This is a genomic window from Variovorax restrictus (genome assembly GCF_051216715.1).
GTDB lineage: Bacteria > Pseudomonadota > Gammaproteobacteria > Burkholderiales > Burkholderiaceae_C > Variovorax.
In genome coordinates, this window is sequence record NZ_JBPJZH010000002.1 from 387999 (window position 1) to 443486 (window position 55488).

Annotated in this window: 52 protein-coding genes (1 of these 52 cut by a window edge); 14 read left to right on the plus strand and 38 right to left on the minus strand. The window is 68.1% G+C overall.

Annotation, left to right across the window (positions count from 1 at the left end):
- Positions 1 to 55 precede the first annotated feature (55 nt).
- Positions 56 to 748 carry an urea ABC transporter ATP-binding subunit UrtE gene (gene urtE, locus ACSFA0_RS16440; protein WP_435451338.1) on the plus strand — a complete coding sequence of 231 codons (693 nt, stop codon included), beginning with the start codon at positions 56 to 58 and terminating at the stop codon, positions 746 to 748.
- Between the two features lie 133 nt (positions 749 to 881).
- On the opposite strand, the gene acs is transcribed toward urtE, so the two are convergent.
- Entirely contained in the window at positions 882 to 2864 is a 1983-nt protein-coding gene (gene acs / locus ACSFA0_RS16445) for an acetate--CoA ligase (protein ID WP_435451339.1), read from the minus strand.
- Between the two features lie 23 nt (positions 2865 to 2887).
- Positions 2888 to 4531, minus strand: a complete 1644-nt coding sequence (locus tag ACSFA0_RS16450; RefSeq protein WP_435451340.1) for an acyl-CoA synthetase — start codon at positions 4529 to 4531, stop codon at positions 2888 to 2890.
- Between the two features lie 131 nt (positions 4532 to 4662).
- Between ACSFA0_RS16450 and ACSFA0_RS16455 the strand changes: the two genes are divergently transcribed.
- The 4 genes from ACSFA0_RS16455 (at position 4663) to ACSFA0_RS16470 (ending at position 9480) form a co-directional block, all read left to right on the plus strand.
- On the plus strand, positions 4663 to 6609 hold the full coding sequence (locus ACSFA0_RS16455) for a hybrid sensor histidine kinase/response regulator (RefSeq protein WP_435451341.1): 1947 nt from the start codon (positions 4663 to 4665) through the stop codon (positions 6607 to 6609).
- On the plus strand, positions 6606 to 7352 hold the full coding sequence (locus ACSFA0_RS16460; RefSeq protein WP_435451342.1) for a response regulator transcription factor: 747 nt from the start codon (positions 6606 to 6608) through the stop codon (positions 7350 to 7352). Before ACSFA0_RS16455 ends, ACSFA0_RS16460 begins: the two co-directional genes overlap by 4 nt.
- A 92-nt stretch (positions 7353 to 7444) precedes the next feature.
- A complete protein-coding gene (locus ACSFA0_RS16465; protein ID WP_435451343.1) occupies positions 7445 to 7753 on the plus strand; it encodes a DUF485 domain-containing protein in 309 nt (102 codons plus the stop codon).
- Entirely contained in the window at positions 7750 to 9480 is a 1731-nt protein-coding gene (locus ACSFA0_RS16470; RefSeq protein WP_435451344.1) for a cation acetate symporter, read from the plus strand. The genes ACSFA0_RS16465 and ACSFA0_RS16470 overlap by 4 nt, the downstream gene beginning before the upstream one ends.
- Before the next feature lie 7 nt (positions 9481 to 9487).
- Here the strand turns inward: ACSFA0_RS16470 and ACSFA0_RS16475 are convergent, their stop codons facing one another.
- Both ACSFA0_RS16475 and ACSFA0_RS16480 read right to left on the minus strand, forming a co-directional pair.
- The gene (locus ACSFA0_RS16475) at positions 9488 to 10132 is read right to left on the minus strand and encodes a 3'-5' exonuclease (RefSeq protein ID WP_435451345.1); all 645 of its coding nucleotides are present in this window, start codon (positions 10130 to 10132) and stop codon (positions 9488 to 9490) included.
- The gene (locus ACSFA0_RS16480) at positions 10129 to 11973 is read right to left on the minus strand and encodes a putative nucleotidyltransferase substrate binding domain-containing protein (RefSeq protein WP_435451346.1); all 1845 of its coding nucleotides are present in this window, start codon (positions 11971 to 11973) and stop codon (positions 10129 to 10131) included. Before ACSFA0_RS16480 ends, ACSFA0_RS16475 begins: the two co-directional genes overlap by 4 nt.
- A gap of 161 nt (positions 11974 to 12134) precedes the next feature.
- Here ACSFA0_RS16480 and ACSFA0_RS16485 point away from each other — a divergent pair, with 161 nt between their 5' ends.
- Positions 12135 to 13346, plus strand: a complete 1212-nt coding sequence (locus ACSFA0_RS16485) for an MFS transporter (protein ID WP_435451347.1) — start codon at positions 12135 to 12137, stop codon at positions 13344 to 13346.
- 1 nt (position 13347) lies between these two features.
- On the opposite strand, the gene ACSFA0_RS16490 is transcribed toward ACSFA0_RS16485, so the two are convergent.
- The 3 genes from ACSFA0_RS16490 to ACSFA0_RS16500 form a co-directional block, all read right to left on the minus strand.
- The gene (locus ACSFA0_RS16490; protein WP_435451348.1) at positions 13348 to 14775 is read right to left on the minus strand and encodes an MFS transporter; all 1428 of its coding nucleotides are present in this window, start codon (positions 14773 to 14775) and stop codon (positions 13348 to 13350) included.
- A 79-nt stretch (positions 14776 to 14854) separates the two neighbouring features.
- Entirely contained in the window at positions 14855 to 15685 is an 831-nt protein-coding gene (locus ACSFA0_RS16495; protein ID WP_435451349.1) for an urease accessory protein UreD, read from the minus strand.
- A gap of 26 nt (positions 15686 to 15711) precedes the next feature.
- A complete protein-coding gene (locus tag ACSFA0_RS16500) occupies positions 15712 to 16251 on the minus strand; it encodes a nucleoside deaminase (RefSeq protein ID WP_435451350.1) in 540 nt (179 codons plus the stop codon).
- A gap of 123 nt (positions 16252 to 16374) precedes the next feature.
- On the opposite strand from ACSFA0_RS16500, the gene ACSFA0_RS16505 reads away from it, so the two are divergent.
- From ACSFA0_RS16505 to ACSFA0_RS16515, 3 genes are read left to right on the plus strand one after another with little or no spacing between them, the layout of a single operon-like run.
- Complete coding sequence (locus ACSFA0_RS16505; RefSeq protein ID WP_435451351.1) at positions 16375 to 16983, plus strand: sulfite oxidase-like oxidoreductase; 609 nt, start codon at positions 16375 to 16377, stop codon at positions 16981 to 16983.
- Positions 16980 to 17732, plus strand: coding sequence for an FAD-binding oxidoreductase (locus ACSFA0_RS16510; RefSeq protein ID WP_435451352.1), 753 nt, complete (start codon positions 16980 to 16982; stop codon positions 17730 to 17732). Before ACSFA0_RS16505 ends, ACSFA0_RS16510 begins: the two co-directional genes overlap by 4 nt.
- A gap of 36 nt (positions 17733 to 17768) precedes the next feature.
- Positions 17769 to 18161, plus strand: a complete 393-nt coding sequence (locus ACSFA0_RS16515) for an OsmC family protein (RefSeq protein WP_435451353.1) — start codon at positions 17769 to 17771, stop codon at positions 18159 to 18161.
- Between the two features lie 5 nt (positions 18162 to 18166).
- Here the strand turns inward: ACSFA0_RS16515 and ACSFA0_RS16520 are convergent, their stop codons facing one another.
- From ACSFA0_RS16520 to ACSFA0_RS16540, 5 genes are read right to left on the minus strand one after another with little or no spacing between them, the layout of a single operon-like run.
- On the minus strand, positions 18167 to 18460 hold the full coding sequence (locus ACSFA0_RS16520) for a type II toxin-antitoxin system RelE/ParE family toxin (protein ID WP_435451354.1): 294 nt from the start codon (positions 18458 to 18460) through the stop codon (positions 18167 to 18169).
- The gene (locus tag ACSFA0_RS16525; RefSeq protein WP_435451355.1) at positions 18457 to 18750 is read right to left on the minus strand and encodes a CopG family ribbon-helix-helix protein; all 294 of its coding nucleotides are present in this window, start codon (positions 18748 to 18750) and stop codon (positions 18457 to 18459) included. Before ACSFA0_RS16525 ends, ACSFA0_RS16520 begins: the two co-directional genes overlap by 4 nt.
- A gap of 45 nt (positions 18751 to 18795) precedes the next feature.
- Positions 18796 to 19224, minus strand: a complete 429-nt coding sequence (locus tag ACSFA0_RS16530; protein ID WP_435451356.1) for a VOC family protein — start codon at positions 19222 to 19224, stop codon at positions 18796 to 18798.
- Entirely contained in the window at positions 19221 to 20201 is a 981-nt protein-coding gene (locus tag ACSFA0_RS16535) for an isopenicillin N synthase family dioxygenase (protein ID WP_435451357.1), read from the minus strand. The genes ACSFA0_RS16530 and ACSFA0_RS16535 overlap by 4 nt, the downstream gene beginning before the upstream one ends.
- 14 nt (positions 20202 to 20215) lie before the next feature.
- Positions 20216 to 21241 carry an ABC transporter substrate-binding protein gene (locus ACSFA0_RS16540; protein WP_435451358.1) on the minus strand — a complete coding sequence of 342 codons (1026 nt, stop codon included), beginning with the start codon at positions 21239 to 21241 and terminating at the stop codon, positions 20216 to 20218.
- A 332-nt stretch (positions 21242 to 21573) separates the two neighbouring features.
- Between ACSFA0_RS16540 and ACSFA0_RS16545 the strand changes: the two genes are divergently transcribed.
- On the plus strand, positions 21574 to 22578 hold the full coding sequence (locus ACSFA0_RS16545; RefSeq protein WP_435451359.1) for an isopenicillin N synthase family dioxygenase: 1005 nt from the start codon (positions 21574 to 21576) through the stop codon (positions 22576 to 22578).
- Here ACSFA0_RS16545 and ACSFA0_RS16550 read toward each other — a convergent pair.
- The 14 genes from ACSFA0_RS16550 to ACSFA0_RS16615 form a co-directional block, all read right to left on the minus strand.
- Positions 22565 to 23134 carry a hypothetical protein gene (locus ACSFA0_RS16550; protein ID WP_435451360.1) on the minus strand — a complete coding sequence of 190 codons (570 nt, stop codon included), beginning with the start codon at positions 23132 to 23134 and terminating at the stop codon, positions 22565 to 22567. The two genes, ACSFA0_RS16545 and ACSFA0_RS16550, sit on opposite strands and share 14 nt — an antisense overlap.
- 66 nt (positions 23135 to 23200) lie before the next feature.
- Positions 23201 to 23971 (minus strand): ABC transporter permease, encoded by a 771-nt coding sequence (locus tag ACSFA0_RS16555; RefSeq protein ID WP_286644604.1) that lies wholly within the window; start codon positions 23969 to 23971, stop codon positions 23201 to 23203.
- Positions 23971 to 24837, minus strand: coding sequence for an ABC transporter ATP-binding protein (locus ACSFA0_RS16560; protein WP_435451361.1), 867 nt, complete (start codon positions 24835 to 24837; stop codon positions 23971 to 23973). The genes ACSFA0_RS16555 and ACSFA0_RS16560 overlap by 1 nt, the downstream gene beginning before the upstream one ends.
- The gene (locus tag ACSFA0_RS16565; RefSeq protein ID WP_435451362.1) at positions 24837 to 25862 is read right to left on the minus strand and encodes an ABC transporter substrate-binding protein; all 1026 of its coding nucleotides are present in this window, start codon (positions 25860 to 25862) and stop codon (positions 24837 to 24839) included. The genes ACSFA0_RS16560 and ACSFA0_RS16565 overlap by 1 nt, the downstream gene beginning before the upstream one ends.
- 161 nt (positions 25863 to 26023) lie before the next feature.
- Complete coding sequence (locus ACSFA0_RS16570) at positions 26024 to 28324, minus strand: NADP-dependent malic enzyme (RefSeq protein WP_435451363.1); 2301 nt, start codon at positions 28322 to 28324, stop codon at positions 26024 to 26026.
- 110 nt (positions 28325 to 28434) lie between these two features.
- Positions 28435 to 29526 carry an AI-2E family transporter gene (locus ACSFA0_RS16575; protein WP_435451364.1) on the minus strand — a complete coding sequence of 364 codons (1092 nt, stop codon included), beginning with the start codon at positions 29524 to 29526 and terminating at the stop codon, positions 28435 to 28437.
- Positions 29527 to 29633: 107 nt separating this feature from the next.
- Positions 29634 to 30944, minus strand: a complete 1311-nt coding sequence (locus ACSFA0_RS16580) for a C4-dicarboxylate transporter DctA (protein WP_435451365.1) — start codon at positions 30942 to 30944, stop codon at positions 29634 to 29636.
- 172 nt (positions 30945 to 31116) lie between these two features.
- A complete protein-coding gene (locus ACSFA0_RS16585) occupies positions 31117 to 32559 on the minus strand; it encodes an NCS1 family nucleobase:cation symporter-1 (protein WP_435451366.1) in 1443 nt (480 codons plus the stop codon).
- Between the two features lie 63 nt (positions 32560 to 32622).
- A complete protein-coding gene (locus tag ACSFA0_RS16590; protein ID WP_435451367.1) occupies positions 32623 to 34119 on the minus strand; it encodes a nucleobase:cation symporter-2 family protein in 1497 nt (498 codons plus the stop codon).
- A 45-nt stretch (positions 34120 to 34164) separates the two neighbouring features.
- Positions 34165 to 34887, minus strand: a complete 723-nt coding sequence (locus ACSFA0_RS16595) for a GntR family transcriptional regulator (RefSeq protein WP_435451368.1) — start codon at positions 34885 to 34887, stop codon at positions 34165 to 34167.
- A gap of 225 nt (positions 34888 to 35112) precedes the next feature.
- Entirely contained in the window at positions 35113 to 36336 is a 1224-nt protein-coding gene (locus tag ACSFA0_RS16600; protein ID WP_435451369.1) for a M20 family metallopeptidase, read from the minus strand.
- A complete protein-coding gene (gene uraD / locus ACSFA0_RS16605) occupies positions 36333 to 38120 on the minus strand; it encodes a 2-oxo-4-hydroxy-4-carboxy-5-ureidoimidazoline decarboxylase (protein ID WP_435451370.1) in 1788 nt (595 codons plus the stop codon). Before uraD ends, ACSFA0_RS16600 begins: the two co-directional genes overlap by 4 nt.
- Before the next feature lies 1 nt (position 38121).
- Positions 38122 to 39072 carry an allantoinase PuuE gene (puuE, locus tag ACSFA0_RS16610; RefSeq protein WP_435451371.1) on the minus strand — a complete coding sequence of 317 codons (951 nt, stop codon included), beginning with the start codon at positions 39070 to 39072 and terminating at the stop codon, positions 38122 to 38124.
- Between the two features lie 14 nt (positions 39073 to 39086).
- Positions 39087 to 39752: a GntR family transcriptional regulator gene (locus tag ACSFA0_RS16615; protein WP_435451372.1), complete on the minus strand. Its 666-nt coding sequence runs from the start codon at positions 39750 to 39752 to the stop codon at positions 39087 to 39089.
- A gap of 83 nt (positions 39753 to 39835) precedes the next feature.
- On the opposite strand from ACSFA0_RS16615, the gene uraH reads away from it, so the two are divergent.
- Positions 39836 to 40186 carry a hydroxyisourate hydrolase gene (uraH, locus tag ACSFA0_RS16620; protein WP_435451373.1) on the plus strand — a complete coding sequence of 117 codons (351 nt, stop codon included), beginning with the start codon at positions 39836 to 39838 and terminating at the stop codon, positions 40184 to 40186.
- A gap of 3 nt (positions 40187 to 40189) precedes the next feature.
- Here the strand turns inward: uraH and ACSFA0_RS16625 are convergent, their stop codons facing one another.
- Positions 40190 to 40702 carry a hypothetical protein gene (locus ACSFA0_RS16625; protein WP_435451374.1) on the minus strand — a complete coding sequence of 171 codons (513 nt, stop codon included), beginning with the start codon at positions 40700 to 40702 and terminating at the stop codon, positions 40190 to 40192.
- Between the two features lie 69 nt (positions 40703 to 40771).
- Here ACSFA0_RS16625 and xdhC point away from each other — a divergent pair, with 69 nt between their 5' ends.
- A complete protein-coding gene (gene xdhC, locus ACSFA0_RS16630) occupies positions 40772 to 41590 on the plus strand; it encodes a xanthine dehydrogenase accessory protein XdhC (protein ID WP_435451375.1) in 819 nt (272 codons plus the stop codon).
- Positions 41591 to 41758: 168 nt separating this feature from the next.
- A complete protein-coding gene (locus ACSFA0_RS16635) occupies positions 41759 to 42964 on the plus strand; it encodes a urate hydroxylase PuuD (protein WP_435451376.1) in 1206 nt (401 codons plus the stop codon).
- Between the two features lie 12 nt (positions 42965 to 42976).
- Here ACSFA0_RS16635 and ACSFA0_RS16640 read toward each other — a convergent pair whose 3' ends face one another.
- Positions 42977 to 44374: an 8-oxoguanine deaminase gene (locus tag ACSFA0_RS16640; protein ID WP_435451377.1), complete on the minus strand. Its 1398-nt coding sequence runs from the start codon at positions 44372 to 44374 to the stop codon at positions 42977 to 42979.
- Between the two features lie 38 nt (positions 44375 to 44412).
- Between ACSFA0_RS16640 and ACSFA0_RS16645 the strand changes: the two genes are divergently transcribed.
- Positions 44413 to 45750, plus strand: a complete 1338-nt coding sequence (locus ACSFA0_RS16645) for a glycerate kinase type-2 family protein (protein WP_435451378.1) — start codon at positions 44413 to 44415, stop codon at positions 45748 to 45750.
- Between the two features lie 30 nt (positions 45751 to 45780).
- On the opposite strand, the gene ACSFA0_RS16650 is transcribed toward ACSFA0_RS16645, so the two are convergent.
- The 10 genes from ACSFA0_RS16650 to ACSFA0_RS16695 form a co-directional block, all read right to left on the minus strand.
- Positions 45781 to 46824: an ArsO family NAD(P)H-dependent flavin-containing monooxygenase gene (locus tag ACSFA0_RS16650; protein WP_435451379.1), complete on the minus strand. Its 1044-nt coding sequence runs from the start codon at positions 46822 to 46824 to the stop codon at positions 45781 to 45783.
- The gene (locus ACSFA0_RS16655) at positions 46814 to 48010 is read right to left on the minus strand and encodes an MFS transporter (RefSeq protein ID WP_435451380.1); all 1197 of its coding nucleotides are present in this window, start codon (positions 48008 to 48010) and stop codon (positions 46814 to 46816) included. Before ACSFA0_RS16655 ends, ACSFA0_RS16650 begins: the two co-directional genes overlap by 11 nt.
- Positions 48010 to 48729 carry an arsenical resistance protein ArsH gene (arsH, locus tag ACSFA0_RS16660; protein ID WP_435451381.1) on the minus strand — a complete coding sequence of 240 codons (720 nt, stop codon included), beginning with the start codon at positions 48727 to 48729 and terminating at the stop codon, positions 48010 to 48012. Before arsH ends, ACSFA0_RS16655 begins: the two co-directional genes overlap by 1 nt.
- Positions 48713 to 49144, minus strand: a complete 432-nt coding sequence (gene arsC / locus ACSFA0_RS16665; RefSeq protein WP_435451382.1) for an arsenate reductase (glutaredoxin) — start codon at positions 49142 to 49144, stop codon at positions 48713 to 48715. The genes arsH and arsC overlap by 17 nt, the downstream gene beginning before the upstream one ends.
- Positions 49145 to 49168: 24 nt before the next feature.
- Complete coding sequence (locus ACSFA0_RS16670; protein ID WP_435451383.1) at positions 49169 to 50449, minus strand: arsenic transporter; 1281 nt, start codon at positions 50447 to 50449, stop codon at positions 49169 to 49171.
- Positions 50443 to 50934, minus strand: coding sequence for an arsenate reductase ArsC (locus ACSFA0_RS16675; RefSeq protein WP_435451384.1), 492 nt, complete (start codon positions 50932 to 50934; stop codon positions 50443 to 50445). The genes ACSFA0_RS16670 and ACSFA0_RS16675 overlap by 7 nt, the downstream gene beginning before the upstream one ends.
- On the minus strand, positions 50931 to 51428 hold the full coding sequence (locus ACSFA0_RS16680; RefSeq protein ID WP_435451385.1) for an arsenate reductase ArsC: 498 nt from the start codon (positions 51426 to 51428) through the stop codon (positions 50931 to 50933). The genes ACSFA0_RS16675 and ACSFA0_RS16680 overlap by 4 nt, the downstream gene beginning before the upstream one ends.
- Positions 51429 to 51452: 24 nt before the next feature.
- Entirely contained in the window at positions 51453 to 51773 is a 321-nt protein-coding gene (locus tag ACSFA0_RS16685) for an ArsR/SmtB family transcription factor (RefSeq protein ID WP_435451386.1), read from the minus strand.
- 89 nt (positions 51774 to 51862) lie between these two features.
- Entirely contained in the window at positions 51863 to 52255 is a 393-nt protein-coding gene (locus tag ACSFA0_RS16690; protein ID WP_435451387.1) for a DUF2845 domain-containing protein, read from the minus strand.
- Positions 52256 to 52330: 75 nt separating this feature from the next.
- Positions 52331 to 55488, minus strand: the 3' portion of a protein-coding gene (locus tag ACSFA0_RS16695; RefSeq protein ID WP_435451388.1) for a galactose oxidase-like domain-containing protein. 988 nt of this gene lie beyond the right edge of the window; only the last 3158 of its 4146 coding nucleotides appear in the window; its start codon lies beyond the right edge, outside the window; the stop codon is at positions 52331 to 52333.

Sequence of the window (55488 nt, forward strand, 5' to 3'; positions counted from 1 at the left end):
GCGCTGCGCCCATGGCAGACAGCTGTGACCCGAACAACTGAAGCAGGAACAAGACATGCTCACAGTCAAGAACATCCACCAGTACTACGGCGGCTCCCACATCCTGCGCGACGTGAGCTTCACTGCCACGCTCGGCAAGGTCACCGTGCTGCTCGGCCGCAACGGCGTCGGCAAGACCACGCTGCTCAAATCGCTCATGGGCCTGGTGCCGATCAAGAGCGGCAGCATCGAGTTCGACGGCCAGCCGATCCAGAAGAAGACACCGTACGAGCGTGCCCGCGCCGGCATGGGCTTCGTGCCCCAGGGCCGGGAGATCTTCGCGCGGCTCACGGTGGAGGAGAACCTGCGCATGGGCCTGGCCTACAAGAGCGGCAGCACGCCGATCCCGGCCGAGCTGTTCGAGCTGTTCCCGATCCTCAAGCAGTTCATGAACCGCCGCGGCGGCGACCTCTCTGGCGGGCAGCAGCAGCATCTGGCCATCGCCCGCGCGCTGGCGCCGAGCCCCAAGCTGCTCATCCTCGACGAGCCCACCGAAGGCATCCAGCCGAGCATCATCAAGGACATCGGCCGCGTCATCCGCATGCTGGCGGATCGGGGCGACATGGCGATCTTGCTGTGCGAGCAGTACTACGACTTCGCGCAGGAGCTGGCCGACGACTACCTCGTGATGGAGCGCGGCGAGGTCATTGCGCGCGGGCTGGGCAAGGACATGGAAGCGCAGGGCGTGCGCCAGCTCGTGGCGATCTGATCGTTGGGTCAGGCCGACCCACAGGCCTTACCCCGAAACATCCGGCACGAAGTGCCCGCGAGACACCCGTGCCGCGAACACCGCACGCTCAGACAAAAGGCCGAGGTTCCCCGTCTTTGCATGCGATCGGGTGTCAGTGCGCCGACCCCAGCTGTTCGAGGATGGCTGGATTCTCCAGCGTCGACGTGTCCTGCGTCACCGCCTCGCCCTTGGCCACCGAGCGCAGCAGGCGCCGCATGATCTTGCCGCTGCGCGTCTTGGGCAGGTTGTCGCCGAAGCGGATGTCCTTCGGCTTGGCGATCGGACCGATCTCCTTGGCCACCCAGGCGCGCAGTTCGTTCGCGATCCGGGTGGCTTCCTCGCCGGTCGGGCGGCCGCGCTTGAGCACCACGAAAGCGCAGATCGCCTCGCCGGTGGTGTCGTCGGGCCGGCCGACCACGGCCGCCTCGGCCACCAGTTCGGTATGCGACACCAGCGCGGACTCGATTTCCATCGTGCCCATGCGGTGCCCGCTCACGTTGAGCACGTCGTCGATGCGGCCGGTGATGGTGAAGTTGCCGGTCTTCGCATCGCGGATGGCGCCGTCGCCGGCCAGGTAGTAGCGACCTTTGAATTCTTCAGGGAAGTAGCTTGCCTTGAAGCGTTCCGGGTCGCCCCAGATGGTGCGGATCATCGCGGGCCATGGCTTCTTCACCACCAGGAGGCCGCCCTGGCCCCAGGGCATCGGGTTGCCGGCCTCGTCGACCACGTCGGCGCTGATGCCCGGGAAGGGCAGGCTGCAGGAGCCCGGCACCAGGTCGGAGACACCCGGCAGCGGCGTGATCATGTGGCCGCCCGTTTCGGTCTGCCAGAAGGTGTCGACGATCGGGCAGCGGTCGCCGCCGATATGGTGGTGATACCACTGCCAGGCGGCAGGGTTGATCGGCTCGCCGACAGAGCCGAGGATGCGCAGGCTCGACAGGTCGTAGTTGCGCGGATGGGCCGTGGGCGTGCTTTCGGCCGCCTTGATGAGCGAGCGGATCGCCGTCGGCGCGGTGTAGAACACGGTCACCAGATGGTCCTGGATCATCTTCCAGAAGCGGCCGGCATCCGGATAGGTAGGCACGCCCTCGAACACCACTTCGGTGACGCCGAGCGCCAACGGCCCGTAGGCGATGTAGGTGTGGCCGGTGACCCAACCGATGTCGGCCGTGCACCAGAACACGTCTTCGGGTTTGAGGTCGAAGGTCCAGCTGCAGGTGAGTGCGGCATGCAGCAGGTAGCCGCCGGTCGAATGCTGAACGCCCTTCGGTTTGCCGGTGGAGCCCGAGGTGTAGAGCAGGAACAGCGGATGCTCCGCACCCACCCATTCGGGTTCGCAGCGGGTGGGCTGGGCTGCCGCGAGTTCGGCCATCCAGAGGTCACGCGCCGCATTGAACGGCACTTCGCCGCCCGTGCGCCGGGTGACGAGCACGTGGCGAACGCTGTCGCAGCCGCCGAGCGCCAGCGCATCGTCGACCAGCGCCTTCAGCGGCAGGTGCTTGCCGCCGCGCACTTGCTGGTCGGCCGTGAGCACCAGCACCGCGCCGGTGTCGGCGATGCGGTCACGCAGCGCCTGCGACGAGAAGCCGCCGAACACCACCGAGTGGATGGCGCCGATGCGTGCGCAGGCCTGCATGGCCACCACGCCGTCGATCGACATCGACATGTAGATGACGACGCGGTCACCCTTCTTCACCCCGAGCGAGCGCAGCACGTTGGCGGCGCGGCAGACCCGCTCGAGCAGTTCTGCATAGGTGATGCGCGTGACGGCGCCGTCGTCGGCCTCGAACACGATCGCGATCTTGTGGCCGAGGCCGCGTTCCACGTTCCGGTCGAGGCAGTTGTACGACGCGTTCAGCGTGCCGTCTTCGAACCATTTGAAGAAGGGCGCATGGCTGTCGTCGAGGACGTGGGTGAATGGCGTCTTCCAGGTGATGAACTCGCGCGCCAGGCGCGCCCAGTAGGCCTCGTGGTCGGCGTCGGCCTCGGCCACCAGCTTGTCGTAGGCCGCGCGGCCCGAGACGTGTGCATTGCGCACCGTGACGTCGCTCGGCGCGTAGGTGGCGGCGGTGGATACTTCGGTCTGGCTGGTCATGCGGATGTCTCCTGGGGGTGATGTCAATCGATGGCGCTGGCGGAATGCACGCGGTCGCGCAGCAGGAACTTCTGGATCTTTCCCGTCGACGTTTTAGGCAGCTCGCCGAACACGATGCGCTTGGGCACCTTGAAGCGCGCGAGCAAAGGCCGGCAGAACGCGACCAGCTCGGCTTCCGAGACCGCGCGACCGGCCTTGAGTTCGACAAATGCGCAGGGCACTTCGCCCCATTTGGCGTCGGGCTGTGCCACCACGGCGGCGCTCAGCACGGCAGGGTGGTGGTGCAGCGCGTCTTCCACCTCGATCGACGAGATGTTCTCGCCGCCGGAGATGATCACGTCCTTGCTGCGATCCTTGATCTTCACGTAGCCGTCCGGGTGCAGTACGCCGAGGTCGCCGGTGTGGAACCAGCCGCCTGCGAAGGCTTCTTCGGTGGCGCTCGGGTTCTTGAGGTAGCCCTTCATCACCGCGTTGCCGCGGAAGAAGATCTCGCCGAGGGTCTCTCCGTCTGCCGGCACCTGAATCAGTGTCTGTGGGTCGAGCACGGTCACGGCCTGCTGCAGCGGGTAGGCAACGCCCTGGCGGCCGTTGAGCCGGGCCCGTTCTTCCGGCGGCAGCCCTTGCCAGGACGGCTGCCGGGTGCAGATGGCCGACGGGCCGTACACCTCGGTCAATCCGTAGACATGGGTGATCTCGATGCCGGCGCCTTCGCAGCCCGCGATCACCGCCGCCGGCGGCGCCGCACCTGCGACCAGCCCCTGCACCACATGGTCGATGCCGGCGCGCAGCTCGGCCGGTGCGTTGATCATCATGCTGTACACGATGGGAGCACCGCACATGTGCGTGACGCGGTGTTCGCGGATCAGCGGGTAGATCAGCGCCGGGTCGACCCGGCGCAGGCACACGCTGGTCGCGCCCACGAGTGCGAGAACCCACGGGAAGCACCATCCGTTGCAGTGGAACATCGGCAGCGTCCACAGGTACACCGCCTGGTCCGGCAGGTTCCAGGCGATCGCGTTGCTGGCTGCGTTGAGGTAGGCGCCGCGGTGGTGCGTCACCACGCCCTTGGGGTTGCCAGTGGTGCCGGAGGTGTAGTTCAGCGCAATGGCGTCCCACTCGTCGGTCGGCAACTGCCAGGCGAAGTCGGGGTCGCCGGTGGCGAGAAAGCGCTCGTAGTCGATGTCGCCGAGCCGCGCGCCGAGGGGCGCCAGCGCGTCCTCGACCTCGATCACGAGCGGGCGGTTCGCACCCAGGGTGGAGAGCGCCTGCCCCACGACGCCGGCGAACTCGCGGTCGGTCAGCAGCACCTTGGCCTCGCCGTGCTGCAGCATGAAGGCAATGGCCGGCGCATCGAGCCGGGTGTTCAGCGTGTTCAGCACGGCGCCGCTCATCGGCACGCCGAAATGAGCCTCGAACATGGCCGGGGTGTTGGGGAGCATGACGGCCACCGTGTCTCCGGGGCCGACGCCGCGCGCAGCCAGCGCGCTGGCCAGCCGGCGGCACCGGCTGTAGGTGTCGGCCCAGCTGCGGCGAACCGCACCGTAGACCAGCGCCACGCGATCCGGATAGACGTGGGCGGCGCGTTCGAGGAATGAAAGCGGCGACAGCGCCACGAAATTCGCAGCGTTCTTGTCGAGCCCCATGGCATAGGGGTTGGTGCGTGTCATGTCGTCTCCGAGGGCGGTGTTTTCCCGAAGCCCGAGGATCGGCCATGAACATTGCACGAGCCGCATCGAAAAATGACGAATGATTGCAGCGAGGCGGCTATAACCTCCAGAATTTCAAGAGACACGACGTTTTGCCCTCCGCAGCTCCGCTCGCGCGCTACCAGACCCTGCAGGCCGGACTCGACCTGCTCGACCAGGGGCTGTCGATCTTCGACGCCCAGCTGCGCCTGGTGGCCTGGAACAGCGCCTACGTGCGCCTGCTCGATTTCCCGGAGGGCATGGCCTGCCTCGGCACGCCGTTCGAGACCTTCATTCGCTACAACGCCCGCCGCGGCGAATACGGCGCGGGCGATCCCGAGGTGCTGGTGGCCGAGCGCTTGGCCGCAGCCCGCACCTTCGCGCCGCACGACATCGAGCGCGTCCGCCCTGACGGTCGCGTGCTGCACATCCATGGCGAGCCGCTGCCGGGGCATGGCTTCGTCACCCTCTATTCCGATGTGACAGCGCAGCGCAAGGCCGAGCGCACGATTCGCGAGCACAGCGCCGACCTCGAAAACCGCGTCGCCGCGCGCACCGCGGAACTGGCCAGCAGCGAGCAGCGCGTGCGCCTGGTGATGGACTCGATTCCGGCGCTGGTGGCCTACTTCGACCGCCACCGCGTCTACCGCTACATCAACCGGGGCTATCACGACTGGTTCCGCGTCGACACCACGCGGCCCGAACAGGCCAGTGCCCGGTCGTTTCTGGGCGACGTGGTGTACGCAGTGGTCAAGCCGTACGTGCTGCGTGCCATGGCCGGCGAAGCGCTGAGCTTCGAGTACGAACTCGCCACCCGCACCGGCGACCGGCGCGCCGTGCGTACCTCGCTGGTTCCCGAGCGGGCGGCCGACGGCACGTTTGCCGGCTGCTTCGAGCTGACGTTCGACATCACCGAACAGAAGCGCGCGCAGGAGCTCCTCGCACGCACGCAGAAGCTGGAGGCACTGGGCCATCTGACCGGCGGGCTGGCGCACGACTTCAACAACATCCTCACCGTCGTCATCGGCAACCTCGCGGCGCTGGCGGATGCGCGGCCCGGCGATGCACTGGTGCCCGAATACGTGCTGCCGGCGCTCGACGCCTCCCGGCGCGGGGCCGAACTGGTGAAGGGCATGCTGCACTTTGCCCGGCGGCAGCCGTTGCAGGCCGGCGCGGTCGACGCGGTGGCGCTGCTACAGACGGTGCAGCGGCTGGTGCGGCGGTCACTGCCCGAGCATCTCGAACTCGTGATCGACGCCCCCGGCGCCGCCGCGCCGCTCTGGGCATGGATCGACGCGAGCCAGCTCGAGCAGGCCCTGCTCAACATGATCCTCAACGCACGCGACGCGACGCCACCCGACGGCCGCATCACCCTGCGCCTGCGCCCGGCCGTGCTCGACGCCGGTGCCGCTGCCGCGCTGCAGACGGCCATCGGCGAGCACGTGCGAATCGACGTCGAAGACAACGGCGCCGGCATGGATGCGCACACGCTGGCGCACATGTTCGAACCCTTCTTCACCACCAAGCAGCCGGGGCGCGGCACCGGGCTCGGCATGGCCATGGTGTACGGCTTCATCAAGCAGTCGGGCGGCGCCATCGACGTGCACAGCCAGCCAGGTTGCGGCACCACCATTTCGCTCTGGCTGCCCGCCAGTGGTGGCGTCGAGGCCGGGCAGGAGATCGCCGCGATGACCCCGGCTGAGGCGGGCCGGCGCGGACTCGCCCTGCTGGTGGACGATGATGAGCAGGTGCGTCGCGTGGTTCGCCGCAACCTGCTCGAGCTGGGCTACAGCGTGCTCGAGGCCGACAACGGGGCCGAGGCCTTGCAACTGCTCATGCACACCGACGGCATCGCGCTGCTGCTGACCGACGTGGTGATGCCGGGCAGCGTCGACGGCAGCGCAGTCGCACGGGCAGCGCGTGCGCAGCGGCGCGCGCAGGCCGTGGTGTTGATGAGCGGCAACGCTTCCGGCGACCTGCAGGTGCCTGGCGTGCCGCTGCTGACCAAGCCGTTCTCGACCGCGCAGCTGGCGGATGCGATCGAGGCGGGCCGGCCATGAACACGCTGGCACACCGCGGCATGGCCGACGAGGGCGCGCCACCCTCGCTGGTCTTCCTGGTGGAAGACGATCCGGCGGTGTCGAAGCTGGTGCTTGCCGCGCTGACCGAGTTCGGCTTCAGCTGCGAGGTCTTTCAGACGGGCGCCAGCGTGCTGCGGCGCATGCAGACCGAAAAGCCCGACCTGTGCATCGTCGATCTCGGCCTGCCCGACATGGACGGCATCGACCTCATGCGCCGCATCACCATGCAGTCGAATGCCGGTGTGCTGATCCTCACAGGCCGCGGCCACACGGCCGATCGTGTGATGGGGCTCGAGCTGGGCGGCGACGACTACATGACCAAGCCGTTCGAGTCGCGCGAGCTGGTGGCGCGGGTGCGCAGCATCCTGCGCCGCCGCATGGGCGCGCCCGGGGCCACGGGCGGGCGACAACGCCGGTATGCGTCCTTTCAGGGTTGGCGCATCGACTGCGCAGCCAACATCCTGCGCGCGCCGGACGGAGCCGAGCACTTGCTGGGCACCGCCGAGACGCAGGTGCTGCGCTGCTTCGTCGAGCGGCCGCACCAGATCCTCACGCGCGAGCAGCTGATGGGCGCACGCGACCTGTCGCCCACCGACCGCAGCATCGACGTGCGCATCTCGCGCCTGCGTCGCAAGATCGAGAACGACCCGCACGACCCGGTCGTCATCAAGACGGTTTACGGCGCAGGCTACATGTTCGCCGCCAACGTCACCTGGGAGTGATTTCAATCGTAATGTGACGAATGATTGCGTCGTCGCCCACGGGCGGAGCGGGCGTTCCAGAATCGCGCCGACCCAAGCCCAGGAGACAAACCATGCGCGATCCCATCGTCGACAAGATCCAGTCGAATCCCAAGTACCACGAGCTGCGCCGCAAGCGCAATGCCTACGGCTGGCTGTTCACGGGGCTGATGATGGTCGTGTACTACGGCTACATCGCGCTCATCGCGTTCAACAAGCCGTTCCTTGCCGCGCCGATCGGCAGCGGCGTCACCACGATCGGCATCCCGATCGGGCTCGGCGTGATCGTCTTCACCATCGCCATCACCGCGATCTACATCCGCCGTGCCAACGGTGAGTTCGACCGCCTGACGGCCGAGATCCTGAAGGAAGCCACACAATGAACCGCCGCTCCTCATCCTCATTGTTCGCGCTCGCCATGCTGCTGGCCACCGGTGCGGCCATGGCCGCCGGCGGCGATGTCGGCCAGGTCGCGAAGCAGCCGACCAACTGGATCGCGATCGGCATGTTCTCCGGCTTCGTGCTGCTCACGCTGTGGATCACCAAGCGCGCTGCGGCACGAACCAAGTCGGCGTCGGACTTCTACACCGCGGGCGGCGGCATCACCGGCTTCCAGAACGGCCTGGCGATCGCGGGCGACTACATGTCGGCCGCGTCGTTCCTCGGCATTTCTGCCGCGGTGATGGCCACCGGCTATGACGGCCTGATCTACTCGATCGGCTTTCTGGTCGGCTGGCCGGTCATCACCTTCCTCATGGCGGAGCGGCTGCGCAACCTGGGCAAGTTCACCTTTGCAGACGTGGCCGGCTATCGCTTCCAGCCCGGCCCGATCCGCGCGTTCGCGGCCTCCGGCACGCTGGTGGTGGTGGCCTTCTACCTGATCGCCCAGATGGTGGGTGCCGGCCAGCTGATCAAGTTGCTGTTCGGGCTCGAGTACTGGATGGCGGTGGTGATCGTCGGCGGGCTGATGATGGTGTATGTGCTGTTCGGCGGCATGACGGCCACCACCTGGGTGCAGATCATCAAGGCGGTGCTGCTGCTCGCCGGCGTGACCTTCATGGCGCTGATGGTGATGGCGGCCTTCAACTTCAGCCCCGAGGCGCTGTTCGCCAAATCGGTCGAGGTGCGCACGCTGATCGCGGCCAACGCCGGCAAGAGTCCGACCGAGGCGGCCGACATCGGCCTGGCCATCATGGGCCCGGGTGGCTTCGTGAAGGATCCGATCTCGGCCATCTCGTTCGGCATGGCGCTGATGTTCGGCACCGCGGGTCTGCCGCACATCCTGATGCGGTTCTTCACCGTGCCCGATGCCAAGCAGGCGCGCAAGTCGGTGTTCTGGGCCACGACATGGATCGGCTACTTCTACCTGCTGATCTTCATCATCGGCTTCGGCGCCATCACGCTGGTACTGACCAACCCGGAATTTGCCGACACCACCACGGGCGTCATCAAGGGCGGCGCGGGTGCAGCCAACATGGCGGCGGTGCTGGTGGCCAAGTCGGTCGGTGGCAACGTGTTCTACGGCTTCATCTCGGCGGTCGCCTTTGCCACCATCCTGGCGGTGGTGGCGGGCCTGACGCTGTCGGGCGCATCGGCGGTGTCGCACGATCTGTATGCCACGCTCATCAAGAAGGGCAAGGCCGACAGCGCAGCCGAACTCAGGGTGTCGCGCGTCACGACGGTCGCGCTGGGCATCGTGGCGGTGGCGCTGGGCATCCTCTTCGAGAAGCAGAACATCGCCTTCATGGTGTCGCTGGCCTTCGCCGTGGCGGCCTCCGCCAACTTCCCGGTGCTGTTCATGTCGGTGCTGTGGAAGGACTGCACCACCCGCGGTGCGGTGATCGGCGGCACGCTCGGCCTGATCTCGTCGGTGGGCCTGACCATCGTCTCGCCGTCGGTCTGGGAAGCCACGTTCGGCAACCCGAAGGGCTCGGCACTGTTCCCCTATGCCTCGCCGGCCCTGTTCTCGATGACCATCGCCTTCGTCAGCATCTGGTTGGTCTCGGTGCTGGACCGCAGCCGTCAGGCGCAGGCCGAACGTGCGGCGTTCCCGGCGCAGCAGGTGCGCTCGGAGACCGGTCTCGGTGCGTCGGGTGCCTCTGGGCACTGAGTGCGCCTCAGGCCAGCGTTTTCAGCTTCAGGAAGGCCAGCGCCGCCATCACCGCATCGTTCAGCGCATCGTGCGCCGGACGCTGCGGCAGGCCAAGGTCGCTCATCAGCGTGGCAAAGCGCAGATCGATGTCGCCGCCACGCTCGTGCGCCGGACGCTGGCGGTTCTTGTGGTCGTAGTAGAGCGCCGAGACCTCGATCTTCGGCTGCGGCAGCCCCATGCCGAGCAGCGGGAACAGCACACGGTCGATCATGGCCACATCGAACTCCAGGTAGTAGCCCACCAGGGGACGGCTGCCGATGAAGCGCAGCAGCTGGTGCATCGCCTCGTCGGACGCCATGCCCTCGGCCACGTCGCGCTCCCGCAGGCGGTGGACACGCACGCTGTCGGCCGACACGGCACGCCGATCCGGCCGCACCAGCAGTTCCAGCCGCTCGCTGCACAGGATGCGGTTGCCGCGAATGCGCACCGCGGCGATCGCCACGATCTCGTCGCGCCGTGTGTCCAGCCCGGTGGTCTCGCAGTCCAGCGCCACCCACTCGTCGGGCGGCGGCGCGTCCCACATGAAGCGAAATCGCGGGTCGCCCAGGTGGTAGATCAGCCACCAGCGCTTGAGCGCCGTGAACCAGCGCGGGGGCGCGATCGCGCTCACAGCGCGTCCAGGTGGAAGCGCTGGTGCAGCATGCGGCGAAACCGCTTGACCACACCCAGCGTGTCTTTAAGCAGGTCGCGCTCCAGGCTGCTCAGGCGGTGCGGGTCGACCTTGCCGCTGACCGCATGGCCCGCATCGAGTTCGGCGAGACCCGCCTTCATCCGCAGGCCCATGAAGAAATAGAGGCTCTCCAGCACGTCGGTGGCGAGCGCGCGGTCGATCTGGCCCGCCGCCACCAGCGCATCGAGGCGCCCTGCGGTGGAGGTGTCGACGAGCTGCGCACGCAGCGCCAGGCTGCGCACGCCGTGCACCAGCGGGAACAGGCCCTGCTTCTTGACGTCGAAAGCGTCGCGCGTCCCCTCGCCACGTGCCAGCAGGCGATGCAACCAGCCGCCGTCGTCGGCAAAGGCGTCGATCGCGGAGGCAAAGCGCGCGGCGATCGCGTCGTTGTCGGTGGTCAGTGCGAACAGGCTCGCCCGCACGCCGGCCAGCAAGCCCGCATCGCCGCAGACCGCGTGCGCGTCGAGAAAGATCGCCAGCGCCATCAGCCGTTCGCCGTCGGGCTGCAGCAGCCAGCCGCGCGCGCGTTCTGCAAATTCGCGCTGGCTGGCGCGCCAGTGCGGGTTCGACACCATGATGCCGCCGGGGCATTCGGGGTAGCCGAATTCGATGAGCGACCGGGTGAAGCGAGCGCAGATCGCGTCGAGGTCAGCGGGAGGGGCATAGCCGTCGCGCAGCAGCAGGCCGTTGTCCTGGTCGGTCTTGAGCAGCTGCTCGCCGCGGCCTTCGCTGCCCATCACGAACAGGCAGCTGTTGGCAACCAGCGCCGGCGGTGCGATCAGTTGCCAGGTGCGTTCGAACAACTTCGCATCGAGCGCCTGCACCAACGTCGCGATCTGGCCGACCCGCGTGCCGCCGCGATGCAGCAGGGCAATCAGCCGTGTGACATGGCCGCAGACCTGTCTCAGCGCCGCCAGATCCTGCGCCTCGGCGATCTCGCGGTTGATCAGATAGGAATGGTTCGACAAAAAGCTGAACAGGTCGAGCGCCTCCAGCATCCCCACCACGCGGCCGCTGTGGTCGTCGGCCAGCACGGCCACCCGGTGCACCTTGTGCCGCACCATCACCGTCAGGGCGTCGCCGACCGGGTCGCCCGCGTTCACCGTGATCAGGCCGAAGCTGGTCACCTCGCGCACTGCAAGGCGCTCCAAAGGCGTGCCATGGAGCACGGCGCGCTGCAGCGCCGTCACCGTGAAGATGCCGAGCCGTGCCACGCCTTCGGCATCGGTGTCGCGCACCAGCACGCTGGAGGTGCGCTCGGCCTGGAACAGGCGCACCACCGAGAGCACGTCGCAGCCGGCGTCCACGAAATGCGGCACCCGCACCGGGATCGCGTCGACGCGCGCCAGCGCCAGCGACTGCAGTTCATGCTGGCTGCTGCGCCCGGCAATGGCGCCGAGCTTCTTCGAGAGGTCGGAGAACAGCAGCGCGCCGAATGCCGCGTTGCGCGCGATCAGTTCGTTCACCACCTCGCGCGAGAGCTGGTAGGCCACCAGTTCCTCGGTTGCGACGAAACGGCCGCTGACCTTGCCCGCCACAAGGCTGCGGCCATCGAAGGTGTCGTCGGGCCCGAAGCCGGCGACAGGCTCCCCGCCGTCGGGCTCGAACTGCTGCACGAACCCCTTGATCACCACGAACAAGTGGGTCGGGGCGATGGCGGCATCGAGCACGACCTCGCCCTCGCGAAAGTAGGCGATGTCGACGCCCGCACGCACCCGCTGCTGCTCGTCGGGCGTCAGGCAGTCGAAAGGGGACACCTGGAAGTTGAAGGCGTTGGGCATGGCGCGTCGTCTGAGAAGTGTCCGCTGTCAGCGCCTGCTGTGCTTGATATCGGACAAGCTGCCACGCATTGGCCAGGTTGCCGTCCGGCAGTGCGGGATATGGGTTTACCCCTAGACTCGGGCTTTGCCCGCCGCTGCCGGGCCGCTCCAAGGAACCCGGTTTGAACCTCACATCCACCGCGCCGACCGGCGCGGAAGCCGCCGCACGGCCCCAAGTCAATTTCGGCCGCGCCGTGCTGGCGCTGGGCGTGGGGGGCTTCTCCATCGGCACCGGCGAATTCGTCATCATGGGCCTGCTGCCGGAAGTCGCGAACGACATCGGTGTGAGCATTCCGCAGGCCGGCCACGTGATCAGCGCGTATGCGCTGGGCGTGGTCATCGGCGCGCCAGTGCTCGCCGTGCTGGCCGCCGGCTGGCCGCGCCGCGCGCTGCTCATCGCGTTGATGGGCCTTTACGCGCTGGGCAACTTCGCGTCGGCGCTGGCGCCGGGCTACCTGTCGCTCAACCTCATGCGCTTTCTCACCGGTCTGCCGCATGGCACCTACTTCGGCGTGGCGGCGCTGGTGGCCGCCACGCTGGCCCCGCCGGGCGCGCGGGCGCGTGCGGTCGGCTTGGTCATGCTCGGGTTGACGGGTGCGACGCTCGTTGGCGTGCCCATCGCGGCCGCGTTGGGCCAGCACTTCGGCTGGCGCGCCGCCTTCGTGTTCGTCGGCCTGATCGCGGTGCTGGCGATGGTGCTGCTGCGCCGCGGCGTGCCCGACATACCGGCGGCGGCTGGCACCAGCCCGCTGCGCGAACTCGACGCGCTTCGCCGTCCGCAGGTCTGGCTCACGCTGGGCATCGCGGCCATCGGCTTCGGCGGCATGTTCGCCGTCTACAGCTACATCAAGCCGACGCTGACCGAAGTGGCGGGCCTGTCGGTCGACCACGTGCCCTTCGTGCTCGCGCTGTTCGGTCTCGGGATGGTGGCGGGCAACCTGGTCGGGGCGCGTCTGGCGGACAAATCGCTGATGCGCACCATCGGCGGCCTGCTGGCGTGGTCGGTGCTCGTGCTGGTGCTGTTCGTCTTCGCGGCGCCGCATGTGGTCACGGCGGCGATCGCCACCTTCCTGATCGGCACCATCGTGGCCATCGGGCCGGCCCTGCAGATCCGGTTGATGGACGTGGCGGGCGACGCGCAGACCCTCGCCGCCGCGCTCAACCATTCGGCCTTCAACATGGCCAACGCGCTCGGCGCCTGGCTGGGTGGCGTTGCCATCAGCGCCGGGCTGGGGTGGACGTCGACCGGCTGGGTCGGGGCCTTGCTGGGGCTGGCCGGGTTGGGCATCTTCGCCTGGGCGGTGGCCGACGCGCGCCGGCGCATGGCGCACTGATTCAGCGGTGGCCGGCGCTGCCCATCGGTGGCGCGATGTCTTCCAGCGACCGCCGTTCGGCGTTCACGCCCCAGCGCAAGGCGATGAGCCCCGCACCGATCACCAGCGCCGCGCCAATGCCGTAGCCGACCGTCACGGCGCCGCGGCTGCCGGTGTCGATCAGCACGCCGAACAGCCACGGCGCCACGAAGCCGCCGGCGCCCGTGCCCACCGCGTAGAACAGCGAGATCGCCAAGGCGCGCATCTCGAGCGGGAACACCTCGCTCACCGTCAGGTAGGCCGAACTCGCGGCAGCCGAGGCCAGGAAGAACACCGCCGACCAGCACAGCGCCTGCGTTAGCGCGGTCAACCAGCCGGCCATGAAGGCCGCGCCCGTCAGCGCCAGGCCAACGCCCGACAGCGTGTACGTGACCGCGATCATCCGGCGCCGCCCGACCCGGTCGAACAGCGGCCCGAGCAGCAGCGGCCCCAGCACGTTGCCCAACGCGAAGGGAAAGATGTACAGCGCCACCCGACCCGCGGGCACGCCATGGAAGCGCGTGAGCACCAGCGCATAGGTGAAGAAGATGGCGTTATAGAAGAAGGCCTGCGACACCATGAGCGACAGCGCGACGATGCTGCGCTGCCGGTAACGCCGCAACAGCACGTGCGCCACCTCCCGCATCGACGGTGCTGCCCGGCGCACGAAGCCCAGGCGCTCGGTCACCAGCGGCAGCGGCCCGTGCTGCGCCGCGACCTCGGCCTCGATGCGCGCCATGATGGCCTCGGCTTCGTCGGCGCGGCCATGCGCGATGAGCCAGCGCGGGCTCTCGGGCACATCGCGTCGCACCAGCAGGATCGCGACCGCCAGCAGCGCCCCCAGCGCGAAGCCGGCGCGCCAGCCCCACACGGGGCCCAGCACGCGCGGGTCGAGCAGCAGCAGGCTCATGCCCGCACCCAGCGCCGCGCCGACCCAGAAGCTGCCGTTGATCGCCAGGTTGACGCGGCCGCGCACCCGCGCGGGGATGAGTTCGTCGATGGCCGAGTTGATGGCCGCGTACTCGCCGCCGATGCCCACGCCTGTCATGAAGCGGCAGAACGCGAAGAAGAGAAAGCCGGGCGAGAAAGCGGTCGCGAAGCTCGCCACCGTGTAGACCGCCAGCGTGATGAGGAAGAGCTTCTTGCGCCCCCACCGGTCGGCCAACCGGCCGAACACCAGCGCCCCGACGACGGCGCCGCCGATGTACAGCGAGCCCGCGCCGCCGATCTGCGCGGCGCTCAGACCGAGCGTGTCGTCGCGTTCGAGCACGCCGCCGAGCGAGCCGACCAGCGTGACCTCCAGCCCGTCGAGCACCCAGGCGACGCCCAGTGCGATCACCACGCGCCAATGCCAGCGCGACCAGGGCAGGCGATCGAGGCGGGCGGGGATGTCGGTGTGGACGGCAGTCATCGGCCGGGCGACTGTGAACCGTCGCGCGCGTCCTCGCTGTCGGCGCAGGGCTCGACCCCGTGCGTCGTCGTCGCCCGCGCTACATCGACCAGATGCGCGGCGTGGCGCTGCGCAGCTGCCAGAGCTCGGCGCGCCACGCCTGCCACACCTGCCGCAGCAGCTGCATCGCGGGTTCGACGACCGGCGCCAGCACGCGCAGCACGACCACTTCGGCGTGCGGCGCGGTGGCGCCGGCACCGAGGACCAGCGGATGCGCTTCGGCCAATGCGCGTGCGATGTCGAGCAGCACGGCGCGGCGTGCCTTCGAGATCGGCGTGCCGGCCACGAAGAACAGCGACGCGATGCAGCGCTGGCCGGCCAGGCCGATGGGGCTCTGCAGCAGGCGCTGATCGGCCGCGTCGATGCGCCCGCGTTCGAGCCACACGCCCGGCACTTCGATGTGCTGCAACAGGCTTCCACGCTCGAAGGGCAAGCCGGCGTTCGGCAGGCCCAGAGCGGTCACGTCCCAGCCCAGCAGCTCGGCGCCGGGCGCGAGTTCCATCCGCAGGCGGTTTTCGGCCTGGCAGCCGCTGTAGCAGAGCGCTTCGAGCGGCAGCCACTCGAGGCGTGCGTCGGCCGCCAGCGTGATCTGCGTGCGCTGCACGGCGGCCTCGCCTTCGGAGCGATAGAAGCGCGTCGCGCCCGGCGTGGTGACCAGGCCATGGCTGCCGGCCGCGCCGGTGATGGTGATGTCGAGCGTGTCGCCGCCGACCAGGCCACCGGGCGGGTGCACCAGCACGTTGTGGCAAATCGCGTCGCCTTCGGGGTAGAGGCTTTGGAGGATGCGCAGCGGGCCGTCGTGTCGGAAGCGTGCGACGCTGCGTTGTTGTTCGGCGCTGTAGTCGAGCGCGAGTCGGGCGTGCCAGGGCATGCGGCGAGTCTATCGGCGGCGCAAGCTCAATCTTTCCAGGCGCCTTCGTGGGCCGCGCTCGCTTCGCCGATCAGCGCGGGCCCGATGCAGTCGATGGGGTGCGGCGAGGCGGCGAATACGTCGCGGCAGGACAGCTCGGCGTCGCGCTGGTCGCCACGGTCGCCCCGGAACAGGCGCAGGCGTTCGGCGTCGATGCCGAACACCACGCGGCCGATGTTGGCCCAGAAGATCGCACCCGCGCACATCACGCAGGGCTCGGCCGACGAGTAGAGGGTGGCGCCGGCCATCAGCTCGCGGCTGGGCCGCTTGTCGGCCAGTGCGCGGATCGCGGCGACTTCGGCATGGCCAGTGACGTCGCCGGTCTCGGCGCTGTTGCAGTAGGCCTCGGCCAGCACTTCGCCGTCGCCCGCGACGATGACCGCGCCGAAGGGCCGGTTGCCGCGCCGCCCGCCGGCATGGGACCAGAGGATGGCCTTGCGCAGATAGCGGCCGTCGCGCTCGTCCAGGGTGACTTCGATAGGGTGGGGAAGGATGTTCTTGGATTTCATGGCTTGGGGGGTGTCCATGCAGGACACATGCCAATGATGAGCCCGGCGCCGCACGCCGGCTGTGGGCCGACTGCTCCTTTGGAGGCGCAGCGCCTGCCGCGTGCGGCGCTACCATGGTTCCCCTTTCCAAGGAGTTCGACCATGGCCACCCGAGGCTTCACCGGACGACGCCCGAGCGCTGCTTTCGCGAGCCGCCTGCCGCCGGGGCAGTTCGAAACCGACGATTTTCCCGTCCTGTCCAAGGGGCCGACGCCGCGCGTCGACCTGGCCACCTGGCGCTTCACGCTCAGCGACGGGCCGAAGCCCTTGGCCAGCTGGAACTGGGACGAGTTCGAAGCGCTGCCGCACACCGTGTGGCAGGGCGACATCCACTGCGTGACCACCTGGTCGAAGTTCGACACGACCTGGGAAGGCGTCACCATCGACGACCTGCTGGCCGCCGCGGGCGTGTCGGCGCCCAGCGCCTACACGCTCGCCATCTCGCACGACGACTACGACACCAACGTGCCGGCGGCCGATCTGCTCGACGGCCGCGCGATGGTCGCCACCCGCTTCAACGGCGCACCGCTCGCGGTCGAGCACGGCGGGCCGGCGCGGCTGCTGGTGCCGCACCTGTACTTCTGGAAGAGCGCCAAGTGGATCAAGGGCCTGCGCTTCACGGCGCGCGACGAGGCCGGGTTCTGGGAGCTGCGGGGCTACCACCTGCGCGGCGATCCGTGGAAGCAGCAGCGCTACTCGGACGACCCGTGAGCGGCGCGGCACCGTCGGTCAGCCCTTCGCCGTGGCACGACGCGGTGGTCGAGCGCGTCGCCGTGCTCACGCCACGCATCGTCAGCGTCTTCCTGCGCGCGCCGCTGGCGCCGGGGCTGGCCGGCCAGCACCTGGTGGTGCGGCTCACCGCGCCCGACGGCTACGCCGCGCAGCGCAGCTATTCCGTCGCCTCCGCCCCGGGGGCGATGCCGGTCGAACTCGTCGTCGAGAAGCTCGAGGACGGCGAGGTGTCGCCCTTCTTCCACGAGGTGGTGGCGCCCGGCGACCATCTCGAGGTGCGCGGCCCGCTCGGCGGGCATTTCGTCTGGCGCCCGGCCGACGGCGGCCCGCTGCTGCTGGTGGGTGGCGGCTCAGGCGTCGCGCCGCTGATGGCGATGGTGCGGCAATGGCATGCGTCCGGTGCTGACGTCCCGTTGCTGCTGGTCGTGTCCGCGCGCACCTGGGACGAGCTGGCCTTCCGCGACGAGTTGATCGCGCTGCAGGCGCATGCGCCGCTGCTGCGCTTCATCGCCGTGACCACGCGCGATGCGGCCCACCGGCCGGGCGACCTCGTGCAGCGACTCGACAGCGCCGTGCTGCAGCGGCTGCTGGCCGAGTGGGGCCACGTGCCCCGCCATGTCTTCGTCTGCGGCGCCAACCGCTTCGTCGAGGCGGTCACCACCGGCCTGCTCGACGCGGCCGTGCCCGCCGATCGCATCCGCACCGAGCGCTATGGCGGCGCGGGCTGACCTTCTTCAACACACCCGGATCAACAGGAGACTTCGATGAGCATTTCAGTCCGCCGCGACAGCACCACAGGCACCCGCCACACCGTGCGCATCCGCAACGAGGCCTTCGCCGCCGACGTGACGCAGCCGGACGGGCAGGGCGCCGCCACGCCGCACGACCTGTACGACGCCTCGCTGGCGGCGTGCAAGGCGCTCACGGTGATGCTCTATGCGCAGCGCAAGAACATGCCGGTCGAAGACATCGAGGTGCTGGTCGACCGCGACGACAGCGAGGAGCGCAAGGGCGTCTACCGTCTCAAGACCTCGCTGCGCGTGACAGGTGCGCTCGACGAGGTGCAGCGCGCCGAGCTGCTGCGCGTGGCCGCCAAGTGCCCGGTTCACAAGCTCATGACCGAGACCACGACCGAGATCGAGACCGGCTGGGCTTGAATCCATCAGGCCGGCCGTCTTCCCGCGGGCGGCCACTGGCGCGCTGTGTGCAGCACGCGCAACACCTGCACCTGATCGGTCTTGATCGCGTAGATCAGGATGTAGCTGCGGTGAATGACAAGTTCACGGGTTTCCAGCACGCGACCCGGCTTGCCCATCTCGGGGAGGGTGACCAAGCGCGCAGCTTTCTGCGAAACCAACTCGTCCATCGCCAACGCTGCACTCGGGTTGTCGCCCGCGATGTAGTCGCGTATGGCACGTCGATCCTCCAGCGCCATCCGGGTCCACACCAGTTTCACGACTTGCGAGCGCGCGTGAGCCCGCGTCGCGTTTCGGCGCGCCAGGCGGTGGCCTCGGCTTCGACTTCCTCAGCCGGCAACAGATCACCAGCCTTGGCAGCATCGAGGCCCATCTCGACTTGGCGTCGAAACCAGGCGTCATGGTCGGCCGCCTCTTGCTGGCGTTGAACGAATTCCCGCATGAAGTCGCGCAGGAGCTGCGCGCCAGTACGGTCATTGGCCTTCGCGGCGTTGGAGAACTCCGCTTTCAGGCTTTCTTCGACTCGAAATGTGAAAGTGGCTTCGCTCATGGAGCAACTCCGATGTGTTACATGCGAAGTGCATCGTAGCACGACTTAGGCAGGCCGCGGCGCCGGTGCCACGCCGGGCGGCAGCGACGCCGCACTGACGCGGAACACATGCTGCTCGGGGTCGCTGAGCACGGCCTGCCATTGGCCGTAGTAGGTGGCGTACGGCGCCTTCAGCACCCGGCCACCGGCCGCCGCGGCTTCGCGCACCGCAACGTCGACCGCTTCGGGGGTGTCCAGCATGAAGGTCGCGTAGGCCGTCACCGGCGGCGTGGTCGCCGCATCGGGGGTGCGGTCTGCCAGGCCCAGCAGCGCATAGGCCGGGGCCGCGTTGAAGCCGAACTGCACGCCGTCGTTTTCCAATGCGCGGTAGATCGGTGAGCGGCTGTGCACGGCCTCCGGCCAGCCGAGCAGCCGCGCATAGAAGGCCATCTGCGTCTCGACATCGCGGCACAGCAGGTTGAACCAGAGCGTCATGCGACGCCTTCCAGGGCCGCCTGCTTCTGCAGCCCGTAGGTCTTGCGGTACATCTCCTCGAGGTGCTCGCCGGCCGTGCAGGGTGTGTAGCGCGGCGCTTCGTCGGCGGGCACGGTGCCAGGAACCGGCACGATGCGCGCGAGGTATTCGGGCTCGTAGAAGAAGGGGATGGAATAGCGCGCGGCGCCGCTCGAGAAGGTGTTGCGCACCCGGTGCGGGTTCGAGTGGTACAGCCCGTTGGTCCAGCGCGGGATCATGTCGCCGAGGTTCACGACGAAGGTGCCTTCCATCGGCGTGGCCGCGACCCAGCCGCCGTCGGGCATCTGCACCTCGAGGCCGCCGTGCGCGTCCTGCGCGAGGATGGTGACCGCGCCCCAGTCGGTGTGCGTGCCGGCGCCGAAGGTGCGGTCGTCCGCGCCCTCGGGGTGGGCCGGGTAGCGCACCATGCGCAGCGTGACCATCGGGTCGTGGCAGGCGGCGTCGAAGTAGTCCTCGGGCAGGTCCAGCGACAGCGCCATCAATTGCATCAGGCGCAGCGACAGGGCGTTCATCGCGTCGATGTAGGCCTCGCAATGCGCGCGCACGTCGGGCAGCTCTGCCGGCCATTGGCTGGGGCCATAGGTCTGGTAGCCGGCCTTCACGTAGGGGTGATCGGCCGGCCAGTCCATGCCGCAGTAGAAGCTCTCCTTGAGGTCGGGCTTCATCGCGGCGTCGAGCGTCTGCGCGCCCAGGCCTTCGTAGCCCCGCATGATCGGCGAGTGCTTGATCGACAACGCCTCGCGCCGCTCGATCGGCAGCGCCATGAGCCGCCGCGTGATGTCGAACTGGCGCTCGACCATCGCGGCGTCGATGCCGTGATGGCGCACGTAGAAGAAGCCGGACGCCATGGCCGCCGAGCGGAATTCGCGCGCCACTTCGGCGCTGCGCGGACCGCCGGGCACCAGGGCGCCGGTCAGGTCGAGGACCGGGATGCCCATGGTGCGTGACTCCTTCAGGCCTTCAGCTGGCGGTCGGTGGCCGACGGCAGGAACTTGTCGGAGAAGAAGTCCGCCACGGTCGGCGTGCTCTTGAGGCCGAAGGCCGCGACGGTCTCGTCGATGGTGGCCTGCAGACGCGCGGGCGTCGCCGCGCCCCAGCCGTTGGCGCGCACGTCGGCCGTCTTCATGGTGCCGTCGACGATGAGCTGCAGCCGCTCGGTCTCGATCTCCTGATTGGCCAGCGGCTCGCGGGTCTTGACGGCGGCGCCACCGGCCTTCGGGTCGGCGATGCACTCGATCCAGCCGCGCGTGGTGGCCTTCACGAAGGCGCGCATCACGTCGGCCTGTTCCATGCTCTTGGGGTTGGCGACCAGGCCGTTGCCGTACGACTTCATGCCGTAGTCGGAGAAGCGGAACACGGTGAGCTGCTCGGCGCCCATGCCGCGCGCCTTGAGGTTGAGCAGGCCGGTGAAATAGAAGTAGGCCGAGGCGTCGAAGTCGCCCTTCACGAAGCGCGTGTCGCCGATGTCGGGCGACACGTTCTCCCACTTCACGCCCGAGGGGTCGAAGCCCTGCGCCTTGGCAAAGACGGGGAACAGCTTGCGCGACGCGTTGAAGGGCTGGCCGAGGATGGTCTTGCCCGCCAGATCGCTCGGCTTCTTGATGGCGCCGTCCTTGCGCACGATGATCGAATTCGGGTTCAGGTCGTACTGGATCGCCACGGCCTTGAGCGCGGCCTGCGGGTTGGCGACGTTGAACTCGATCATCGACGACAGGTCGGCCGACGCCACGTCGTAGGCGCCGCTGCCGACCAGGCTGATGGCGGCCGTCGAACCGTTGCCGGTGTCGATGGCGACATCGAGGCCCGCATCCTTGTAGTAGCCGCGCTGGTGCGCCAGCAGGAAGCCGGCGCCGGAGGCCTCGACCTTCCAGCCGAGGTTGAACTTGAAGGGCTTGAGCGAGCCCTGGGCGCGAACGAAGGGCGTGGCGGCGACGAGCGCGCTGGCACCGGCGGCGCGCAGGAGGGAACGGCGTTGCATGGAATGCTTCCTTTGGGAGAACTGCGAATGAACGAGCAATTTCCGGGCGGACGGGCCGCTGAACGCTTCTACTCTGCGCTGGCGTTTGCATGATCCGTGCCATTCGATGCGCAGGCCGGCGAGGCCTGCGGTGCACCACGCGGTGGCACGCACGCCCCACCCAAGTTCGACTGCGCCACAGGGTCAAAGCGGAAGTCTTTGCCAGCGCCGCCGCGACGCGGCATCATCCGCACCCGAGAGTAGAAGCGTTCACCAGCCAGTCGCGTTGCGAGAAAACCTTCAGGGGTTGGCAGGAAATTGCTCTTGAAGTATTCAACTTTCAGGACCAAGACATGACCGCTGCAACGACCCCCGTCGACTACGACCTCGCCGAGCTCCACCGAGAAACGCGCATGGGCGCGATGGGCTCTCTCAACACGACGCGCGAGATTCGCCGCATCGACCTCTCCGACTTCGATGCGCGCAAGGCCGAGATCGCCGACCAGCTCTGGGACGCGGCGATCGACGTCGGCTTCTTCCAGCTCGTCAACCACGGCATCGACCTCGGCGAGATTCGCGGTGCCTTCGAGATGGCTGAGCGCTTCTTTGCGCTGCCCGAAAGCGTCAAGCGCCAGTACCCGCTGAAGAAGGCGCTCAACGCCGGCTGGGAAAGCCGCGCGCAGGTGCGGCCGTCCACCGGCACGCCCGACCAGAAGGAGAGCTACCAGATCACCCGACCGCACATGGGCGACCTCTTTCCCACCGACGAAGAGCTGCCGGGCTTCGTCGAGAAGATGCTGGGCTTCGAGCGCCAGAGCTGGGAGATCGCCATGCGCGTGCTCTCGTGCTTCGCCTACAAGCTAGGCTTCGACGACGCGTTCTTCACCCGCGCGCACGACCAGGGCAAGCCCAGCTATCAGAGCACGCTGCGTTTGCTGCATTACTACGCGATCCCGACGGAAGTGCAAGACAAGCTCGACCTGTGGCGCGCCGGTGCCCACACCGACTTCGACTGCCTCACGCTGCTGTACCAGCGCCAGGGTCAGGGCGGCCTCGAGGTCTGCCCCGGCAAGGAGATGGACGCGCAGGAGTGGACGCCGATCCCGCCCGACGGCGACGCCATCACCTGCAACATCGGCGACATGCTGATGCGCTGGAGCGACGACCAGCTGCCGAGCAACTTCCATCGCGTGAAGAACCCGCTGCCGGGCGAGTACATGGGTCCGCGCTACAGCATCGCCTTCTTCGCGCAGGCCAACCGCGACGCGATCATCGAAAGCCCCGGCAAGACGCATCCGCCGATCACGGCCGGCGACTTCCTGAACCAGCGCATCGCCGCGAACTTCAAGGCGTACTGAGCCGCAGCACCTGCCCGTCGCCGATGAAGGCTTCGCCGACCAGCAGGCGAAACGCGAGCCCCGGCTTCAGGCGCGACAGCGCCGCGTCGGGCGCCAAGAATTCCACCGGCAGCGTCTGCAGCGTGCCACGCCGGAACGACCGGCCCGGCCCGACCTGCCAGCGCACCGAGAAGCCTTCGTTGCCGATCACCAGCGCGCAGTGGTGCAGGCCCTCGGCGATCGGCATGTCCTCGGCCGGAACGCCGGCGGCGCGCAGGGTCAGTTCGACCCATGCGTGGGGCTCGAAGGGCGCGTCTTCGCGCAGCGGCGCAGCCGGTGCCTCAGCCATTGCAGCAGCGGCCTTCGTCAAGGCGCGCGCGGCGCGCATGCGGTTGACCAGCCAGGCAATGACGTTGCCGATGATCGGGATCCACAGCAGCATCAGCAACGTGCCGACATCGCGCTGCGTGCTGCCGGGCGCCGACAGCTGCCGCAAGGCCGCGCCACCGAGGGCGACGCACAGGAGGATGACGACGATGAGTCGACGGCGAGCTTGGATCTGGGTCAGGGATGGCATGGAGCGATGGTCACGGCGGGAGCCCGCACTGTAACCACCGCCGCCATCGTGGGCCGCGGAGGCCGCCTATTCGCCCTGCGAGCCCCGGTGCGCCCAGCCGGTGGTGCGCTTCTCGATCACGCTGAACAGCTCGTACATGCCCATCGCCATCGCCCCCACCACCATCAGGCCGGCGAAGGCCAGGCCCATCTGCATGGCGGAGCCGGCGGAGATGAGCAGGTAGCCGATGCCTTCGTTGGCGGCCGTCATCTCGCTCACCGTGGTGCCGACGAAGGCCAGCGTGATCGCGACCTTGAGCGACGCGAAGAAGTAGGGCATGGAGCGCGGCAGGCCGATCTTCATCAGCACGTCCCAGCGCTTGGCGCCAAGCACGCGCAGCACGTCTTCCAGCTCGGGCTCGAGCGTGGCGAGGCCGGTCGCGATGTTCACCATGATCGGGAAGAAGCTGATCAGAAAGGCCGTGAGGATGGCCGGCCCGACGCCGATGCCGAACCACACCACCAGGATCGGCACGAAGGCCGCCTTGGGCAGCGCGTTGAAGGCGGTCATCAGCGGGTACATCGCGGCGTACGCGAGGCGAGAGCTGCCGATGACGAAACCCAGCAGCACGCCCACCACGATCGCCAGGCCGAAGCCCGCCATCGTCACCCAGAAGGTGCGCCAGGCGTGTCCCGCGATGATGGTCTTGAACTCCCAGAACTGCTCCCAGATGCGCGAGGGGCTCGGGAAGATGAAGTCCGACACACCGAAGCCGCGGCAGACGATCTCCCACAGCAAGAGCACCGCGATCAGCAGGAACCAGGGCGACCAGCGCTCGATCTGCTTGCTGTTCTTCATCATGAGGCGGCTCCTGCGGCCGCGGTCTGCGCCTGGCTGATGCCGGTGTTCCGGATGGCGCCGATGTGGCCGCGCAGCTCGAGCACGATGTCGGTGAACTCCTTGGTGTAGGTCACTTCCAGCTCGCGCGGGCGCGGCAACTCGATCTCGCGCCTGACCACGAAGCGGCCGGGCGACTTGCTCATCACATAGACCGTGTCGGCCAGGAAGACGGACTCGCGCAGGTCGTGCGTCACCAGGATCACGTTGAACTGCTGCTCGGTCCAGAGGTCGCGCAGGATGCACCACAGCTCTTCGCGCGTGAAGGCATCGAGCGCGCCGAAGGGCTCGTCGAGCAGCAGCATCTTCGGCTCATGGATCAGCGCGCGGCAGATGCTCGCGCGCTGCTGCATGCCGCCGGAGAGCTGCCAGGGGAACTTGTCCTCATAGCCGGCGAGGCCGACCTTCTGGAGCAGCTTGCGCGCGCGCTCTTCGTACTCCTTGCGCTTGGCCTTGAAGTTCGAGCGGTAGGGCTCGACGATCTCCAGCGGCAGCAGCACGTTGTCGACCGTGGTGCGCCAGGGCAGCAGCGACGGCGCCTGGAAGGCCATGCCCGAGATCTTCAGCGGCCCGGTGACCGGCGCACCGTCGATGCGGATGCGGCCCATCGACGGCATCTTGAGCCCAGTCGTGAGCTTCATGAAGGTGGACTTGCCGCAGCCCGACGGGCCGACGATGGCGATGAACTCGCCGCGCTTGACCTTCAGGTCGATGGCTTCGACCGCAAAGTGGTTCTCGCGCAGCAGCTCCTCGTTGTAGGCGAGCCAGACGTCCTGGAAGTCGACGAAGGGCGCAGAGGCGGCAACGGCGCCTGACGTGTCGGTCATTACTTCTTCAGGATGTTGAGTTCGGCAGCGCTCGGGAGCATCGAGCCATTCCAGACGGCGTCGGGGTTCACGCGCGACTTGGTGTTGAACGCATCCGACACCTGCGATGCCATCAGCGACAGGCGGCCGGCATTGACGTTGCCGAAGCCTTCGGTCTTGGCGTCGGGGCTGTTGATCACGGTGTCGATGGCCAGTTGCAGGCGGCGCGTCTCGAGCTTCGAGTCGATGATGCCGTCGCGCGCCTTCACCGACTCGATCGCCACCGCCGGGTTGGCGATGACTTCCTTCGCGCCCTTGGCAAAGGCCGAGAGGAATTTCTTCACCGCTTCGGGGTTCTCCTTGATCATCTTCGGCGACGCGATGATCACGTTGCCGTAGAGCTTCACGCCGTAGTCGGGGTAGGGCAGCACCACGATGTCCGACGCCTTGGCGCCGCGGGCTTCGAGGTTGAGCAGCGAGGTGAAGGTGAAGCCGGTGATGGCGTCGATGTCGCCGCGCATCAGCATGGTCTCGCGCAGCGTCGGATCCATGGCGGTCCATTGCACCGCACCGATATTGTTGGCCTTGGCGAAGATCGGGAAGGCGCGGCGGCCAGCGTCGAACACCGGGGCGCCCAGCTTCTTGCCGGTCAGGTCGGCCGGCTTGGTGATGCCGCTCTTCTTGAGCGTCATGACCGAGGCCGGCGTGTTGTTGTAGACCATCATCACCGCCACCGGCTTGTTGGGCGCATCGGGGTTGTTGGCGTGGAATTCCATCAGCGCGGCCAGGTCGGCGAAGCCCATCTCGTAGGCGCCCGAGGCCACGCGCGTGACCGTGCCACCCGAGCCGTTGCCCGCATCGACAGCCACGTCGAGCCCGGCGGCCTTGAAGTAGCCCTTGGCGGCGGGGTGCGTGAAGAGGGCGGCGGGGCCTTCGAAGCGCCAGTCGAGCTGGAACTTGATCGGGGTCTGGGCCTGCGCAGCGCTCACGCCGAAGCAAAGCGCCGAGGCGGCGAGGAAGGACTGGAGCAGGTGGCGCTTGTTCATGAGGGTGGTCTCTTGCAATGGAATGTCACCGATTGAAGCAATATCGGTGCCTGCACGCCATTGGTGCGAACCTTCATTTCGCGCCATTCCGGTGCGTTCCCGATGCGCCTGCGACAACGCCCCGGACGGCGCACCGAACCGGGGCGTTGGCGGCCGAGGCGTTACTTCTGGATGGCGGCCTGGGCCACGGCCAGCGCCGTCATGTTGAGCACCCGGCGCACCGTGGCCGACGGCGTCAGGATGTGTGCCGCGGCCGAGGCGCCGAGCAGGATCGGGCCCACGGTGATGCCGTTGCCACCGGTCATCTTCAGGACGTTGAACAGGATGTTCGCCGCGTCGAGGTTCGGGCAGATCAGCAGGTTCGCTTCGCCCGTGAGCGAGCTGGTGGGCAGCGACTGGCGGCGGATGTCTTCGGACAGCGCGCTGTCGCCCTGCATCTCGCCGTCGCATTCGACGTCGGGCGCCAGTTGCGCGAAGAGGTCGCGCGCGATGCGCATCTTGCGGGCGGAGCCACGCTCGGAGGTGCCGAAGTTCGAATGCGACAGGAAGGCGACCTTGGGCGGCAGGCCGAAGCGCCGCACTTCCTCGGAAGCCATGAGCGCGATGTGCGCCAGCTGCTCGGCCGTCGGGTCTTCGTGCACGCTGGTGTCGGCAATGAAGAGGGTGTACTTCTCCAGCGTCAGCGCGTTCATGGTCGCGAAGCCCGGCGCACCGCGCTGCACGCCCAGCAGCTGGCCGAGGATCTTCAGGTGGCTGTCGAAACGGCCGACCAGCCCGCACAGCATCGCGTCGGCGTCGCCCAGGTGCACCATCAGCGCGGCGATGCTGGTGTTCGAGCGGCGCACCATGCTCTTGGCGGCTTCGGGCGTGATGCCGCGGCGGCCCATGAGCTGGTGGTACGCCTCCCAGTACTGGCGGAAGCGGGCGTCGTTCTCGGGGTCGACCACGTCGGCATCGACCTCCAGGCGCAGGTGCAGGCCGGCCTTCTTGATGCGCGCTTCGATCACGGCCGGGCGGCCGATCAGGATCGGCCGTGCCAAGCCTTCGTCGACCGCCTGCTGGGCGGCGCGCAGCACGCGGTCGTCCTCGCCCTCGGCGTAGGCCACGCGCTTCTTCGTCGCGGCCTTGGCGGCGGTGAAGACAGGGCGCATGAACATGCCGGTCTGGTAGACGAAGCGCGTGAGGTGCTGGCGGTAGGCGTCCAGGTCTTCAATGGGGCGCGCGGCCACGCCCGAGGCAGCCGCGGCCTTGGCCACGGCGGGGGCGATGCGCAGGATCAGGCGCGAGTCGAAGGGCTTGGGAATCAGGTAGTCGGGGCCGAAGCTCAGTTCCTGGCCGGCATACGCCGTGGCCACTTCCTCACTGATGTCGGCCTTGGTCAGCTCGGCGATCTCGCGCACGCAGGCGAGCTTCATCTCCTCGGTGATCTTGCTGGCGCCGCAGTCGAGCGCGCCACGGAAGATGTACGGGAAGCACAGCACGTTGTTGACCTGGTTCGGGTAGTCCGAACGGCCCGTGGCGATGATGCAGTCCGGGCGCACGGCCTTGGCCAGTTCGGGGCGGATCTCCGGCTCGGGGTTGGCCAGCGCCAGCAGGATGGGCTGCGTGCCCATGCTCTTGACCATGTCCTGCGTGACCACGCCCGGTGCCGAGCAGCCGAGGAAGACGTCGGCGTTCTTCATCACGTCGGCCAGCGTGCGGTCGCCGTTGTCCTTCTGCGCGTAGCGCGACTTCGATTCGTCGAAGCCGCCCGGCCGGCCCATGTAGATCAGGCCCTTGGAGTCGACCGCGAAGATGTTGGCGGGCTTGGCGCCCAGGCCGACCATCACGTCGAGGCAGGCGATGGCGGCGGCGCCAGCGCCCGAGACCGCGATCTTCACGTCTTCGATCTTCTTGTTGACCAGCTCCAGGCCGTTGATGAGCGCGGCGGCCGAGATGATGGCGGTGCCGTGCTGGTCGTCATGGAACACCGGGATGTTCATGCGCTCGCGCAGCTTCTTCTCGATGTAGAAGCACTCGGGCGCCTTGATGTCCTCGAGGTTGATGCCGCCCAGCGTGGGCTCCAGCGCCGCGATGATCTCGACCAGCTTATCGGGGTCGTTCTCGGCGAGCTCGATGTCGAACACGTCGATGCCCGCGAACTTCTTGAACAAGCCGCCCTTGCCCTCCATCACCGGCTTGGCGGCCAGCGGGCCGATGTTGCCCAGGCCCAGCACCGCGGTGCCGTTGGTGACCACGCCGACCAGGTTGCCGCGTGCGGTGAACTCGGCCGCCAGGCTCGGGTCGGCCTGGATGTCGAGGCAGGGGTAGGCCACGCCGGGCGAGTAGGCCAGCGACAGGTCGCGCTGGTTCAGCAGCGGCTTGGTCGGCGTGACGGAAATCTTGCCGCGAACAGGGCTGCGGTGGTACTCGCGTGCGGCTTCGCGCAGCGCTTCTTCGGCGGGGGACAGTTTGCTGGCCATGGGGCTCTCCGTTCGATGTCGCAAAAAACAGAACGAAAGGCTACCGCAAAGGTGAGTTCTCCTGCAGCGGGTACCCACGGAGGCCGTCAGCGTTGCTCCCGGCACGCGCGTCACATGGGCGGCGCGTTGTCCTTGTCGCCAGGGGCGTCGGCCGTTTCATTCGACGTCGCGAACAGACTCCACGCCGCCATGAACAAGGCGGCCACCACCGGCCCGATCACGAAGCCGTTGATGCCGAAGAGCGCCATGCCGCCGATGGTCGAGATCAGCACGACGTAGTCGGGCATCTGGGTGTCCTTGCCGACCAGCAGCGGGCGCAGGATGTTGTCGATCAGGCCGATCACGAAGACGCCGACGAAGACCAGGCCGAGGCCCTTGGCGATCGCGCCGGTGGCCAGGAAGTAAATGGCCACGGGTGCCCAGATCAGCGCCGCCCCCACGGCGGGCAGCAGCGACAGAAAGGCCATCACCACGCCCCACAGCAGCGCGCCCTGTACGCCGAGCACCGCGAGGGCGATGCCGCCGATGGTGCCCTGCACGGCAGCGACCACCACATTGCCCTTGACGGTCGCCCGGATCACGGTGGTGAACTTGTTGAGCAGATAGTGGGTGTGCGGACGCGCCAGTGGCAGCGCTTCGCGGATCGTCTTGGACAGGTCGGCCCCGTCGCGCAGCAGGAAGAACAGCAGGTAGAGCATCACGAAGAAGCTCACCACGAAGTCGAAAGTGTTCTGGCCGATGCTCAGCGCCTGCTGGGCGATCATCTGCGAGCCTTGCGCGGCGGTGTCGGTCAGCTTGGACAGCAGGCCTTCCAGGTTGCCCAGCCCGAAGCGATCGAGCAGGTTGAGCAGCGGCCGGGGCAGCGCACTGACGACCTGCTGGAAGTAGGTGACGAAGTTGAGGTCGCCCGTGCGGATGCGTTGCGTGACGGTCGCCACGTCCTGCACCAGCGACGCGGCGATCATCGACAACGGCAGGAAAACGATCACCAGGCAGATTGCCAGGGTGGCCAGGGCCGCCAGCGTGCGCCGCTGCTTGCCCATCTTTGCCAGCAGCCGTTTGTAGAGCGGGTTGAAGAGGATGGCCAGGGCCACACCCCACAGCACCGCGCCGCCGAAGGGCAGCAGGATCCAGAAGAAGGCGACCGTGACGGCCGCCAGCAGGAAAAGGAAAAAACCGCGCTGGAGTGGGGGGGAGATCATGAGCGCCCCGACTTTAGCCGAGGCGCGGCCTGCCGCCTTGCACGCGCCGCCGTCGCAGCGTCAGCGCGAGGCGCATGTGGTCGTGGGCGGGAGGCGCGCCCCTGCGGTCAATGCGTCGCGGGCACCGACGGCGGGAATTCGTTGACATCGTCAGCAGCCAGCCGACCGTCGAGCACCGCGTGCGCGCGTTCCCGGTCGATGTCGCCTTCCCAGGCAGCGATGGCCACGGTGGCGACACAGTTGCCGATCAGGTTGCCCAGCGCACGGGCGATGCCCATGAACCAGTCGACCGACAGCACCAGCACCAGGCCGATGGCCGGGATCGCCGGGATGGCGTGCAGCGTCGCCGCCAGCACCACGATGGCCGAACCCGGCACGCCGTGGGCACCCTTGGAGGTGACCAGCGCGATCGCCAGGATCGTGAGCAGGTCGGACATGCTGATCGGCGTGTTGGTGGCTTGTGCGATGAACACCGCCGCCAGCGTGATGTAGATCGAGAAGGCGTCGAGGTTGAACGAATAGCCGGTCGGGATCACCAGGCCGACCGTGGAGTCGCGCACGCCCATGCGTCGAAGCTTGGCCATGATCTGCGGCAGCACGCTGTCCGAGGAGGTGGTGGCGAAGACGATGGCGAGCTCCTCGCGCAGGTAGCGCAGCAGCTTGATCAGGCTGAAGCCGGACAGGCGCATGACCAGCCCCAGGACGCCGAACACGAAGATGAGCACCGACGCGTAGTACAGCGCCACCAGCATGCCCAGCTGCTTGAGCGAACCGATGCCGTACTTGCCGACGGTGAAGGCGATGGCCCCCAGTACGCCGAGCGGGGCCAGCTTGATGATGATTCCCATGATTTTGAAGAGCACCAGCGACATGGTGTCGATCACCACCGCCACGGGCTTGCCCAGATCGCCCAGCAGGGCCAGGGCGCAGCCGAAGAGCACGGCGAAAAGCAGCACCTGCAGCACGTCGCCGGTGGCGAAGGCCTGCACCACGGTGTTGGGGATGAGCTTCATGAGGAACTCGACCGTGCCGCCGCTGGTGAGCTTGTCGGCGTTCGATGCGTAGGCGCTCATGGCCGACGGATCGAGCAGCTTTGGGTCGACGTTCATGCCGACGCCCGGCTTGAAGACGAAGGCCAGGACCAGGCCCAGCACCAGGGCCAGGGTGGTGAGCACCTCGAAGTAGATCAACGCCTTGATGCCGACCCGGCCGACGCGCTTGAGGTCGCCTGCGCCGGCGATGCCGTGCACCACGACGCAGAACACCAGCACCGGAATGATCATCTTGATCAGTTTGATGAAGCCGTCGCCCAGCGGCTTGAGCTTGGCGGCGAAGTCGGGAACCGTCAGCCCCAGAACGACGCCGAGGACGAGGGCGATGACGACCTGCCCGAACAGAGATTTCGCAAAGCGAACCATGGTGTGACACTCCCTACTGTTGTTTGAATACAAGAAACGCGCGTTCTTGTATGCAAGCAATGTGCCACTGCATGGCGCGCCCGACGTTCGGGAGTTCCCCGGGGTGGTGCGTCGCGTCGCGCCGCGAGGCCAGGCACCGGCCCCGGTGCAGCGCCGCCGCGATGCAGGCGGCTCAGGTGCGGCGCGCCATGCGCATCGAAGCCAGATAGATGAGCGCACCCGCGACCGCACCGATGACCCAGCCGAAGTTGTTCTCCGGCAGCACCTTGAGCAACTGCGTGCACAGTTCCCAGCCGATCGAGAGGATGCTGGCCAGGATCAGCGCCGTCACGCCGACCTTGTTCCAGCCGCCATCGTAGTGGTAGCGCCCACCGGGGGCCATGGAGTACAGGTCATCGACATGCACGACCTGCTTCTTGAGCAGGTAGAAGTCGGCCACCATCACGCCGAAGAGCGGCGCCAGCACCGCGCCGAAGACGCTCACGAAGATGGTGATCGCCTTCGGGCTGTCGACGAAGATCCAGGGACACACCAGCACCGCCAGCACCGAGGTGATCAGGCCGCCGCGCTTGAAGTCCACGTGCTTGGGGAAGAGGTTGGCGAAGTCGTAGGCCGGCGAGACGAAGTTGGCCACGATGTTGATGCCCATCGTCGCGATGATGAAGGTGACGCTGCCCAGCACCACGGCCCACTTGTTGTCGATCTTCGAGACGATCTCGATCGGGTCCATGACCATGTGGCCGAACACCTTGGCGCTGCCGGCGGTGACCACCACCACGATGATCGCGAACAGGATGAAGTTGACCGGCAGGCCCAGGAAGTTGCCCACCTTCATGTCGCGCTCTGTCTTGGCGTAGCGCGAGAAGTCGCCGAAGTTCAGCAGCAACGCGGCGAAGTAGCTCACGACCAGCAGGATCGCGCTGCCCATGGCGATGAAGGACTCGGCGCCCGTGAGCACCTTGTCGCTGAGCGAGAGGTCGAGCGAATCCCAGCCGGCCTTCCAGAGGATCCACCCCATCAGCAGGAACATGACGACGTAGACGGCCGGGCCGCAGAAGTCGATGAACTTGCGGATCGCTTCCATGCCGCGCTGGAAGATCAGCAACTGGAAGATCCACATGAAGAAGAAGCAGCCCCAGCCCAGCAGGTCGAGGCGCAGGACCGTGGTGGCCTGCAACGCAGCCGCGCCGGGGAAGAACACCAGCACCAGCGTGGCCACGGCCTTGGAGGCGAAGTAGGTCTGCACGCCGTACCAGACGACACCTACGACGCCGCGGATCAACGCGGCGAAGTTGGCGCCCATCACGCCCATGCTCACCCGCGCCATCACGGGGTAGGGGATGCCGTGCTGCTGGCTCGGCTTGCCGATCCAGTTCATCAGCACGTTGACGATCGAGATGCCGATCACCAGGGCGGCGAGCACCTGCCAGCCCGTCAGGCCCAGCAGGAAGAGGCTGGCCGCGAAGGTGTAGCCGCCGACGCTGTGAACGTCGGACATCCACATCGCGAAAACACTGTACGAAGACCAGGTCTTCTTGTCGCCCGTGACCGGTGCGAGATCCTCGTTGATGAGGCGCAGATCTGAGCCCGCGACCCCATGATGCCCTTGTTGCATGGCTTCTATCCTCCCTGGTTGATGAATTCAGGCGCGCCCCTCAGGCGCGCGTAGCCGCGGCGCTCAGTGCGCCTCGGCCTGCTTGGCCGCGGCGATGATCGCCGCTTCGTCATGCTTCGCGCCGTTCAGAAACAGGTTCAGCAGCACCGCCGTGATCGACGCCAGCAGGATGCCCGACTCGATCAGCGAGTGCAGGCCGTGCGGCATCCATTGCTTGAAGTTGGGCGCGATCAGCGGGATCATCCCCACGCCGATCGACACCGCGACGATCATCGGGTTGTGGCGGTTGGTCTTGAAGTCCACGCCCGACAGGATGCGGATGCCGGTGGCGGCCACCATGCCGAACATCACGAGGCCCGCACCGCCCAGCACCACCGTGGGCAGCGATTCGATCAACGCCGCCATCTTGGGCAGCAGGCCGAGCACGACGAGGATCACGCCGCCGGCCACGCACACGTAGCGGCTCTTGATGCCGGTGACGGCCACCAAGCCGACGTTCTGCGAGAAGCTGGTGTAGGGGAAGGTGTTGAAGATCCCGCCGATGAGTGTGCCCAGGCCGTCGGTGCGCAGGCCCTTGGCCAGGTCCTTCTGGTCGATCTTGCGCTCGGTCATCTCACCGAGCGCCAGGAACATGCCGGTCGATTCGATCATCACGACGATCATGATCAGCGTCATCGTGAGGATCAGGATCGGGTCGAACTGCGGCATGCCGAAGTGGAAGGGCAGCACCACGTCGAACCACGGCGCCTTGCCCACCTTTTCGTAGGTCATGATGCCCATGGCCGTGGCGACGACCCCGCCGATCGCGATGCCCAGCAGCACCGAGATGTTGGCGATGAAGCCCTTGGCGTACTTCACGATCAGCAGGATGGACACCAGCACCAGCGCGGCCACGCCGAAGCCGGTGAGGTCGGCGTACTTCGGGTTGGGCACGGTCGGCAGAATGGCGAAGCCCTTGGGCACCGGCGGGATCGCGCTGCCGGGCGAGGTGACGTCGGCCAGCCACTTGGCGTAGGCCGGGTCGACGATGGCCGGTGCGGTCGGGCCGAAGGGGTTGCCGAAGATCCAGTTGATGCCCACGCGCATCAGGCTGATGCCGATGACCGCGATGATCGTGCCAGTCACCACCGGCGGGAAGAAGCGCAGCAGCTTGCTCACCACCGGCGCGATCAGGATCGAGATCACGCCGGCCCCGATGATCGAGCCGAAGAGCAATTGCGCGCCCGCGATGCCCGGGTTGGCATTGGCGATGGCGACCATCGGTGCGACCGAGGCGAAGGTCACCCCCATCATCACCGGCAGCTTGATGCCGAACCACTGCGTGGCGCCCAGCGACTGGATCAGCGTGGCGATGCCGCAGCAGAACAGGTCGGCCGAGATCAGCAGCGCAACCTCGCTCGGGCTCAGCTTGAGCGCGCGGCCGACGATCAGCGGTACCGCGACCGCGCCGGCGTACATCACCAGCACATGCTGCAGGCCGAGGGCCGTGACCTTGCCGAGAGGCAGGTGCTGGTCGACGGGGTGAACCGCCGCGGGGGCGGGGGGCGAAACGGTGCTCATGGCGAATCTCCTGTTGACGACTGAAGGACGTGCGAAAGAAAGCGTTCAGGCGAGCAGCGCCTTGACCAGATCGAGTTGCCGGTCGGGCCGGTCGGGCGACAGCTGAAGGCTGGCCTCGATGCGTGTGAGGTGTTCGGTCATGCTGGCGACGGCCGCCTCGGTGTCGCCGCTGCGGCACAGGCGCAGGAAGCCTGCATGTTCGTCGTGCGAGCAGTGCGAGTCGTTGGACGAGTGGTAGAGCATGGCGATGAGCGAACTGCGTGCCACGAGTTCACGCACCAGCTCGGCCAGCGTGTGGTTGCCGGTGGCCTCGGCCAGCGCCACATGGAAGTCGCCCAGCAGCTTCTCGCGCACCGTGCCGTGCGGCGAGGTGCGCAACGCGGCGCGTTCGGCGCGCACGTGTTGTTCCAGCGCTTGGTAGTCCTTCGGCTTGGCCTTGGCGGTCAGCAGCCTCACCACCTCGCTCTCGAGCAGGCGGCGAATGCCGAACACCTCCCGGGCCTCCTGCACGCTGGGCTTGCTGACGAAGGCGCCCTTGTCGGGAATCATCTCGATCAGCTTCTCCTTGGACAGCGTCAGCAGCGCGGCGCGGATCTTGGTGCGGCTCACGCCGTAGACCCGCCCCAGGGCTTCTTCCCGCAGCCAGGTGCCGGGCGGCAGGCGCTTCTCGACGATCGCGGTGGTGATGTCCTGGGCGATCTCTTCGATGCTGGCTTGCCGGTCTGCGGCAGGTGCCATGGCCGAGGCGAGTGGTGGGTCCGACGACATGGTCCTCCTGCGTGAGCCGGCGCACGTGACCGGGATGCGATGGCGGAGCAAATTGCATGCCATATTGCGAACGTTATCTGTATACAAAGATGGTGCGCAATTAGCGTTTTCTCTGGGTCGACGCGGGTCGGGCAGCGCCACGTCGGTGCAGGCGCGCGCCAAAATGCAGCAGGCCCGCGCGAGGCGGGCCTGTAAGTCGGTGAGGGGCGGGCACGGCCCGCGGGGCTAGGCCAACAGATCGGCCAGCGTGCGCGCGATGACCTTGGTGGCGCCGCGCAGGTCGTCGAGCACGACGCGTTCGTCGTTGCGCTTGGCGTGCGACTCCAGCACCGTGCGCGGGCCGGCGCCGTAGATGACGCCGGGAATGCCGGCCTCGCCATAGAGCCGCACATCGGTGTAGAGCGGCGTCCCCATGGCCTTGATCGGCTCGCCAAAAATCGCCTGGCCGTGCTTCTGAATCGCGTCGACCAGCGGCTGGTTGCCTGCCAGGGGTTTCATCGAATTGGCGAGCAGCAGGCGCTTGATTTCCACGGTGATCCCGGTGCTTTCAGCCGCTGCAGTGGCGATCACCTGCCGGATCTCGGCCTCGACCTCGGCCGGGTTTTCTTCCGGGATCATCCGGCGGTCGAGCTTGAACACCACCTTGCCCGGCACGACGTTGGTGTTGGTGCCGCCCTCGATGCGTCCGACGTTGAGGTAAGGGTGCGTGATGCCTTCGACGTCGGACGTCACCTGCTGGTAGCGGACGTTCTGCGCATAGAGCGCCGTCAGGATCTTCGTCGCGCCCTGCAGCGCGTCGACGCCGGTCGCCGGGATCGCGGCGTGCGCCATCTTGCCGTGCACGGTCACTTCCATCTGCAGGCAGCCGTTGTGGGCGGTGACCACCTCGTAGCTGAAGCCCGCTGCGATCATGAGGTCGGGCTTCGTGAGCCCTTGGCTCAGCAGCCAGCCCGGCCCGAGCAGGCCGCCGAATTCCTCGTCGTAGGTGAAGTGCAGCTCGACGGCGCCCCTCGTCGGCTTGGCGACCGCTTCGAGCGCGCGCAGCGCGAAGGTGAAGCTGGCGAAATCGCTCTTGCTGACGGCCGCGGCGCGGCCGTAGAGCGCGCCGCCGTCGATCTCGCCGCCGTAGGGGTCGTGCGACCAGCCGTCGCCCGGTGGCACCACGTCGCCGTGGGCGTTGAGCGCCACCGTGCGGCCGGGGCCGTAGGCACGGCGCACGATCAGGTTGGTGATGGATTCGAGCCCGTAGTCGTGCACCTGCTGCGCCGGCACCGGGTGCTTCTCGGCCTGCAGGCCGAAGCCTTCGAGCAGCGCTGCGGTGCGATCGGCATGCGGCGCGTTGTTGCCGGGGGGCGTGTCGGTGGGCACGCGGACGAGTTCCTGCAGAAACTTCACTTCCTCGTCGAAGTGGGCGTCGATCCAGGCGTCGAGCTGGGCGTAGTCGGTCATGGTGTGGCGGAGGTCTGGTCTTTGGCGAGATCGTCGAGCAGCTGCTGGAAAGCGTTGACCGCCAGTTCGATGTCGTCGTTGGTGCTCGATTCGAGCGGGTTGTGGCTGATGCCGGCGTTGAGCCCGCGCACGAAGAGCATGGCTTGCGGCATCACTTCATGCAGCTTCATCGCGTCGTGGCCGGCGCCGCTGGGCATGCGGAACAGCGGCACGCCCAGGGCGTCGACCGCGCGTTCCCAGCGCTGTTGCCACGCCGGTGCGCTGGGCGCGGCCGAGGCCTGCATGGCGAGCTCGCGCGTCTGGCGCAGGCCGCGGCGCTGCACGATCGTGTCGAGCGTCGCGAGCACGTCGGCCACCATCGCGTCGCGCTGGGCGTTGGTCGGCGCGCGCATGTCGAGGCTGAACTTGCAGCGGCCCGGCACCACGTTGATGGAGCCGGCGGGCACCTCCAGCATGCCGACGGTGGCGACCGAGTCGCCGTCCTGTGCCGCACGCTGTTCGGCGTAGACCATCAGTTCGGCGACCGCCGCGGCGGCGTCGCGCCGGCGGTCCATCGGCGTGGTGCCGGCGTGGCTGGCCATGCCGATCACCTCGCACACGTAGCGCACGCCGCCGTTGATGGAGGTGACGATGCCCAGCGGCAGGTCGAGCTCGTTGAGCACCGGCCCCTGCTCGATGTGCACCTCGACGAAGCCGAGGTAGCGCGCCGGGTCGCGCTGGATCGCGGGGATGTCCTGCTCGCGCAGGCCGGCGTGCTGCATGGCCTCGCGCATCGTGATGCCCTGGGCGTCCTTCTGCGTGAGCCAGTCCGGGTTGAAATGGCCGATGAGCGCGCCCGAGCCGAGGAAGGTCGCCTTGTAGCGCTGGCCTTCCTCTTCGGCGAAGGCGACCACCTCGAAGCCGAAGGGCAGGCGGCGGCCCTCGCGCACGAGCTCGCGCACGCAGGCGATGGGCACGAAGATGCCGAGGCGCCCGTCGTACTTGCCGCCGTTGCGCACGGTGTCGTAGTGCGAGCCGGTCATGAGGGCGCGCGCGCCCGGCACGGAGGCCTCGTAGCGGCCGACCACGTTGCCCACGGCGTCGATCTCGACCGTGTCGAAGCCGACCTCGCGCATCAGCGACGCGATCTGCGCGGCGCAGGCGCGGTGCGCGTCGGTGAGGTAGGTCACCGTGAGCTGGCCCTTCTCTTTGAAGCCGGGGTCGCTGTGCACGGCGAGCTGCTCGTGCCAGTCCCACACCTCGTTGCCCAGCGCAGGCGTCACGCCGAACTTGTCGTTCAGGCGGATCTCGGCGATGCGGTGGATGTTGCGCAGCGACTCGGCGCGCTCGAAGTCGGCGTGGTTGTCCACGCGCCGCTCGAAGGTGTCGATGATGTCCTGCTTCTGCAGACCCGTGCCGCGGGGCCCGCGCACGGCGAGGATGAAGGGGAAGCCGAACTTCGCGCTGTAGGCGGCATTGAGCTGGCGGATCTTCTCGAGTTCGTCGGGCGTGCAGCCGGTCAGGCCGGCCTTGCGCTGCTCGTTCGTCGACTCGGCCGTCAGGGTGTTGGCGGTCATCGCCTTCCCGGCCAGTTCCGGGTGGGCGCGGATCAGGCCCAGCTGCGCGTCGGCGCCGGCGTCGCTCACGACGCGCGCCATCGCGTGCTTCAGATGCTGCAGCGAGCGAAACGGTCGCGTAGCCAGCGCACGCTCGGCGATCCAGGGGGAATGCTCGTACACGCCGTCGAGCAGGGCCACCGCTTCGGCGGCTGTGGCGGCGTTGAGGTCTTCGATGCTCAGTGGCATGTCATTCTCCTGCGGTGGCCTGGAACGGATGCACCTGCTTCCAATGCCGGGCGATGTCGATGCGGCGGCAGATCCAGACGCGCTCGTGGCTCTGCACATGGTCGAGGAAGCGGCGCAGCGCGCCGATGCGACCCGGTTTGCCCAGCAGCCGGCAGTGCATGCCGATGCTCATCATCTTCGGCGCTTCTTCGCCTTCCGCGTAGAGGGCATCGAAGCTGTCGCGCAGGTAGGTGAAGAAGTGGTCGCCGGTGTTGAAGCCCTGCGTCTGCACGAAGCGCATGTCGTTGGTGTCGAGCGAGTAGGGCACCACCAGGTGCGGCACGGTGCTGCCGTCGCTCTTCTCGACCTGCATCCAGAAGGGGAGGTCGTCGCCGTAGTAGTCGCTGTCGTATTCGTAGCTTCCCTGTTCGACCACCAGACGGCGGGTGTTCGGGCTGTCGCGGCCGGTGTACCAGCCCAGTGGCCACTGGCCGCCGGTCATGTCGCGGATGACATGCGTGGCCAGGTCGAGGTGGCGCTTCTCGGTGGCCATGGGCAGGTTCTGGTAGTGGATCCAGCGCAGGCCGTGGTTGGCGATCTCGTAGCCGTTTTTCAGGAAGGTGTCGACCAGTTCGGGGTAGCGCTGCAGCGCCATGCCGATGCCGAACACCGTGAGCGGCAGGCCGCGCGATTCGAATTCCTTGAGGATGCGCCAGACGCCGACGCGCGAGCCGTACTCGTACATCGACTCCATCGTCATGTGGCGGTTCTCGTAGGCCTGCGCCGTGATGAGTTCCGACAGGAAGGTCTCGGAGGTCGGGTCGCCGTGCAGCGGGTTGTTCTCGCCGCCTTCTTCGTAGTTGAGGACGAACTGCACGGCAATTTTCGCCTGGCCCGGCCACTGGGCATGGGGCGCGTGGCGGCCGTAGCCGACGAGGTCGCGGGGATAGGGGAGGGGGACGGAATCGCTCATGGAAAAGGCACTGCTCAGGACAGCGCAAGGGAAATGTCGTTGGTCGGCACCTTCCGGTCGAAGGTCAGACTGGCCTCGACATGCAGAAGGTGTTCGGTCATCAGGCGCACTGCGCGTTCTTCGTCCCTGGCCGCCAGCGCTTTCACGATGTCGGCATGTTCTTCGTTCGAATGCATGGCGGCTACCGGCCTCTGGTACATCAGCGTGATCAGGGCGCAGCGCGAGACCAGCTCGCCCAGCATCTGCGCCAGCACCTCGTTGCCCATCAGCTCCGCCATGCGCACATGGAAGTCGCCCAGCAGCTCGTTGCCATGGGAGCCGACGCCATCGGCGACGGCCGTCTTTTCATGCGCGACATGCTCGCGCAGGGCCTTGATGCGCGCGGGCGTGACGTCGCGCACGAAGGCGCGGGTCATTTCCGCTTCGAGCATGCGGCGCACGGCGAACACCTGCCGCGCCTCGTCGACCGCCGGTGCGGCCACGAAGGCGCCGCGCGCCGGCTCGAGTCGCACCAGACGGTTTTGCGAAAGCTGGAACAAAGCTTGCCTCACCAGGGTGCGCGAGACGCCGAAGTGGTCGGCGAGCTTCTGTTCGGCCAGCTTGCTGCCCGGCTGTAGGCGGTGTTCGACGATCGCCTTGGTCAGTGCGTCGACGATCGCGCCGGTGGTGGAGGGCTCCATGGATTCATGATAGACCCAAAGCCCAGAACTGTATACACTTTTGTTCACCAAATTGCCGGTGTACCGGACGGAAGGATCGAACCATGGGCCTGAGCACCCACGTACTGGACACCATGCACGGCAGCCCCGCGGCGGGCATGGCCGTGTCGCTCTACACCACGCAGGGCGACAGCGCGACGTTGGTCAAGCGCTTCGTCCTCAACGCCGACGGCCGCAGCGATGGCCCGCTCTACGACAACAACACCATCCGTGTCGGCACCTACCGCCTGACCTTCGAGGTCGCCGCCTATTTCAAGGCACGCGGCGTGCAGCTGCCCGAACCCAACTTCCTCGACAAGGTCTCGCTCGACTTCGGCGTGGCGCGCACCGACCAGCACTACCACGTGCCGCTGCTGGTGAGCCCGTGGAGCTATTCGACGTACCGCGGCTCCTGAGGCCTACAGCTGGCCTTCGGTCAGCGTGTCCAGCTGGAAGTGGCCGCCCTTGTCCCACAGCCAGGTGTCGGTCCAGGTCACGCGGCCGAGCTGCGTGGCAACGGGGAAGGGTGCGGCGGCCAACACGGTGCGTTCGATCTCCGCGATGACCTCGGGCGCATGCTGCGGTGCGCGCATCCAGTGCATCGACAGCACCCGGCCCTGTGCATCCAGATGGACTTGCAGGGTGCCGACCGCATAGAGCACCGGCGGCAGCTTGCCGTCGTAAATGCGTGCCTTGTTGATGTCGTAGATGTGGCGCGCGGCGTCCTTGCGGTAGTCGCGCGGGTTGGCAGCCGCCGAGGGGCGGGGCGCGGTGCGGGTGGCGGGGCCGGGCTCCGGTGTCGCGCCGCTGAGCTGGCCGGGCACGGTGCCGGTGACGGGTGAGGTCGGGCTGCTGCCGCAACCGGCGAGCCAGAGGGTGGCGAAGAGGGCGCCGGCCAGGGCGAGGCGGCGCGGTGAGGGGCTGCAAATCATCGCCGGGGTTATACCGTGCATACGGCCGTGCCCCGTAACGGGGCGTCATCCCGCAGGACAATCCACGCCATGAACCCAGCGCTCGACGACGTGCTGCATCGGCTCGACCTCGGTCCGGGCGTGCTGGTGCGCGTCGAGGCGACCGAGGGCTCGGTGCCGCGCGAGGCGGGCACCTGGATGGCCGTCTGGCCCGACGCGCTGACCGGCACCATCGGCGGCGGCCAGCTCGAATTCCAGGCGGCGCGGGAAGCGCGTGCCTGGCTCGATGGCGGCCAGCCGATCGACGGCGTGCGCCGTTATCCGCTCGGGCCGAGCCTGGGCCAGTGCTGCGGCGGCGTGGTGTTCCTGCACTTCCGCCGCATCGAGGCCGGCGATGCGTCGGCGCTGCGCGACGAACTCGGCGCGCACCTGAAGCCGGTGGCGCTCTTCGGTGGCGGCCACGTGGGGGCCGCCCTGGCGCGGCTGCTCGCGACGCTGCCCTTCGCGGTGCGCTGGATCGACAGCCGCGAAGGCGTGTTCCCGCCGACCATGCCCACACAGGTCGAGACCGAACATTCCGAGCCTGTCCAGTCGGCCGTCGACAGCCTGGCCGCCGGCTCGCGCGTGCTGATCATGAGCTTCAGCCATGCCGAAGACCTCGACATCGTCATCGCCTGCCTGCAGCGACTGCGGCGACACGGCGATCTGCCCTACGTCGGCCTGATCGGCAGCCGGACGAAGTGGGCCACCTTCCGCCACCGTCTGGAGGCGCGGGGCTTTTCGCCGAACGAACTGGCCCGCATCACCTGCCCGATCGGCGTGCCCGGCATCGGCGGCAAGGAGCCGGAGGTGATCGCCGTCGCCGTGGCGGCACAGTTGTTGCAATCGATCGACAGCGACAGACGATGACGGCCGCCAGGCCGATAAATTGCATACACTTCGGTTCACAACTGCCTGCCGCAGCGGAGCCAGGCCCATTCCCAAGCCTGCGTTCGCGGCTCTTTTTCTGCTTACAGCGCCCGCGGTGGTGAGCAGACCAAAACGACAAGGCGCTCCCACGCGCCGACAAGGGTGAGCATGGAAAGCTATTACCTCGATTGGGCCAACCTGCTGCTGCGCTGGGTCCACGTCATCACCGCCATCGCCTGGATCGGTGCCTCCTTCTACTTCGTGATGCTGGACAACAGCCTCGAGAAGCCGCAGGACGCCGAGTCGATCGACAAGGGCGTCGGCGGCGAGCAGTGGGCGGTGCACGGCGGCGGCTTCTACAACATGCAGAAGTACGCGCTGGCACCCAAGAAGCTGCCGGACCACCTGCACTGGTCGTACTGGGAGAGCTACACGACCTGGATCACCGGCTTCGCGCTCTTCACGATGTCGTACCTGTGGAACGCCAGCACCTACCTCATCGACAAGTCGAAGATGGACTGGCAGCCGGGCGCCGCCATCTCGGTGGCGTTGGCCTTCTTCGTCGTGTTCTGGATCGTCTACGACGGCATCTGCCAGATCTTCGGCCGCCGCAAGCACGGCGACGCGATCGTCGGCGTGCTGGTGGCGCTCTTCGTCGCCTTCGCGGCCTGGCTGGCCTGCCACTGGTTCGCCGGCCGCGCCGCCTTCCTGCTGGTCGGCGCGATGATGGCCACGACCATGAGCGGCAACGTGTTCTTCTGGATCATCCCCGGCCAGCGCGAGAACGTGGCGCTGCTGCGCCAGGGCAAGCCGGTCAACCCGATCCACGGCCAGCGCGGCAAGCAGCGCAGCGTGCACAACACCTACTTCACGCTGCCGGTGCTGTTCGCGATGCTGAGCAACCACTACAGCTTCACCTACACCCACCAGTACAACTGGATCGTGCTGCTGCTGATCATGCTCGGCGGCGCGGCCATCCGGCAGTTCTTCGTGGTGCGGCATCGCTTCAAGCTGGGCAACGCGAAAAACCCGCTGCCTTACGCGATGGTCGGCATCGCCGTGCTGGGTCTCACCATCGTCTGGATGAAACCCGAACCCGTGGCGGCACCGGCGCCGGGCGCGGTGGCGCCGAAGGTCGCGTTCGGCGATGTGCAGAAAGTGCTGGAGCAGCGCTGCTACATGTGCCACGGCGCGGCCGTGCAGATGAAGAACGTGCGGCTCGACACGCCCGACCAGGTGGCGCTGCATGCGCAGGCCGTCTACCAGCAGGTGGTGGTCACGAAGATCATGCCGATGAACAACGCGACCGGCATCACGGATGCGGAGCGGGCGTTGATCGGTGCCTGGTTTCAGGCCGGCTCGCCGACGAAGTGAGCGGTGGTGCGCTCACTGCGCGCCGAGCGCCAGCAGCAAGGCCAGCCGGTTGTGTCGCTCGATCAGCGGCCCCAGGTCGACGGTCGCGAGCTGCCCGTCCCGCACGACGACGCGCCCATTGACCACCGTATAGGCCGCCTGCAGGCTGGCGCACAGCAGCAGGCTCGCTACGGGATCGTGCACCGCGCCGCCCGCGAAGGCGACGGTGTTGAGGTCGAACAGCGCGAAGTCGGCGCACATGCCCGGCGCCAGATGGCCGATGTCGGCACGGCCCAGCACCTCGGCGCCGCCGCGCGTGGCGATGGCCATCGCATCGCGCGCCGTCATCTCCGACGGACCGTGGTCGCAGCCGAAGGGTTCGAGAGAACGCCCAACGCGCGCCAGCAGCAAGGCTTGGCGCGCCTCGTTCACCATGTGCGCACCGTCGTTGCTGGCACTGCCGTCCACGCCCAGGCCGACCGGTACGCCCGCGTCGAGCATGCGGCGGACGGGCGCGATGCCCGAGGCCAGCCGCATGTTGCTGCAGGGGCAGTGCGCGACGCCGGTTTTGGTCTTCGCGAAGAGCGCGATGCCTTCGGCGTCTAGCTTCACGCAGTGCGCGTGCCACACGTCGTGGCCGAGCCAGCCGAGATCCTGCGCGTACTCGGTGGGCGTGCAGTTGAACTTCTCGCGGCTGTAGGCGATGTCGTGGTCGTTCTCGGCCAGGTGGGTGTGCAGTCGCACGCCTTGTCCCTTGAATGAGCGCGCGAGCAGCGCCGACTCGCGCATCAGGTCGCGGCTCACGCTGAAGGGCGAGCAGGGCGCCACCGCCACGTTCACCATCGCGCCGTGCGCAGCGTCGTGGTGCGTCTCGATGAGGCGTTGCGTGTCGGCCAGGATGGCGTCTTCACGCTCGACCACGCGATCGGGTGGCAGGCCGCCTTGCGAAGCGCCGACGCTCATGCTGCCGCGGCTCGCGACGAAGCGCATGCCGATCTCACGGGCCGCGTCGATGCTGTCGTCCAGCCGCACGCCGTTGGGGTAGATGTAGAGGTGGTCGCTGCTGGTGGTGCAGCCCGACAGCAGCAGCTCGGCCATGGCGACCTGGGTCGACACATGCACCATCTCCGGCGTGAGCCCGGTCCAGATCGGGTACAGGCCGCGCAGCCATGAGAACAGTTCCGCGTTTTGCACCGCGGGAATCGCGCGGGTCAGTGACTGATACATGTGGTGGTGCGTGTTGACCAGCCCCGGCACGACGAGATGACCGCATGCGTCGATCACGTCGTCGGCCGTCTGGGGCAGGTCAGCCGCCGGCCCGATCGCCTCGATGCGGTTCCCTCGCACGAAGACCGAGGCATCGCGCCACTCGGTGCGTGCGTCGTCGAAGGTGGCGACGCAGGTCGCGTTGCGGATGAGCAGGGTGGGCATGGCGCGAGCAGACAGAATAGAGCGTGGAGACAACGCAAATGATCGCATCGAACCTTTCTTCCGGCGTGCCCGATGCACGCACATCGCCGCGCGAATTCCTCGCGCATCTGTATGGCGTCGCCGTCGAGCGCGCACTGCCGCTGGCGAGCATGGCGCCGCACCTGCCCAAGCCGCCCAAGGGCCGCACGCTGGTGCTGGGCGCAGGCAAGGCCGGCGGCTCGATGGCGCAGGCGCTCGAGGCGCTGTGGCCGGCCGAGTCGTCCCTGTCCGGCCTGGTCGTCACACGCTACGGCCACATTCCACCGCGGCCCGAGGGGCTGGCGTCGCGCATCGAGATCGTCGAGGCCGCGCACCCCGTGCCCGATGCGGCGGGGCTGAAGGCGGCGGAGCGCATCCTGGCGCTGACCGAAGGGCTCACGGCCGACGACCTGGTGCTGTGCCTGATCTCCGGCGGTGGGTCGGCGTTGCTCACGTTGCCGGCCGACGGGCTGACGCTCGAAGACAAGCAGCGCATCAACAAGCAGCTGCTCGAGAGCGGCGCGCACATCGGCGAGATGAACTGCGTGCGCAAGCACCTGTCGCGCATCAAGGGCGGCCGGCTGGCGGCGGCCTGCGCGCCGGCGCAGGTGGTGACGCTCACCATCAGCGACGTGCCGGGCGACGACCCGGCCGTCATCGCCAGCGGCCCCACGGTGCCCGACGCCACCACCTGCGACGACGCGATGGCCATCCTCGACCGCTACGGCATCGCGGTGCCGGCGCCCGTGCGTGCGCAACTGGAGAGCGGCGCGCTCGAGACGCCGAAGCCATCCGATGCCGTGTTCCAGGGCCACACCACGCGCCTCATCGCGACGCCGCAGCAATCGCTCGAAGCAGCGGCCACCGCTGCGCGCGCGGCGGGCATCGACGCACACGTTCTGAGCGACGAGATGGAAGGCGAATCGCGCGAGGTCGGCAAGGTGCACGGCGCGCTGGCCCGCGCGGTGGCGCTGCGCGGCGCGCCCTTCACGACGCCCTGCGTCATCCTGTCCGGCGGCGAGACCACCGTGACCATTCGCCCGCGCCAGCCCGGCCAGACCAAGGGCCGCGGCGGCCGTGCCGGCGAGTTCTGCCTGGGCCTGGCGGGCGCGCTGGCCGGCCAGCGCGACGTGTGGGCGCTCGCGGCCGACACCGACGGCATCGACGGCGTGGAAGACAACGCCGGCGCCTTCGTCACACCCGACACGCTGGCGCGCGCCACGGCGCAAGGCCGCAAGCTCGCCGACCACCTCGACCGCAACGATGCCTATGGCTACTTCGATGCGATCGGCGACCTGCTGGTCACGGGGCCGACGCACACGAACGTCAATGACTTTCGCGCCTTGCTGATTCTCTGAGCGGCGTTTGCGGCGACTGCGTTCTGCGGCCTACAGAAAGCCGTCGATCTCGATCGCCGTCTCCTTCGCCGAACGCATGACGCCGACCAGCGTGGCCGACGCCATGCCGGTCCACTCCCCGTAGCCCACGAACCACAGCCCCGGCATGTTCGATGCGCGTGTGCCCTCGACCGCCGGTCGCATGTCGCGGTCGAAGCCCAGCGCGGTCAGGTGATCGAGGGCCGGCCGGAACCCCGTGCACCAGATGACGGCATCGAATGCGGATGGCGTTTCGTCGCCCCAGACCACGCCGTCGGCGGTCATGCGAGCGAAGGGCCGCACCGCCTTCAGCACGCCGCGGCGCCGTGCATCGACCACCGGCGGCACCATCACGATGTCGCCCAGCCCGCCGGGCAGCGTGTCGATGCTGCGGCCTTCCTGCATGGCGCGCCACCGTGCGGTCGCACGCTCGAACAGGACGCGGCCATCGACCTCGTCCGGCAGGAAGGACGGTTCGTCCGGGGTGACCCAGACCGCCTCGGCGGCCGTGGTGGAGACCTCCGCAAGAATCTGCGCGCCCGAGTTGCCGCCGCCGACGATCAGCACGCGCTGGCCGGTGAACGGCTCGGGGCGCCGGTAGTGGGCCGAGTGAACCTGCATGCCGCGGAAAGCGTCCCGGCCCGGGTAGTCGGGGATGAAGGGCTTGCGCCAGGTGCCTGTCGCATTGACGACCGCCTTGGCGGTCCAGACGCGATCGTCGGAGCGCAGCTCAAAGCCGTCTGCGGTCCGACCCACCGATCGGACCCACACCGGGCGTTCGATCTCGAATGCATAGCGCGCCTCGTAGGCCCGCAGGTACGCCACGACATCGTCGCGGCTCGGGTACGTGGCGCCGGTGCTCGGCATCGGCCAGCCTGCGATGGAACTCCACGCGGCTGGCGAGAACAGCCGGAGCGACTCCCATGCGTGCTGCCAGGCCCCGCCGCCCTGGTCTTCCGCATCGAGGATCAACACGGAGCGCGCGGTACGCCGGAGAAAGTAGGCCACGGACAGGGCCGCTTGGCCGCCGCCGATGATGAGGACGTCATGGCGCATGTGCAGTTCCTTGTTTCATGTCCGAGGTCATGACGACAAGCGCCATGCAGGCGGCCACGCCAAGCGCGGCGGAGAACCACAGCGAACCGGCGCCCCATCGCGCGACCGCGAGGCCGAAGAGAAAGGGCGCGCCGGCCTGCACGATGCGGGCGGGCACCATGAGAAGGCCTTGCCGCCTTCCGTAGCCCTCGGCACCGAAGATCAGCAGCGGCAATGTTCCGATGGCGATGGTGAGGATGCCGTTGCCCAGGCCGTGCAACAGTGCGAAGGCCGTGGCTGCCGAGGTGCCGACCCACGCCAGGCAAAGCACGCCGAGCGGATGCGCGAGCGTCGCGAGCCGCGCCGAGAGCAGCGGATGCGCGTTCTTCAGGAATGTGAATTCGATGAGCCGCCCCGCCACCTGCGCCGGGCCGACCAGCGCGGCGATGCCCACGGCCACCGCAAGCGTGGCACCCGCGGACTGCAGCAACGCGGGGAGATGCGCAGCCATCGCCGTGCTGATGAACCAGGTGGCGGCAAAGACAAAGGCCATGAGGAAGGCGGCACGGCGCTGCTGCTTCGGCGACAGCCTTGCGCCCGCATGCCGGCTGCGCGCGTCCGTCGTCGTCGGTGGCTTGAGACTGGACACGGACGGCAGCAGCAGATTGAGCGGCAGCCCGATCACCAGGTGCAGCGCCGCCCAGGCCATGCAGGCGCCACGCCAGCCCACCGTGCTCTCCAGGTACGCAGACAGCGGCCATCCGACCGTGCTCGCGAACCCGGCGAACAAGGTGATGCCGGTGATCGCGCGCCGCGCGTCTTGGCCATGGAGCCGAACCACCGTCGCGAAGGCCGCTTCGTACAGGCCGCTGCCCATCGCGACGCCCATGACGGCCCATGCCAGGAACACGTGGAACGGCTGGCGACAATGGCTCAGCGCGAACAGCCCGGCGGCGAACAGCAGGTTGCTGCCGACGAGGACAGGGCGCCCGCCTCGCCGGTCGATGAGGCGCCCGGCGTACGGGCCGACCGCAGCGGCCACCAGCAACGCCACCGAAAACGCGCCAAAAACCGTGGATGCGGAGGTCCCGACATCCGGCCCGATCGCACCCGCCAGCACCGCCGGCAGGTAGTACGACGATGCCCAGGCCAGCGTCTGCGCGGTGCCCAAGGCAACGACGACAGACGACCGGTTGGAAAGTGGCATCAGATCGAGCGCTGATTGACCCGGGCCGAGAGTTGTTCCGCACTCTCCCGGCGCTCGCTGTAGCGGTCCACCAGGTAACCAGCCGCGTCGCGGGTGAGCAGGGTGAACTTCACCAGCTCCTCCATCACGTCGACCACGCGTTCGTAGTACGCCGACGGCTTCATGCGGCCGGCGTCGTCGAACTCCAGGAAGGCCTTGGCCACCGAGGACTGGTTGGGGATGGTGATCATGCGCATCCAGCGCCCGAGCACCCGCAGCTGGTTGACGGCGTTGAAGGACTGCGAGCCACCCGACACCTCCATGACCGCCAGCGTCTTGCCCTGCGTGGGCCGCACCGCGCCGATGGACAAGGGAATCCAGTCGATTTGCGCCTTCATGATCCCGGTGATGGCGCCGTGGCGCTCGGGCGAGGTCCAGACCATGCCTTCGGACCATTGCGCCAGGTCGCGCAGTTCCTGCACCTTCGGGTGATCTTCGGGGGCGTCGTCAGGCATCGGCAGGCCGCGCGGGTCGAAGATGCGCGGCTCCGCGCCCAGGGCCTGCAGCAGGCGTGCCGCTTCTTCGGTCAGCAGGCGGCTGTACGAGCGCTCGCGCAGCGAGCCGTAGAGCAGCAGGATGCGCGGCGCGTGGGTGGCGCGTTCGGCCGGATGCAGGTGCTCCGTATCAGGCTGATGGAACAGCCCTGCGTCGATGTTGGGAAGCTCAAGCCTTGTCGACACGCTGCCCCTTCGCGTCGACCACCGCCTCGCCGTCCTCCTTGGCGAACGCGCCCTGTTGCGGCTGCGGCAGGATGTCGAGCACCGCCTCCGACGGCCGGCACAACCGTGTCCCCAGCGGCGTGACGACGATGGGGCGGTTGATCAGGATCGGGTGTTGCAGCATGAAGTCGATGAGCTGCGCGTCGGTCCAGGTCGGGTCGCCGAGGTCGAGCTCGTCGTAGGGCGTGCCCTTCTGGCGCAGCACGTCGCGCACCGGTACGCCCATGGCGACGATCAGGCGCTCGAGCGTGGCGCGGTCGGGCGGGGTCTTCAGGTACTCGATCACGGTCGGCGCTTCGCCGGAATTGCGGATCAGTGCGAGCACATTGCGAGAAGTGCCGCAGGCGGGGTTGTGATAGATCGTGATGTCGGTCATGGAAGGAACAAGAAGTAGCGGCGTTCAGCTCAGCCGGAGGGCCAGCGCCGCCAGGGTCACGAACAGCACCGGCACGGTCAACACGATACCGACCTTGAAGTAGTAGCCCCAGGCGATGGTGGTGCCCTTCTTCGCCAGCACGTGCAGCCAGAGCAGCGTGGCCAGGCTGCCAATGGGCGTGATCTTCGGGCCGAGGTCGCAGCCGATCACGTTGGCGTAGATCATCGCTTCTTTCACCACGCCGGTGGCGCTCGACGCGTCGATGGACAGCGCGCCGATCAGCACCGTGGGCATGTTGTTCATCACCGACGACAGCAGCGCCGTCAGGAAGCCGGTGCCCATCGCCGCGCCCCAGACGCCGCTCTGCGCGAAGAGGTTCAGCAGCCCGGCGATGCGGTCGGTGAGGCCGGCGTTGCGCAGGCCGTAGACCACCAGGTACATGCCGAGCGAGAAGATCACGATCTGCCACGGCGCGCCGCGCAGCACCTTGCCCGTGCTGATCGCCGAGCCGCGCGCGGCCACCGCCAGCAAAAGGACGGCACCGACCGCGGCGACGGCACTCACCGGCACGCCCAGCGGCTCCAAGCCGAAGAAGCCGATGAGCAGCAGCACCAGCACGACCCAGCCCGCACGGAAGGTCGCCAGGTCCTTGATCGCGGCCGACGGCGCCTTGAGCTGCCCCACATCGTAGGTGGCGGGGATGCCGCGCCGGAAGTACAGCATCAGCACCACCAGGCTGGCCAGCACCGACGCCACGTTGACCGGGACCATCACCGCGGCGTACTCGTCGAAGCCGATCTTGAAGAAGTCCGCCGAGACGATGTTCACCAGGTTCGAGACGATCAGCGGCAGGCTGGCGGTGTCGGCGATGAAGCCCGCCGCCATGACGAAGGCCAGCGTCGCCGCCGGCGTGAAGCCGAGCGCGACCAGCATCGCCATCACAATGGGCGTGAGGATCAACGCGGCGCCGTCGTTGGCAAACAGCGCCGACACCGCCGCGCCGAGCAGCACGATGAAGGCGAACAGCAGCCGCCCGCGGCCGCCGCCCCAGCGCGCGACATGCAGGGCGGCCCATTCGAAGAAGCCGGCTTCGTCGAGCAGCAGGCTGATGATGATCACGGCCACGAAGGTGGCGGTCGCGTTCCAGACGATGCCCCAGACGACGGCGATGTCGCTGAGATGGACAACGCCCAGGACCAGCGCGATCACGGCCCCGAGCGATGCGCTCCAGCCGATGCCGAGACCCCGCGGCTGCCAGATGACCAGGACGAGCGTGAAGATGAAGATGAGGATGGCCGTCAGCATGGGATCGTCTCGAGGGCGGCCCGCAGCTGCGTGTCGTTCAGCGACGCGAAGGGCACCTGCGCGAGCTGGCGCATGCGCTCGCTGATCGCTTGCCGGGTCGATTCGAACGCGGCGCGCTTCTCGTCGTCGTTGGTGCCGGCGTTGGACGGATCCGCGTAGCCCCAGTGGATCTGGACCGGCGAGCCCGGCCAGTAGGGGCAGGTCTCTTGCGCGGCGCTGTCGCAGACCGTGATGACCACGCGCATCTGCGGTGCGTCCGGCGCGGTGAATTCGTCCCAGCTCTTGCTGCGGTAGGCGGCGGTGTCGATACCGGCGGCCTGCAGCACGTCGATGGCCGTCGGGTTGATGCGCCCGCTCGGCGCGCTGCCGGCGCTGTGCGCCCGCACATCCACGCCGAGCTGCTTCGCCCAGTGGTTCAACATGCCCTCCGACAGCACGCTGCGCGCCGAGTTGTGGGTGCAGAGGATCAGGATGTTCGTCGTCACTGGCGCGACCCGATCTCACTCATCTCATGCTGGATGGCCATGCGCTCGAGCTTGTCCATCGGCAGTGACAGCATGAACTCGATGCGGCGCTTGAGCGTGACGGCCGTGTCCATGAAGGCCCGCTTTTTCTCTTCCTCGCTGCCCTCCACCGCGGCCGGGTCCGGCAGGCCCCAGTGCGCGGTGATCGGCTGGCCCGGCCACACCGGGCACATCTCGCCCGCGGCCTGGTCACAGACCGTGATCACGAAATCCATCGTCGCCGCGCCGGCCTTGGCGAACTCGCCCCAGCTCTTGCTGCTGTAGCCGCGGTCTTCGATGTGGAGCGTGCGTAGCGTTTCCAGCGCCAGCGGATGCACCGCGCCCTTCGGGTGGCTGCCGGCCGAGAAGGCCTTGAACCGGTTGCCGCCCAGCTGGTTGAGCAGGCCCTCGGCGAGGATGGACCGGGCGGAATTGCCGGTGCAGATGAACAGCACGTTGTGGAGTGGGGCGGTCATGGTGGTCCGTGGGTTGGGGGAGGATCAGCAACGAAGCGCGCCGTCCGAGGCCACGCAGGCCTCGCCTTGGCAGCAGTTGTCCGTGAGGTAGCCGAGCAGCGCGTTCATTTGCTCGAGGGCGGCGCGGTAGATGAGGTGGCGGCCCTGCCGCTCCTGCGACACGAGGCCGGCGTGCGTCAGTTCCTTGAGATGGAACGACAGGCTCGTGGCGGGCACGCCGATCGCTTCGACCAGGGCGCCTGGCGTCAGCCCCTCGGGGCCGGCCACCACCAGGCAGCGAAAGACCTGCAGGCGCACGGGCTGCGCCAGGGCGGCGAGGGAGCGCACGACATCATTTGATTCCATGATTCAATAATAGTCGAAGTATTTAAGGCTTCTGTGAAGCTTTCGTGTCACACCCGGGCGGCCGCGCGGCACGGCCGGTCAAGACCGGTCTACCGGCTTCGGTCGCCGTCGCGCACCGATTCGATCGCGCCGTTGTAGATGCGGACGATGCCGAAGAAGGCGCCGGGCCCACGGTCGTAAGTCCACTCCTCCATCGGCACGCATTGGTTCGCAAGAATCGCACTCGGGCCGTTGCCGCGATAGGGCGTGACCACCCAGCCCAGTTGCAGCATCGAAACGCACACGTTGTGCCGATAGATCGGCTCGCCGCATTTCTGGAGCAGCGACACCGGGGAGTCGCCCTGGCCGATCAGATAGCCGTTGCAACCCATGGACTGCGAGGCCGCCGTGGACGGCGCACCGAGCGCGACGACCGCAGCCACCAGCCAGAAGGCCAGGCGATGAAGGCGCGGGGGCGAGCGTCGTGAATCAGGAGAGGGCATGACAGGCACGCGAGGACACGGTGCCGGTCACTGTACCTGTTCGACGTGTCTGCGCGTCCCGCCGTGCCTCGACGATCACTCCTCGGCGCCGATCTGCCGCAGGTACTCGGTCAGGTTGCCCAGGTTGCCCGCATCCAGGGTCGTGCCGTTGTGCGCCCGCACCGCGTCCGCCAGCGTCGGCGCCGAGCCGTCGTGCAGGAAGGGGCCAGTGGCCCACACGTCGCGCAGCGTCGGCACGTCGGTGCCCGGCAGGGCGCCGCTCAGGCGCTTGCCGCTCGACGGCTTGAGCGTGCCGATGTTCTTCAGCTGCGTCGCATCGGCGCTGGCCGTGAAGGGCACGCCGCTGTGGCAACTGGCGCAGTTCTGCGCCTGGAACACGCTCTTGCCGGCGAGCGCCGCTGCCGTCAGGCTGCCGTCCGGGTTGCGCAGCGGGCTGGGCGCGAAGCTGGTGAGCGACCCGAGGTAGGCCGCCATCGCGTCGAGGTCCGCGCTCAGGCCGGCCTTGGCGTCACCCAACGGCTGGCTGCGGGTGCCGGCGTTGAACAGGGCGTCGCTCATCAGCCCGGTGCCACCGGCGAGGTTGCGGATCTGGCCTTCGAAATCCTGCACCTCGTCGAAGTTGGCGCTCCAGTGCAGGAAGCCCTGGCCCCTGCCGCCGCGGCCCTTGAGCGCGATGGTGTTGCGCAGGCCTTCGCCGAAGCCGGTCATGTCCCAGACGCGGCCGTCCTGGGCGCCGTCGTTGTGGCAGGTGGCGCAGCTCATGTAGGCGTCGCGCGCCAGGCGCGTGTCGCGGGCGTCGTAGAAGAGCTGCTTGCCCTTGAGCACGTTGGCGGCGAGCTTCTCGGTGGCGACGCTGCCCAGCGTGGCGACCAGCGCGCTGCGCAGCTCGCCCAGCCGCGTGAGCGGGCTGACGTCGACCACGCTCACGCTACGCGCCATGAAGTTGTGGACGTAGAGCTTGCTGCCGTCGGCCGACACCGTGACGCCCTGGGGCGCCAGGCCGGCCTCGATACGGAACAGCCGCCGCCCGGCGATGGCGTCGACCACCTCGACCTGGCGTGACGTTTCGAGCGCGACGAAGAGGTAGGCGCCGCTCGGATCGTAGGCGGCCGCGCTCGCCAGGCTGGCGTTGTCGTGGTCGACGCGCGCGGGTGCATCTTCGGCCAGCGTGGCGAGGTCGATGCGCGAGCTGATGGCGCGGACCGTGTTCTGGAAGTCCAGGTTCCGGCCGTTGCGCAGCACGCCGCGTCCGATGTTGTCCTGTTTCGACGGCACCCAGGCACGGGCGCCGTCGGGCGCGATCACGGCCGGGCCCAGGTAGTTGGGAATGCCGCTGCCCTGCACCTCGTTGTCGTTGCGGTCGCTGTGGCGAAGCCGCACGGTGCCGGCGACGGCCATCGTCGCTGTGTTCACGGCCAGCACTTCGCCACCGCCCGACGTGGTGTCGACCACGGCCGTGGCTTCGCCGGCCAGCGGCGGCGTGATGAAGCGTGACACCAGCACGCGCGACGCGTCGCCGCTGACCGCCAGGTGGCGCGGGTTCGCGCCGACGTCCAGCGTGGCGAGCGTGGCGCCGCTGCCGTCGAGCTTGAGCAGCCGGCCGGCGGCTTCCAGGCTCACGTACATGCGGCCGTCCGAGGCACCGACCAGCCCCCAGGGTTGCGAGGCCCGGGGCAGGGCGATGGTGCGCACCACCGTCAGGCTGGCGGGGTCGATCACCGAGATGCTCGCGCTGTCGCGGTTGGCCACCCACACGTTGCCGTCGGCTGCGCGGGCCAGCGTGCGCGGCGCGACGCCCACCGGGATCTCGCGCACGCGGCTGTTGGCGACGGTGTCGAAGACGGTGACCGAGTCGTTGTCGGGGTTGACCACCCACAGCCGCGTGGCGGCGGCGCTGCGCGCTTCCAGCAGCAGGGGCGCCGAGGCGACCGGCGCGTTGGCGGTCGGCGGCGCGGTGACGGCCTGCACGAAGGTGCGGGTGCCGACCTGGCCGTTCGCGTCGCGTACGGTGAGCGTCACGGTGTACACGCCCGGTGCGGTGTAGGTGTGGCTGGCGGCGCTGGTGGCGGCGTAGGCGGTGGGTGCGCTGCCGTCGCCGAAGTCCCAGCGGTAGCTGGCGCCGGCGAGGCCGACGACCGGTGCGTAGCTGGCGGTGGCGCCGGTGCGCAGCGGTGCAGCGTCGATGGCGGGCACCGCGCTCGCGGGGTCGACCAGCAGCAGGTAGCAGCGCTTGGCCGCGCCGGGTGCCGGGTCGCTGCCGAAGTTGGCCGCGGTGCAGGCCACGTCGCCTGTCTGGTCGGAGCGGATCGCGAACTTGCCGTCGACGCCGTAGTAGACGACGCCATGCCGGCCGGCCGGCACGCGGCAGAGGCCGCCCTCGTCGGCGCAGGCGGTGGCGGCACTCGGCAGCGTGATCGGCGGTGCCGCGATGCCCTGGCCGATGCCGACGATCACGGCGCGCGAGGGCACGCCGTTCGCGTCCAGCGCGAAGAGCTGGTAGTAGCCCGGCGGTGTGAGGTTCGTGTTGGCCGGCAGCTGCGCCGTGAGGCGGTTGCCGTCCTTCGTGAAGGACAGTTCCTGGAAGCGCTGCGTGCTGTTGAAGGAATGCGTCACCGTGCCGTTGGTCACCAGGGCGAGCCGCGTGACGCGCGACGCATCGGCCAGGTCCAGCTGGAACTGCGCCCCGGGCGCCAGCCCCAGCGCGCTGATGCCGGTGAGCACCGGACGCGGCGCGAGCCGTGCCGCACCGTCGACCGTCTGGAACAGGTTCGGCGGGTAGTAGATTTCGACGTTTTGGTCGTCGACCGGGCCCGGCGCACCGCCGCCGGACGAGAGCACCGTGCCATTGGGCAGCAGCAGCGCGGCCGAGTGGTAGACGCGGATGTTCGCAGCGCGCGCGCCTGTGGTCCAGCGGCCGGTGGCCGGGTCCCACACCTCGGCCTCGTACACCGCGTCGGCACCGCCGTTGTTGCCGCGGCGGGTGCCGCCGGTGACCACCACCTTGCCGTCGGGCAGCACCGTGGCGTTGCCATAGCGTCGCGCAAAACGCATCGGCGCGGTCTCGGTGAGCTGCGGCGTGGCGCTGTTGAAGTCGACCACCGTCGCCATGGCGCTGGCTGGCAGGCCGTCGCCGTTGTTGGTGCCGTTGCCGCCCATCTGCAGCACCTTGCCGGGCGCGAACATCACGGCGCTGTTGGTCGCACCCACGTTCACCGGCGCGGTCGCGCTCGGCG

Excerpts from the sequence above, each read along its gene's own strand:
- urtE (WP_435451338.1), top strand. The coding sequence starts at position 56 with ATGCTCACAGTCAAGAACATCCACCAGTACTACGGCGGCTCCCACATC.
- acs (WP_435451339.1), bottom strand. The coding sequence starts at position 2,864 with ATGACCAGCCAGACCGAAGTATCCACCGCCGCCACCTACGCGCCGAGC.
- ACSFA0_RS16450 (WP_435451340.1), bottom strand. The coding sequence starts at position 4,531 with ATGACACGCACCAACCCCTATGCCATGGGGCTCGACAAGAACGCTGCG.
- ACSFA0_RS16460 (WP_435451342.1), top strand. The coding sequence starts at position 6,606 with ATGAACACGCTGGCACACCGCGGCATGGCCGACGAGGGCGCGCCACCC.
- ACSFA0_RS16465 (WP_435451343.1), top strand. The coding sequence starts at position 7,445 with ATGCGCGATCCCATCGTCGACAAGATCCAGTCGAATCCCAAGTACCAC.
- ACSFA0_RS16470 (WP_435451344.1), top strand. The coding sequence starts at position 7,750 with ATGAACCGCCGCTCCTCATCCTCATTGTTCGCGCTCGCCATGCTGCTG.
- ACSFA0_RS16480 (WP_435451346.1), bottom strand. The coding sequence starts at position 11,973 with ATGCCCAACGCCTTCAACTTCCAGGTGTCCCCTTTCGACTGCCTGACG.
- ACSFA0_RS16490 (WP_435451348.1), bottom strand. The coding sequence starts at position 14,775 with ATGACTGCCGTCCACACCGACATCCCCGCCCGCCTCGATCGCCTGCCC.
- ACSFA0_RS16495 (WP_435451349.1), bottom strand. The coding sequence starts at position 15,685 with ATGCCCTGGCACGCCCGACTCGCGCTCGACTACAGCGCCGAACAACAA.
- ACSFA0_RS16500 (WP_435451350.1), bottom strand. The coding sequence starts at position 16,251 with ATGGACACCCCCCAAGCCATGAAATCCAAGAACATCCTTCCCCACCCT.
- ACSFA0_RS16505 (WP_435451351.1), top strand. The coding sequence starts at position 16,375 with ATGGCCACCCGAGGCTTCACCGGACGACGCCCGAGCGCTGCTTTCGCG.
- ACSFA0_RS16515 (WP_435451353.1), top strand. The coding sequence starts at position 17,769 with ATGAGCATTTCAGTCCGCCGCGACAGCACCACAGGCACCCGCCACACC.
- ACSFA0_RS16525 (WP_435451355.1), bottom strand. The coding sequence starts at position 18,750 with ATGAGCGAAGCCACTTTCACATTTCGAGTCGAAGAAAGCCTGAAAGCG.
- ACSFA0_RS16530 (WP_435451356.1), bottom strand. The coding sequence starts at position 19,224 with ATGACGCTCTGGTTCAACCTGCTGTGCCGCGATGTCGAGACGCAGATG.
- ACSFA0_RS16535 (WP_435451357.1), bottom strand. The coding sequence starts at position 20,201 with ATGGGCATCCCGGTCCTCGACCTGACCGGCGCCCTGGTGCCCGGCGGT.
- ACSFA0_RS16540 (WP_435451358.1), bottom strand. The coding sequence starts at position 21,241 with ATGCAACGCCGTTCCCTCCTGCGCGCCGCCGGTGCCAGCGCGCTCGTC.
- ACSFA0_RS16545 (WP_435451359.1), top strand. The coding sequence starts at position 21,574 with ATGACCGCTGCAACGACCCCCGTCGACTACGACCTCGCCGAGCTCCAC.
- ACSFA0_RS16550 (WP_435451360.1), bottom strand. The coding sequence starts at position 23,134 with ATGCCATCCCTGACCCAGATCCAAGCTCGCCGTCGACTCATCGTCGTC.
- ACSFA0_RS16555 (WP_286644604.1), bottom strand. The coding sequence starts at position 23,971 with ATGAAGAACAGCAAGCAGATCGAGCGCTGGTCGCCCTGGTTCCTGCTG.
- ACSFA0_RS16560 (WP_435451361.1), bottom strand. The coding sequence starts at position 24,837 with ATGACCGACACGTCAGGCGCCGTTGCCGCCTCTGCGCCCTTCGTCGAC.
- ACSFA0_RS16565 (WP_435451362.1), bottom strand. The coding sequence starts at position 25,862 with ATGAACAAGCGCCACCTGCTCCAGTCCTTCCTCGCCGCCTCGGCGCTT.
- ACSFA0_RS16570 (WP_435451363.1), bottom strand. The coding sequence starts at position 28,324 with ATGGCCAGCAAACTGTCCCCCGCCGAAGAAGCGCTGCGCGAAGCCGCA.
- ACSFA0_RS16575 (WP_435451364.1), bottom strand. The coding sequence starts at position 29,526 with ATGATCTCCCCCCCACTCCAGCGCGGTTTTTTCCTTTTCCTGCTGGCG.
- ACSFA0_RS16580 (WP_435451365.1), bottom strand. The coding sequence starts at position 30,944 with ATGGTTCGCTTTGCGAAATCTCTGTTCGGGCAGGTCGTCATCGCCCTC.
- ACSFA0_RS16585 (WP_435451366.1), bottom strand. The coding sequence starts at position 32,559 with ATGCAACAAGGGCATCATGGGGTCGCGGGCTCAGATCTGCGCCTCATC.
- ACSFA0_RS16590 (WP_435451367.1), bottom strand. The coding sequence starts at position 34,119 with ATGAGCACCGTTTCGCCCCCCGCCCCCGCGGCGGTTCACCCCGTCGAC.
- ACSFA0_RS16595 (WP_435451368.1), bottom strand. The coding sequence starts at position 34,887 with ATGTCGTCGGACCCACCACTCGCCTCGGCCATGGCACCTGCCGCAGAC.
- ACSFA0_RS16600 (WP_435451369.1), bottom strand. The coding sequence starts at position 36,336 with ATGACCGACTACGCCCAGCTCGACGCCTGGATCGACGCCCACTTCGAC.
- uraD (WP_435451370.1), bottom strand. The coding sequence starts at position 38,120 with ATGCCACTGAGCATCGAAGACCTCAACGCCGCCACAGCCGCCGAAGCG.
- puuE (WP_435451371.1), bottom strand. The coding sequence starts at position 39,072 with ATGAGCGATTCCGTCCCCCTCCCCTATCCCCGCGACCTCGTCGGCTAC.
- ACSFA0_RS16615 (WP_435451372.1), bottom strand. The coding sequence starts at position 39,752 with ATGGAGCCCTCCACCACCGGCGCGATCGTCGACGCACTGACCAAGGCG.
- uraH (WP_435451373.1), top strand. The coding sequence starts at position 39,836 with ATGGGCCTGAGCACCCACGTACTGGACACCATGCACGGCAGCCCCGCG.
- ACSFA0_RS16625 (WP_435451374.1), bottom strand. The coding sequence starts at position 40,702 with ATGATTTGCAGCCCCTCACCGCGCCGCCTCGCCCTGGCCGGCGCCCTC.
- xdhC (WP_435451375.1), top strand. The coding sequence starts at position 40,772 with ATGAACCCAGCGCTCGACGACGTGCTGCATCGGCTCGACCTCGGTCCG.
- ACSFA0_RS16635 (WP_435451376.1), top strand. The coding sequence starts at position 41,759 with ATGGAAAGCTATTACCTCGATTGGGCCAACCTGCTGCTGCGCTGGGTC.
- ACSFA0_RS16640 (WP_435451377.1), bottom strand. The coding sequence starts at position 44,374 with ATGCCCACCCTGCTCATCCGCAACGCGACCTGCGTCGCCACCTTCGAC.
- ACSFA0_RS16645 (WP_435451378.1), top strand. The coding sequence starts at position 44,413 with ATGATCGCATCGAACCTTTCTTCCGGCGTGCCCGATGCACGCACATCG.
- ACSFA0_RS16650 (WP_435451379.1), bottom strand. The coding sequence starts at position 46,824 with ATGCGCCATGACGTCCTCATCATCGGCGGCGGCCAAGCGGCCCTGTCC.
- ACSFA0_RS16655 (WP_435451380.1), bottom strand. The coding sequence starts at position 48,010 with ATGCCACTTTCCAACCGGTCGTCTGTCGTCGTTGCCTTGGGCACCGCG.
- arsC (WP_435451382.1), bottom strand. The coding sequence starts at position 49,144 with ATGACCGACATCACGATCTATCACAACCCCGCCTGCGGCACTTCTCGC.
- ACSFA0_RS16670 (WP_435451383.1), bottom strand. The coding sequence starts at position 50,449 with ATGCTGACGGCCATCCTCATCTTCATCTTCACGCTCGTCCTGGTCATC.
- ACSFA0_RS16680 (WP_435451385.1), bottom strand. The coding sequence starts at position 51,428 with ATGACCGCCCCACTCCACAACGTGCTGTTCATCTGCACCGGCAATTCC.
- ACSFA0_RS16685 (WP_435451386.1), bottom strand. The coding sequence starts at position 51,773 with ATGGAATCAAATGATGTCGTGCGCTCCCTCGCCGCCCTGGCGCAGCCC.
- ACSFA0_RS16690 (WP_435451387.1), bottom strand. The coding sequence starts at position 52,255 with ATGCCCTCTCCTGATTCACGACGCTCGCCCCCGCGCCTTCATCGCCTG.